The following is a 57671-nucleotide window of genomic DNA, read 5'->3' as shown; positions in this document are numbered from 1 at the left end:
CGCTCCGGGCGGTGGACCGGCCGCAGCGCCGGCCGCCGGCCCCGCACCGACCGCTGGAGCACCACGGCGAGCTGCGCCACGGAGGGCGCTTCGAACAGGTCGCGGATCGCCAGTTCCGCGTTCAGCACGGTACGGATCCGGCTGACCAGGCGGGTGGCCAGCAGCGAGTGGCCGCCCAGGCTGAAGAAGTTGTCCTCGACGCCGACCCGCGGAAGGCCGAGGACCTCCGCGAAGAGCGCGACGAGCAGTTCCTCCTCGGGCGAGCCGGGCGGGCGGGCCGCGTCGGAGACCACCGGCGCGGGCAGGGCCGCCCGGTCGAGCTTGCCGTTGCGGGTCAACGGCAGCGCGTCGAGACTGACGAATGCCGACGGGACCATGAACCCGGGCAGCGTGCGGGTCAGCTCCTCGCGCAGTTGCCGCGGGTCGGGCGTGGCGTCCTTGGCCGGCACCAGATAGGCGACCAGCCGCCGGTCCCCCGGGCGGTCCTCGCGGGCCACGACGGCTGCGGCGACCACACCCGGACACCCGGTGAGGGCGGCCTCGATCTCGCCCGCCTCGATCCGGAAGCCCCGGATCTTGAGCTGGTGGTCAGCCCGGCCGACGAACTCCAGCTCACCGGCCGCGGTCCACCGCGCCAGGTCGCCGGTGCGGTACATCCGGCTCCCGGGATCGTCGAAGAGCGCCGCGAAGGGGTCGGCGACGAAGCGTTCCCCGGTCAGCGCCGGCCGGTTGAGGTAGCCCCGGGCGACTCCGGCGCCGGCCAGGTACAGCTCGCCCACCATGCCCGGTACCACCGGGCGCAGGCTCCCGTCCAGCAGGTAGACCCGGTCCCGGTCGACCGGGCGGCCGATCGGCGCAGACGTGGGCCAGGTGGCCGAGGCGACGGGCAGGGTGTGCGTGGTGACCGCGTGGGTCTCGGCGGGACCGTAGACGTTGTGCAGCCGCCGCCCGGGCGCCCGGTCGTGGAAGGCCCGCATCCGCTCGCTCGGCACGAGCGCCTCGCCGCCCTGGAACACGTCGGTGAGTTCGGGCAGCGTGGTGCCCCGCCGTTCGGCCGCCTCGGCGACGGCCTCGATGACGAGGTTGGGCGCGAAGAACTCGTTGACCCGGTGCCGCTCCAGCCAGCCGACCAGGGCATCGGGGTCGCTGCGTACGCCGTCGGTCGGCACCACCAGGGTCCGGCCGGTGACCAGCGGCGCGAGGATCTCCTGCACCGAGAAGTCGAAACCGATCGCGGTGAACTGCGCGGTCCGCACGCCCGGCCCGCCGGGGAATCGCCGGGCGTGCCAGGCCAGCAGGTTGGCAAGGCCCGCCCCGGGCATCACGACCGCCTTGGGCCGACCGGTCGAACCGGAGGTGTAGATGACGTACGCGGGGTTGCCCGCGGCCGGCGGGATGCGGCGCTCCGCGTCGTCGAGGTCGGTGCCGGCGACGTCCCCGTCGGCTTCCGGCCGGACCCGGTCGAGCCGGGCGGGGATGCCCGCGCACGTCCCCGGCACGGTGACCACGCAGACCGGCTCGGCGTCATCGAGCATCCCGCCGATCCGCTCGGCCGGATACTCGGGGTCGACCGGCAGGTAGGCGGCACCCGTCTTGAGGATGGCGAGCAGCGCCACGATCAGCTCGACGCAGCGCGGCAGGGCCAGCGCCACGATCCGTTCCGGTCCCGCGCCGTGGCCGACAAGACGCCGGGCCAGCCGGTTCGCGCGGGCGTTGAGGTCGGCGTAGGTCAGCTCCGCCGCCTCGTGCACCAGCGCCACCGCGTCCGGCGTGCGGGCGGCCTGTCGCTCGAACAGACGGTGCACCCGCTCGTCCCCGCCCGGTGGCCGCCCGGTGGTGTTCCAGTCGAGCAGGAGTCGGCGTCGTTCGGCCGGGTCGAGGACGTCGATCGCGCCGAGCGGAACGTCGGCGTCGGCGGTGACGGCCTCCAGCAGGCGGACGAACCGGGACGCCAGGGCGTCGGCGGTCGTCCGGTCGAACAGGTCGGCGCTGAACTCCAGTGCACCGTCGACGCCGGCCGGCGCACCGTCGGCGTCTCGGCGCTCCACCATGCTCAGGTGCAGGTCGAACTTGGCGATGCCGACCGCGACCGGGGTCGAGGTGGCGCGCAGGCCGGGCAGGTCCAGGTGGCTCTGGCCGTCACTGAGGAAGGCCAGCATGACCTGGAAGAGCGGATGACGGGCCAGGGACCGTTCCGGAGCGAGCCGTTCGACGAGCTTCTCGAACGGCAGATCCTGGTGGGCGTACGCGGCCAGGTCGGATTCGCGCACCCGCTCGACCAGCGCCCGGAAGGTCGGGTCGCCCGAGGTGTCGGTGCGCAGGACCAGCGTGTTGACGAAGAACCCGACCAGGTCGTCGAGGGCGTCGTCGGCCCGCCCGGCGATCGGGCTGCCGATGGGGATGTCCGTGCCCGCCCCGTGCTTGGTGAGCAGCACGGCGAAGGCGGCCTGCAACACCATGAAGACGCTGGCCCGGGTCTGCGTCGCCAGGCCCACGACCTTCCGGTGCAGATCGGTGTCGAGCCGGCACGGCACGGCGTCACCGCGGTGGCTGACGACGGCGGGGCGCGGCCGGTCCACCGGCAGCGACAGCACCTCGGGAATGCCGTCCAGGGCTGCGGTCCAGTGCCTGATCTGGTGGCTGAACCGGCTGTCCGGGTCGTCCTCGGCACCGAGCAGATCGCGCTGCCAGATGGCGTAGTCCGCGTACTGCACGGGCAGCGGCCGCCAGTCGGGGGCGCGACCCGCGCGGCGGGCGGCGTAGGCGGTGGACAGGTCGCGGGCCAACGGCTGCCAGGACCAGCCGTCCCCGGCGATGTGGTGCAGGAGCAGCAGCAGCACGTGCTCCCGCGGCGCCACGGTGAAGAGGGTGGCGCGCAGCGGAAGATCCGTGGCCAGGTCGAAGCCGTGCCGGGCGGCGACGGCGACCTGCTCGTCCACCTCGGCGGCGGTCGTCTCCACCAGGTCCAGGACCGGCCGGGCCAGCTCCGCGGCGACGATGTCCTGGTGGGGCACGCCGTCGATCTCCGGGAACCGGGTGCGTAGCGTCTCGTGCCGCGCGGTGACGTCCCGGAGCGCGGCTTGCAGCGCGGCCCGGTCCAGGTCGCCGGCCAGCCGGAGCCTGAGCGGGATGTGGTAGGTCGGGCGGGGGCCCTCCATGCGGTGCAGGAACCACAGCCGGTACTGCCCGAAGGACAGCGGTGTGCGGGCGGGCCGGGGCCGCGGCGTGAGCGCCGGGCGGGCGCCCTGGGCACCGTCGAGGGTCGCCGCGAGTTCGGCGACGGACGGCGCCTCGAACAGGTCGCGCACGGTCAGCTCGACACCGAGCACGGTGCGGATCCGGCTGAGCAGACGGGTGGCGAGCAGGGAGTGACCGCCGAGATCGAAGAAGCTGCGGTCCACGCCCACCCTCGGCAGGCCGAGGACCTCTTCGAACAGCGAGCCGAGGATCTCCTCGCGCTGGTTGCGCGGCCCCTGCGAGGCGGCCCGGGCGTCCCAGTCGGGGGCGGGCAACGCGGCGCGGTCGAGTTTGCCGTTCGTGGTCACCGGCAGCTCGTCGAGCACCACCACGGCGGCCGGCACCAGGTAGGACGGGAGCAGGCGTCCGGTGTACGCCCGCAGCGTCGCCGGCAGCCCGGACGTGTCGTGGGCACGGACGGGGTCGTTGGCGAACCGGCCCAACGGCCCGCCCAGGTCCCCCGTCGGGCGGTACGCGCCGGTCACCGGCCCGGACCCGCCGAGGGCGAACACCACCTCCAGCCCGCCGTCCTCCCGTTCGCCCGACCAGGTCACGGCCGTCCGGTAGCCGAGGCGGGCGCCGAGTGCCCAGAACTCCTCCGGGTCGACGGCCGGCTCGGGGGGTGGAGCCTCCAGGTGTGCCACGGCCGCGCCGACGTCACCGCGCTCCAGCGCCTGCCGCGCCGCCACCTCGGCGGCGACGCGCGCGTTGGGCACACCGACCACGCGTAGGCGTGCCGGCCGACGCCGGGTCAGCAGGTCGGCGAGTGCCGCCAGGCCGGTGGCGCCGCCGCTGAACCGCAGCGCCTCCTCGGCGGGCTCCCGGGGATGCCCCCCGGCGGGGCCGGTACGCAGGACCACGTCGTACCGGTAGCGGCTCATCTCGTTGTGGTGTCGGCCCCGGCGAGCCTCGACGTCGACCCCGGCGACGGCCGGCATCCGGGCGGCGAAGGCGGCGAAGAAGTCCGGCTCCAGCAGAAGCTCCCGCTCGGTGGCGAGGCTCTGCTCGACCGCCCGGCGCACCGTCGCCGCGTTCGCGAAGCCGTCACCGCGGCGCAGTTCGACAGCCGTACGGAAGGTCCGCAGCAACCGGTGGTCGCGGACGTCGCCCACGAACACGACGCCGCCCGGCGCGAGCAGGTCCACCGCCTTCCCCAGCACCTCGGCGACGTAGTCGGCGCTCGGGAAGTACTGGGCCACCGAGTTCAGCACGACGGTGTCGAAGTAGCCGGTGGGCAGACCGTCCACCACGTCCGCGGCCTGCGCCCGCAACTCGATCCGGTCCGCCAGCTCGGGCCGCTCCGCCAGTTGGCCCCGCAACCGGTCGATCACCGCCGGCGAGATGTCCGTACCCCAGTAGGCTGCGCAGTCGTCAACGAGCGCTGCCATGATCAGGCCGGTGCCGCACCCGATCTCCAGCACCCGTCGCGGGCGCAGCGCCCGGATCCGCTCCACGGTCGCCCGCCGCCACTCCTCCATCTCCCCGACCGGCACGGCAGCGCCCGTGTAGCTGCTGTTCCAGCCGGTGAAGTCGGTGCCGAACCCGCCGGAGACGGTCTCGTAGTGCCGGTCGTAGGTTTCCCGCCACCGGTGCAGTTGGTCCTGCTCCCGCCCCGCGTCCCGGTCCCCGTCGGCGCGGGCCGGGACCACGTAGGCGACCAGCCGCCGGTCCCCGTCCCGGCTGTCGGCGACGACGGCGACCCGGCCGACCGACGGGTGGGTGGCGAGCGCGGCCTCCACCTCGCCGGGCTCGACCCGGTAGCCACGCACCTTGACCTGGTGGTCGGACCGGCCGACGAACTCCAACTGACCGTCGGTCCGCCACCGGGCCAGGTCACCGGTGCGGTACATCCGGGTGCCGGCCGCACCGTACGGATCCGCGACGAACCGCTCGCCGGTGAGGGCCGGACGGTCTCGGTAGCCGCGGGCGACACCATCGCCGGCGAGGTAGAGCTCACCGACCACTCCGGGCGGTGTCGGGGTGAGCGTGGCGTCGAGGACGTAGACCCGGGCGTTGGGGATCGGACGTCCGATCGGCGGGACGACCGCACCCGACAGCGGCGCGCTCATCGTGGCGCAGACCGTCGCCTCGGTGGGACCGTACGCATTGATCATGCGTCTACCTCGGGACCAGCGTTCGACCTGGTCGGGTGGGGTGGCCTCACCGGCGACGACCAGGTCCAGCCCGGCGGGCAGGGCGTCGTCGGGCAGGACCGGGAGCACGGCCGGCGGCAGGGTGACGAAGGTGACCCCGGCGCGGGACAGCAGATCGGCGAGCGCGGGGCCCGGCTGGAGCCGCTCGGCCGGCGCGACCACCAGGGCCGCCCCGGAGAGCAGGGCCAGCGTGAGCTCCCAGAGCGCGGCGTCGAAGCTGATCGAGGCGAACTGGAGCACCCGCCGGCCCGGCCGCAGGCCGAACTCACCGGTCAACGGCGTGAGGTTGGCGACCACGTTGCGGTGCGACACCGGCACGCCCTTGGGCCGGCCGGTCGAACCCGAGGTGTAGATGACGTAGGCCAGGTGCAGCGGATGCAACGCGGCCACCCGCTCGGCGTCGGTCACGTCCGTGTCCCGGAGACCGTCGCCCGGCTCCCGGTCGACCAGCAGGCGGCCCGGCGACGGCGGGAGCAGGTGGGCCAGCGGGCCGACGGATACCACCACGGCGGGGTGCGCGTCCTCGATCAGGTAGGCGATCCGTTCGGCCGGATAGGCCGGGTCGACCGGCAGGTAGGCGCCGCCGGCCTTGAGCACGGCCAGCACCGCGACGACCAGGTCCGGGCCCCGGGGCAGGAAGAGCGCGACCACCTGCTCCGGGCCGACGCCCCGCCGGATCAGCACCCGGGCCAGCCGGTTGGCCCGGGCGTTCAACGTCGCGTAGCTCGTCTCCTCACCCTCGTACACCAGGGCGGTGGCGTCCGGCGTCGCCCTGACCTGCTGCTCGAACACGTCGGGCCAGGTTCCGTCCGGCACCTGCCGACGGGTGTCGTTCCGCTGCCGCACCAAGCGGTCGTGCTCGGCCCCGGTGAGGACGGGTACCTCGCTGATCCGCCGGTCGGGGTCGGCGGTCACCGTCTCCAGCACCCGGGTCAGCCGCGCGCCGAGCGCCTCGATCGTCTCCCGCTCGAACAGGTCGCTGTTGAACTCCCAGTCCCCGTGGATCCGGCGGACCCCGTCGGCGTCGTCGTGTTGCGCGACGGCCAGCGCCAGGTCGAACTTGGCGAACCCGACCGCCACCGGCTCGACCGACGCCGCCACACCGGCGAGCGTGGGTTGCGCCTCGGGCATGCTCTGGAACGCCAGCAGGACCTGGAACAGCGGGTTACGGGCCAGCGACCGCTGCGGGTTCACCGTCTCGACCAGCTTCTCGAACGGCATCTCCTGGTGCGCGTAGGCGGCCAGGTCGACGGCGCGCACGCGCGCGAGGAGTTCCCGGAAGGTCGGGTCGCCGGCGGTGTCCACCCGCAGCACCAGGGTGTTGACGAAGAACCCGACGGCGTCGTCGAGGGCTTCGTCGGTGCGGCCCGCGATCGGACTGCCGATGGGGAGGTCGGTGCCCGCGCCCATCCGGGTCAGCAGCACCGCGAAGGCGGCGTGCAACACCATGAACAGGCTGCTGTCGCCGGCCCTGGCCACCGCCGCCAGACGTTCGACCAGCTCCGGGTCGAGCTGGAACGCAACGGTCCCACCCTGGTGCCGGGCCACCGGCGGGCGGGCGTGGTCGACCGGCAGTGCGAGCCGCTCCGGGCTGTCGGCGAGGGCCCGCGTCCAGTAGGCCAACTGCCGGCCGTAGCGGCTGTCCGGGTCCGCCTCGTCGCCGAGCAGATCGCGCTGCCAGAGCGTGTAGTCGGCGTACTGGACCGGCAGCGGAGCCCAGTCGGGGCGACGCCCCGCCCGCCGCGCCGCGTAGGCCGTGGCCAGGTCACGGGTCAGGGGCGCGAGCGACCAGCCGTCACCGGCGATGTGGTGCAGCAGCAGGAGCAGCACGTGGGTGTCCGGCCCGAGCCGGAACAGCGTGGTGCGCAGCGGAAGGTCACGGGTGACGTCGAACTCGTAGCGGGCGGCGTCGGTCAACTCCTCGGTGATCCGGGCCGCCGACGCGGACACCACCGAGAACACGCACGCCGCCGCCTCGGGGGCGACGACGTGCTGACAGGCCTCGCCGTCCAGGACCGGATAGACCGTACGCAGCACCTCGTGCCGCCGCACCAGGTCGGCGACGGCGGCCCGCAACGCCGGCACGTCCAGCTCACCGACCAGGCGGATGGCGGTCGGAATGTTGTAGACGTGGTTCGGCCCGGCGAGACGGTTCAGGAACCACAGTCGACGCTGGGCGAAGGAGAGGGGGACCCGTTCGGGGCGTGGCTGCGGGCCGAGCGCGGGCCGGGCCCCCTCGGTACGCAGGGGCAGCCGGGCCAGGCCGGCGACCGTCGGCGACTCGAACAGGTCGCGGATGGCCACCTCGACGCCGAGCACGGTACGGATCCGACTGATCAGCCGAGTGGCGAGCAGGGAGTGGCCGCCGAGGTCGAAGAAGCTGTCGTGGACGCCGACCCGGGCGACGCCGAGCACCTCCGCGAAGAGGGCACAGAGGATCTCCTCCTGCGGTGACCGGGGGGTGCCGGACGGGCCGGCGGCGGCGACCGGGTCGGGCAACGCGGCGTGGTCCAGCTTGCCGTTGGGCGTGAGCGGCAGCGTGTCCAGGACCACGAGGGCCGACGGCACCAGGTGCGCGGGGAGCGTACGGGCCAGCCCGGCGCGCACCGCCTCGGTGTCCACCGTGCGGCCGGCGTCCGGCACCAGGTAGGCGACCAGGCGCGGGGCGCCCGGCCGTTCCTCGCGGGGGACCACCGCGACCTGTGCGACCTCCGGTCGGTCCGCGATGGCCTGTTCGATCTCCGCCGGTTCGACCCGGATGCCGCGAATCTTGACCTGGCGGTCGGCCCGGCCGGCGAACTCGAGTTCCCCGTCGGCGGTCCACCGGGCGAGGTCACCGGTGCGGTACATGCGCGCGCCGGGACCGCCGTGCGGGTCGGCGACGAACCGCTCGGCGGTCAGCGTGGGGCGGCGCGGGTAGCCCCGGGCGAGTCCCGCGCCGGCCAGGTACAGCTCCCCGGTCACGCCGGGCGCGGCCGGCCGTAGGAAGCCGTCCAGCACGTAGGCGCGAACGTTGTCGACCGGCCGGCCGATCGGCGCGGACGCCGGCCAGTCGGCCGGATCGGCGGGCAGCACCGTCCCGGTCACCACGTGGGTCTCGGCCGGGCCGTAGTGGTTGTGCAGCCGGCGGCCGGGAACGGCCGCGCAGAAGTCGCGTACCCGCCGGCCCAGCGCCAGCGCCTCACCGGCCTGCACGAGGTGACGCAGGTCGGGCAAGGCCATTCCCTGCTCGACGGCGGCCTCCACCAACGCCTCGATGACCAGGTTCGGCGCGTACAGCTCGTTGACCCGGTGCTCGGCCAGCCAGGCGGCCAGGTCGGCGGCGCTGCGCCGCACCTCGTCGGTGGGCACCGCCAGGGTCCGTCCGTGCAGGAACGCGGACAGGATCTCCTGGGTCGCCACGTCGAAGCTGAGCGCGGCGAACTGGGCCACCGTGGTGCCCGGTCCCCCGGGGATCTCACGCTGGTGCCAGGTCAGCAGGTTGACCAGCGCCGCCCCCGGCATGGCGATGCCCTTCGGCCGGCCGGTGGAGCCCGAGGTGTAGATGACGTAGGCGGGGTGCCGCGAGGTGAGCGGCGCACACCGCTCATCGTCGGTGACGTTGCGGTCGGAGTGGCCCGACACGTCCTCGGCCAACTCCCGCTCGGTCAGCACGAGGATGGGCGCGGCGTCGTCGAGCATGTGGGTGATCCGCTCGACCGGGTAGTCCGGGTCGAGCGGGAGGTAGGCGGCTCCGGACTTCAGCACCGCGAGCACGGCGGCGTACAGGTCGAGCGAGCGGGGCAGCCGCAGCGCCACGACCTGCTCGGGCCCGGCACCGCGCGCGACGAGCAGCCGGGCCAGCCGGTTCGCGCGGGCGTTCAGCTCGGCGTAGGTGAGGCGGTCCGGCCCGAGGACGAGCGCGCTCGCGTCAGGCGTGCGAGCGACCTGCGCCTCGAACAGCTCCGGGAGCGTCCGGTCGGGCAGCTTCCGGTCCGTGCCGCTCCACTCGACCAGGACCCGGTGCCGTTGCTCCGGCAGCGTGACCGGGATGCGGGCCACCGGACGGTCGGGGTCCTCGGCGAAGGCGGCCAGCACACCTCGCAGCCGGTCGAGGAGGGCGGCGGCGTCGTCGTGGGTGATCACGTCGGCGCGATGGTCGAGCCGGAACTGGATCCGCCGCCCGGGAATGGCCAGCAGGCCCAGCGGATAGTGCATGGCGTCGCCGACGTCCAACCGCTCCAGTCGCAGCCCGCGGGCCTCGGCCGCCAGCACGGCGGGGTCGAGCGGATAGTTCTCGAAGACCACCGTGGTGTCGAAGAGCTCCCCGTGGCCGGCGATGCGCTGGACCTCGGCCAACGACAGGTGCCGGTGCTCGATCAGGCCGGACTGCTGCCGCTGGATCCGGTCCAGCAGGTCGGCCAGTGGCTCCGCCGGGCGCAACCGGACACGGACCGGCAGCGTGTTGATGAACATGCCGATGCTGGACTCGATGCCGGGGATCTCCGGCGGCCGGTTCGCCGCGGTCGCGCCGAACACCACGTCGTCGCGGCCCAGAGCGTGGCCGAGCAGCACCGCCCAGGCGCCCTGCACGACCGTGTTCAGGGTGAGGCCACGGGCGCGGGCCGCAGCGGTCACCGCCGTCGAAAGGTCCTCCGCCAGCTCGTACCAGCGCTGGGCGGGGAGCCGGCCAGGGTCCTCGCCGCCCCGGCGTACCGGAGCGACCAGACTCGCCCCGTCCAGGCCGCTCAGGTAGTCGGACCACGCGCTGCGGGCGGCTGCCTGGTCGCGGCCGGCCAGCCACGCCAGGTAGCTGCGGTAGGGCGGGGCGACCGGCAGCCCGGCGTCGTCGCCGCGCTGCCCGTAGAGGGTGAACAGCTCACCGATCAGCAACGGCATCGACCAGCCGTCGAGCAACAGGTGATGGGTGGTCAGCAGGAGCGTGTGGTGCTCGACGTCGAGGGTGACCAGCGCCATGCGCAGAAGCGGCGGGACGCCGGGATCGAACCGCAGGGCGCGGTCCTCCGCGACGAACCGACGCAGCCGCTCGGCACGGTCGGTGGGCGGCAGCCCGGTGAGGTCCACCTCCCGGTACGGCAGCTCGACCTCCTTCGGCACGAACTGCACCGGTTGGTCGAGGTCCTGCTGCCAGAAGCCGACCCGCAGGTTGGGGTGTCGGCGCAGGAGCGCGCGTACGGCCGCCCGCAGATCGGCCACGTCGAGCGGGCCACGAAGGTCGAGGACCATCTGGATGGTGTACGGATCCACCCCGTCCTTCTGGTAGGTGACCTGGAAGAGCAGCCCCTCCTGCAACGGCGCCAGTGGCAGGACGTCCGCCAAACCGGTGCTTCTCATCAGGACACCCTCCACATGGCTTCGAGTCGGTCGAGTTGCGCCTGGCTCATGGAGACCAGCGGCAGGTCGGACGGGGTGTGGCCGCCGACGTCGGGCCGCTCGGCCAACGCCCGTAGCGCCCGGAACCACGTCTGCCCCAGGTCGTGCACGGCGTCGTCGTCGAGCAGGCGTCGCGGCCAACTCCAGACGGCCTGCAGTCGGGGACCGTCGGTGGCGTCGACGGTCAACGCGTTCAGTTCGATGACGTGGGTCAGGGGCAGACCGGGGTCGACACCGTCGCCCAGGGAGTCGGCGTCCGGGGCGGCCGCCCATTCCCCGGCGGCGCCCTCGTCCTGCCGGAACCGTCCCAGGTAGTTGAAGCCGATCTCGGGCGCCGGTAGGGCGGCGAGCCGGGCTCCCGCGACCGGGTCGAGGTGGCGCAGCAGCCCGTAGCCCCGGCCGCCGCCGGGTATCGCCCGGAGCTGCTCCTTGATCCGCTTGACGGCCTGCTCGACGGCGGCACCGCCCGCCAGCGCGTCCCGACGGTCCACCGGACCGAGGTCGAGCCGCGCCGGGTAGATGCTGGTGAACCAGCCGACGGTGCGGGAGAGGTCGACGCCGCCGGGACCGGTGTCGCGGCCGTGGCTCTCCAACTCCAGCAGGACGGCCGCCGAGTCACCGAGCCCGTGCCGCCGACGCCAGTCGGCCACCGCCAGCGTGAACGCCGTCAGCAGGACGTCGTCGACCCGGGCCGCGAACGCCGCGGTCACCCGCGTCAGCAGGGGCTCGGTGACGTCCGGGGGCAGGGTCAGGGTGAGCCGGCCCGCGGTGGCCGCGGTGTCCCGCCCCGGATCCAACGGCCGGCGGGTCACCGGCGCCGAGGGCGGGGTCAGCATGTCGGTCCACCGTTGCAGTTCGGCGGCGCGTTCGGGCCGCTCGGCCTCGGCGACGAGCTGACGCGCCCAGGTGCGGAACGGTGTGGTGGCGGGCGCGAGCCGGACGTCGTCGGCGCCGTTCAGCCAGGCGTCCCGCAGGTCGGGCAGGAGAATGCGCCAGGAGACCGCATCCACCACCAGATGGTGGAGGGTGAGCAGGAGCCGACCCGGGCGGTCCGGCCCCGCGTCGAACCAGACGACCTGACCGAGCGCTCCCGACCAGGGGTCCAGCCGGGCACGGGCGGCCACCGCCTCGGCGGCGACCGACGCCCGCAGTTCCCCGTCGGCCAGCCCGGCCACGTCGACCCGGCGCAACCAACCGGTCACGTCGGCCGCCTCGGGCGCGGGGATGTGCATCCGCCACGACCCGTCGTCGGCCCGGCTGAAGACGGCGCGCAGCACGTCGTGGTGCGCCACCAGCGCCCGCAGCGCGGTGGCCAGTCGCTGCTCACCCAGCCCCGCCGGGACGCGCACCAGCAGTGCCTGGCTGAACCTCTCGATCGGACCACCACGCTCGCGCAGCCAGCACATGACCGGGGTGACCGGCACCTCGCCGGTGGCCTCCTCCCGGGGACGGGTGGGGCCGTCGTCGGCCAGCCGCCGGGCGGTCACGGCGAGCGCGGCCACCGTCTTGTGCTCGAAGACCTGGGCGGCCGAGATCTCCAGCCGGGCGGCGCGGGCGCGGGCGACGAGCTGGATCGCCATGATGCTGTCGCCGCCCAGGTCGAAGAAGCTGTCGTCGATGCCGATGCGGTCCTGCCCCAACACCTGCCCGAACAGGTCGGCCAGCGAGGTCTCGGCGGCCGAGCGCGGGGCACGGTGGGCGGCGGTCGGGGCGAAGTCGGGCACCGGCAGGGCCCTGCGGTCGAGCTTGCCGTTCGTGGTCAGCGGCAGTCGTTCCACGACCACGACGGCGGCCGGGACCATGTAGTCGGGGAGCGTGGCCGACGCGTGTCGCCGCAGCTCCTCGGCCTCGGCCGGGTGGTCCGTCGCCGCCACCACGTAGGCGACGACGCGCTTCTCCCCCGGGCGGTCCTCGCGGACCAGCACGGCGCACTGGGCGACCGAGGGGTGCCGGTCGAGCACCGACTCGATCTCGCCGAGTTCGATCCGGAAGCCACGGACCTTGACCTGGTGGTCGACCCGTCCGAGGAACTCCAGGATCCCGTCGGTACGGCGGCGGACCAGGTCGCCGGTGCGGTACACCCGTGCCCCGGGCGGCCCGAACGGGTCGGCGACGAACCGCTCCGCGGTGGCGCCGGGACGGCTGAGGTAGCCCCGGGCCAGCCCGGCGCCACCGAGGTAGAGCTCCCCGACGACACCCGGTGGCACCAGCCGGAGCGTGGCGTCAAGGACGTGGCAGGTGACGTTGTCGAGCGGACTGCCGATCGGGACCGTGCTCGGCGGCGTCCACGGGGCGCGCATGAAGTGGTGGGTGGCGAAGGTCGTGGCCTCCGTCGGGCCGTAGCCGTCGACGACCAGGGTCCGCGGCGACGCCGCCAGGACCCGGGCGACGGCGGCCGGCGAGACGACGTCGCCGCCGGTCCACACCTCCCGTACCTCCCGGAAGCACTCCGGGCTCTCCTCGGCGAGCAGGTTGAACAGCCCGGAGGTGAGCCAGAGCCCGGTGATCCGGCCCGCCTCGACGACCTGCCGCAGGGCGGCGGTGTCCAGGTCGCCGGGCGGGGCGACGACGACCGTGCCGCCGGAGAGCAGGGGAACCCAGAGCTCGTACTGCGAGGTGTCGAAGGAGTACGGGGAGTGCAGCAGCACCCGCTCCTGGTTGCCGGTCCGCCAGCAGCGGTCGGTCGCCAGCCCCACCACGTCCCGCTGGGTGATGGCGACGCCCTTGGGCAGGCCCGTCGAGCCGGAGGTGTACATCACGTACGCGAGCTGGTCGGGATGGCAGGGGACGGCGGGAACCGGCGCTGGCGACGCGTCCACCGGTTCGTCCACCACGAGGACCTGGGCGGTTCCCGCCCACTCCCGGGATCGGTACCGTTCGTCCAGCGCCCGGTCGGTGAGCAGCACCTGCGCGCCGACGTCCCGGACGATCAGACCCATCCGCGCGGTCGGATACCGGGTGTTGAGCGGCACGTAGTAGCCGCCCGCCCGCACCACCGCGAGCAACGACACCACCAGGTCCACGGCACGTTGCTGGAGCACGGCGACCGCGGACTCGGGACCGACCCCGCGCTCGCCCAGCCGGGCGGCCATGGCGTCGACGCGGGCGTCCAGCTCGGCGTAGCTGAGTGCGACGTCGCCCGCGACCACCGCCGTCGCGGTCGGCGTCCGGCGCACCTGGGCGGCGAAGAGCTCGTCGAGGCCGGCCTCCGGGACAGGGTGGGCGGTGTCGTTCCACTCCCCGAGCAGCTTGCGCCGTTCCGCGTCCGTGACCAGGTCGATCCGCCCGATCGGAAGCTCGGGCGCGGCCACCGCGGCACGCAGCAGCGCGAGCAGTCGGTCGACCAGGGACTGCGCGGTGCCGGGCTCGAACAGGTCGACGTCGAATTCGAGGTCGCCGTCGATGCCGTCCAGCCGGCCGAGGGTGTCCCGGTGGTCGACCAGGTTGAACGTCAGGTCGAACTTCGCCACCCCGAGGCTGAGCGGCTCCCGCCGCACGTCGAGGTCCGCCAGCCGCGTCTCGGCGGTGAAGTCCTGGTAGGACAGCACCACCTGGAACAGCGGGTGCCGTGCCGCCGACCGGGCCGGCCGGAGCCGCTCCACCACCCGGTCGAACGGGACGTCGGAATTCGAGTAGGCGCCCAGGGCGGCCGGCCGCATCCGGGCGAGCAACTCGGCGAAGGGCGGGTTGCCCGAGGTGTCGACGCGCACCACCACCGGGTTGACGAAGAACCCGACCAGGTCGTCGAGGGCCGGATCGGACCGGCCCGCGGTCGGGGAACCGATCGGGATGTCCGTACCGGCACCGAGCCGGGTGAGCAGGGTGGCGAGTGCGGCCTGCAGCACCATGTGCACGGTGGCGCCCCGGGACCGGGCCATCGCGTCCAGGCTGGTGTGCAGTGCCGGCTCGATCCGCACCGGGACCGACCCGCCGCGGTGCCGGGCGATCGGCGGTCGCGGCCGGTCGAAGGGGAGGTCCAGCTGGTCGGGCAGATCCGCCAGGCTTCGACTCCAGTAGTCGAGCTGGCGGCTGGTCAGACTCGCCGGGTCGGTCTCCGCGCCGAGCAGGTCGCGCTGCCAGACCGCGAAGTCCGAGTACTGCACGGGCAGGGGCGCCAGTCGTGGCGGCCGGCCGGCGCGGCGCGCCGCGTAGGCGGTGGACAGGTCGTGCAGGAGCGGACGCAGCGACCAGCCGTCGCCGGCGATGTGGTGCAGCAGCAGGAGCAGAACGTGGTCGCCACTGTCCAGGGTGAACAGGTGCACCCGCACCGGTGCCCCGGCGTCGAGGTCGAAAGGCTCCCGGGCGGCGGCGGTGAGCGCGGCGGGCAGGGCCTGCTCCGTGGTGTCGGTCGCGGTCACCGGCGGCAACGCCCGGTCGGGGGTGAGCAGTTCGGGCCGCGGCCCGTCCGCGCCGTGCCGGTAGACGGTACGCAGGATCTCGTGCCGGGCCAGGACGTCCCGGATCGCCGCGCGCAACGCCGCCGGGTCCAGGTCACCGGTGATCCGCAGTGCGACGGGCATGTTGTACGTGGGGGCGCGGCCCTCGACCTCCCGGAGCAACCACATGCGGTGCTGGGCCGGGGACATGACCGGTTCGGCGCCGTGCGGCCGGGGCGGCAGGGCGGGACGGGCACCCTCGGACCGGCGGGCCAGCCCGGCCAGGGCCCGCGGGGTCGGGTGTTCGAAGAGGTCCTGGACGGTCAGCTCCACCCCCAGCTCGGCACGAATGGCGATGAGCAGGCGGATGACCAGCAGCGAGTGACCGCCGAGGGCGAAGAAGTCGGCTTCCGGCCCGGCCGCCGGCAGGCTGAGGATCCGGGCGAAGAGTCGACACAGCGACGCCTCGAACGGCTCCTCGGGCCGCGAGCCGGTCGCCTCCGGGGCGACGACGGCCGGCGCCGGCAGCGCCGACCGGTCCAGCTTCCCGTTCGCGGTCGTCGGCAGCGTGTCGAGCGTGCTGACGGCGTGGGGAACGAGGTGGGCGGGGAGTTCACGGGCCAGGTGCTCGCGCCACTGCTGGGGGCCGGTGCCGCTGCCGGCGGCGGGGACCACGTACGCCGTCAGTCGCTTGTCCCCGGGACGGTGCTCGTGGACGGCGACGGCGGCCCGGGCGACGTCCGGATGGCCGAGCAGCACCGCCTCGATCTCGCCGAGCTCGATCCGGAAGCCGCGCAGCTTCACCTGCTGGTCGGCCCGACCGACGTAGGCCATCCGATGGTCGGGCAGCCGGCGCACCAGGTCCCCGGTGCGGTACATCCGGGTGCCGGGCGGCCCGAACGGATCGGCCACGAAGCGCCCGGCGGTGAGCGCCGCCCGCGCCAGGTAGCCGCGGGCCAGTCCGGCGCCGGCCACGTACAGCTCGCCCGTGTGGCCCGGTGGCATCGGCCGGAGCGCCCCGTCGAGGACGTAACAGCGCAGGTCGGCCATCGGGGCGCCGATGACGGACCGGCCGCCGTCGGCCGCGTCGGCGGCGGTCAGCGACACGTGGGTCACGTGGACGGTGGTCTCGGTGATCCCATACATGTTCGACAGCACCGGACGGTCGTCGGGGTGCCTGGTGAACCAGTCGCCCAGCCGGGTCGGGTCGAGCGCCTCTCCCCCGAGGATCACGTGCCGCAGGGCGAGGGCGTCGGGGGGCAGCCCACGCTCCCGGTCGGCCCGGACCAGTTCGTAGAAGGCCGACGGCGTCTGGTTGAGCACGGTCACCCGATGCGCCACCAGCAGGTCCAGGAAGGCCAGCGAGGAACGGCTGACCGGGTACGGGACGACGACCAGTTTGCCGCCGTGCAGCAGGGCGCCCCAGATCTCCCAGACCGAGAAGTCGAAGGCGTAGGAGTGGAACAGGGTCCAGACGTCCTCGGCGCAGAACCCGAACCAGCGGCGGGTGGCGGCGAACAGCCGTACCACGTTGCCGTGCGGCACCACCACGCCCTTGGGACGGCCGGTCGAGCCCGAGGTGTAGATCACGTAGGCGGGTTGGCCGGGGTGGACCGCGACCGCCGGGTCGGTGGACGGGTGGGCGGCGGCCGGTTCCTCGTCGAGGGCGACCAGGTGCACGCCCTCCGGGGTCGCCACCGCGTGCCGGGTGGCGGCGACGACGACGACCGGGCCGGCGTCCGAGAGCATGTAGGCGATGCGCTCGACCGGATAGTCCAGGTCGAGCGGCAGGTACGCGGCTCCGGACTTGGTCACGGCGAGCAGCGCGACCAGCAGGTCCACCGAGCGCGCGAGCGCGACGGCGACGGTCTGCTCGGGCCGGACGCCGCGCGCGACCAGCAGGTTCGCGAGTTGGTTGGCGCGGGCGTCGAGCTGCGCGTAGGTGAGGCTGTGGCCCTCGCACACGACCGCGACCGCGTGCGGGGTCCGGGCCACCTGGGCCGCGAAGAGCGCGGCCAGCCCCGTCGTCACGGCGCCGGCCGGCTCGTCCGCGCCCGCGGGTGGTGGCTCCTGATCGCCGGGGCCGAGCAGGTCGAGGCGGCCGGCCGGCAGCTCGGCGTCCGCGCCGGCGAGCCGCGTCACCAGTGCGGTGAACCGGGTGAGGTGCGCGTCGACCTCGTCCCGGCCGAACAGCGCCGGTGCGGCCTCCAGCTCGATGCGGAGGCCACCGTCGCCGGGCTGCTCGTAGATCGAGAACTTCAGGCCCTCCACCGGCCCGGTGGACAGGGGGCGGATCTCGGTCCGGAGGCCGGCGAAGGTGGGCGTCCCGGCGGCGGTCATGATGTTGGCGACCGTGTCGAAGAGGCGCCGGTCGTCGGCCAGCAGCCCGAGCTCCCGCCGCAGGAGGGGATACGGGTACGCCTGGTGGCGCAGCACCGTGGCGGTGGCGCGGCGGGTCTCGACGACGAGGTCGCGCAGCGAGGCCCCGGCGGGTGCCGGCACCCGCACCGGCAGCACGTTGGCCAGCATCGAGGGGGTGTCGCGGGTGACCCGGTCCCGGCGACCGGTCACGGTGAGCCCGAGCACCGCGTCCCGGGTGCCGCCGAGGCGGCCGAGGTAGAGCCCGACCGCCGTCAACGCGACCAGTTGCCAGCCGGTGGCGGCCGAGCGGGCCAACGCGTCCAGGCCCGCCCGGACCGGGTGCGGGAGGACCGCGGTGCCGCGCAGGGCGGCCGGCCCGGCGACCGGGGTCGCGGCGGACCGGCCGGCCACGCCACCGGGGGGCAGGGCGTCGACGTCGACGTTCAGCCAGTGGGCGCGGTCCGCGGCGTAGCGGGGTGACTCCCGATAGGCATGTTCGGCAGCGACCACGGCCGCCAGCTCACCGTCGCCGGACGGGAGGGCCGCACCGTCGTACGCCGTGGCCACGCGCTGGGCGAACAGGCGTACCCCGTAGCCGTCCAGGAGCAGGTGGTGGACGTGGTGGAACCATCGGTGCCGGTCAGGGCCGAGGGTGATCAGCGCCTGGGTGAAGAGCGGCCGGTCGGTCGTCACCGGCAGGGCGGTGGCCAGTTGCCGGGCCATCCACGCCTCGCTGGCGCCCTCCGGATCGGGTTCGGCGCTGACGTCGACGCGGTGCATCGGCCAGTCGCACGCCCCGGCGGCCACGACGTCCTGGCGTACCGTCCCGTCGTCGCGGACATGGATCCGTACTCGCAGCGCCTCGGTGGCCGACACGGCGGCGCGCAACGCCGCCTCGAAGCGGTCGGCGTCGAGCGGGCCGTGCAGGTCCAGGTACTCCGCGCTGCTGTACGCCGGGTTCCGGGGATCCCTGGCCTGCGCGAACCAGATACCGAGCTGGGCCTCGGTGAGTGCCAGCGACGCGTCCTCAGCGACAGGCATTGCCTCTCCTCGTGTCCGAGCCATCGGATCGTGTGGTGCCGCCGGCGGCGGTCCCGCCGTGGTCCGGGCCAGGGCTGACCGGATCCCGACAGCAGCCTGTCCCGACGGCTTGACGGGTCGCTGATCCCTGGCTGACGTGCCGTCCGTCGGGCTACCGCAGCCCCGTCTCGAACGCGTAGATGACGGCCTGCACCCGGTTGCGGAGCCGCAGCTTGTGCAGCAGGTTCCGGACGTGGGACTTGACGGTGTACTCCGAGAGGGTGAGCCGGTCGGCGATCTCGACGTTGGAGAGGCCACGGGCGATGAGGAGGAGCACCTCGTGTTCCCGATCGGTCAGCTCCCCGGTGTCCACCTCGGACACGGAGGGCACCCGGGGGGCGAGGTCGTCGCAGCGGCACGACGGGGCCGCCGCCGGCCAGCCGTCCGACCGTCGCACCATGCGGTAACCGGCGGCGGCCATCTGCACGGCCGCCCCCAGTTGGGCGGGCTCCACGGTGCCGGGCAGGCTGCCGCAGTGGAGGGCGAGGGCCGCCTCGGCGCCCGGACCGGGCTCCGGACTGTCCACGGTCACCATGCTCACCTCGTCACCCAGGTGCCGCGCCAGCAGTTCCATGTCGGCCGGGCCGGACATCCGGTGCAGCACGATGACCGCGGGGCGGAGCTGGCGCAGGGCGGCCAGGGTGGCCGGGCCGGGCGGGCCGTCGCCCACCACCACCACGTCGGACTGCCCGTGCAGCAGCGACCGCAGACCCACCCGGGCCACGGCGTCGGAGCCCAGCAGGAAGACCTGGACCCCGTCGCGGGGCAGGGACCGGGACGGCTCCGTCGTCCACTGCCACCGTTGGTCGACGGCAGGGTGGTCGGGCTGCCCGGCCCCTCCGGTGAGCATGCGCAGCACAGCGGTCCCGGCGGGGGCCGGCGCCTCCGATCTCCGTTCCATGATTCGCTCCCGGTCCGCTCCGACTGGGCGTCCCGAAAACGACGCCATTCGTCAAGGTAATCGCCTCGCGACCAACGATTACTGGTTCTCAAGTCAACCTCAAGCAGCGCACCACAGGCGCCGGTCGGGATAGCGGAAATGCGCCTCGTGGCGGGGCCCTCGCGAGGGGCTGGGCTGTTATCTTGGCTGACCATGACATCGACAATCGACAGCGCAAACCCGCCGGACGACCCGCCGGTGACCAGAGAAGAAGTGATTCGGCTCGTCGCCGAGTGCATGGACCTCGACGTCGGCGACCTGCCCGGCGGCACCGAGGACCTGATCGACCACGGGCTGCACTCCGTGGGCGTCATGCAGTTCGTCAGCGCCTGCCGGCAGCGGGGCATCGACGTGGAACTCGCCGAACTGTCCCGCTCCCCGACGATGGACGACTGGTGGCGACTGCTGTCGGAGCGACAACGGACGCGAACCGCCTGACCCCGCGTCTGGAGGCCCGTGGCCAATCGTCGGCCACGGGCCTCCTGAATTTTCCGGGAGAGGACACCACAGCCCCGATGGAGGCTCGCTTGAATCCCACTTCATCAGGACTGAAGAATCCGGAAGCCAGAGCCTGAATTGGCTAGGGTCAATCTTGCGGATCTTCGCGGGAATCACCCGGCAGCCACCAGACGGAGCCAGCATGAAATTCGGAGTCAGTTTCTTTCCAGTCATGGATCCGAAACGCAAGAGCGCCAGCACCTACTACGACGAGAGCCTGCACCTGGTCCAGCGGGCCGAGGCGTTCGGCTACGAGCATGTCCAGACAGTCGAGCACTACGGCTCCCCGTACGGCGGGTACAGCCCGGACCCGGTGGCCTTCCTCGCCGCCGCGGCGGCGCGTACGAGCCGGATCCGGCTCACCACCGGTGCGGTGATCGCGGCCTTCACCCACCCGGTGAAGCTCGCGGCGGCGCTGGCCATGCTCGACAACCTCTCCCACGGACGACTCGACGTCGGCTTCGGACGCGCGTTCCTGCCGGAGGAGTTCGAGGCGTTCGGGGTCTCCATGGCCGAGAGCCGGGCACGCTTCGACGAGGGCATCGCCGCCTGCGTGGCGTTGTGGACCGGGGAGGACGTCACCTTCACGGGTCGCTTCCACCGGTTCGGCCCGTTCACCAGCTTTCCCGCGCCGTTCCAGCGGCCCCACCCGCCCGTGTTCGTCGCGTCCGCGACCAGTCCGGAGTCCTGCGCCGCGGCCGGCCGGGCCGGACACCACATCCAGGTCGTGCCCTCGGTGACCAGTCACCCGGAACTGCTGCGCATGATCGAGAGCTACCGCGCGGCCCGGACCGCCGCCGGGCACGCCGAGCCGGGCCGGATACAGATCAAGTACAGCTGCTACGTCGCCGAGGACCGCGAGGTCGCCCTGACCGACGCCCGCGCCCAGGAGGAGCACTACGTCTCCCGGATGACCGCCGCGGTGTCCGCGTGGGGCCGGACCCGCAGCGACCAGTACCCCGGCTACGAGAAGTTCGTGGAGAAGGCAGCCAACTACGACTTCGACCGCGCACTGGCCGATCGCAAGGTCCTGGCCGGCACCCCGCAGGACGTCCACGAGCAGGTCGTCGACGTCGCGAACCGGTACGGCTCGGACGTCTGCCTGAGCCTGCAGTTCAACTCGGGCCACCTGCCGGTGGAGCGGGCGGAGCGGGCGATGGAACTGTTCGCGACCCAGGTCGCTCCGTCCCTGGCGAATCGGACGGAGGCGGCCGAGGCGGCCGCGACGGTCAGCTGAGCGCCGTCCCACACGTAACCAGGTGAGGAGCGAGATGGGGGCCAGTCACGCGGACGCGGTCGCCGAGGTCGCGGTCGTCGGGCTCGGCGCGTGGGGTGCCTGCGCCCTGTGGCAGCTGGCCTCCCGCGGCGTCGACGCGATCGGCATCGACCGGTACGGCACGGCCAACGTGCACGGCTCGTCGCACGGGGAGAGCCGGATGTTCCGTACCGCCTGCCTGGAGCACCCGGGCCTGGTCCCGCTGGCCCGGCGCTCCGGTGAGCTCTGGGAAAAGCTGGAGCGGCAGACCGGCACCCGGCTGCTGGCCCGGACCGGAGCCATGCTCATCGGCCCGCCCGACGGCCGGATCGTGGCCGGCGCCCTGACCGCCGCGCGGGAGCACGGGTTGGACGTCGACGTGCTCGACCCGCCCCGGATGCGTGCCCGGGTACCCGCGCACGACGGCATCCCGGCCGATCACGTGGGCATCGTCGAACCGGCGGGTGGGCTGACCGCTCCGGAAGCGACCATCGACGCCGCCGTCACGGCGGCCAGGACGGCGGGCGCCCGGGTGTTCACCGACACCCGGGTCACCGCGATCGAACTCGTCGACGACGGTGCCGTCCTGCACACGGCGCTGCGTCCGATCCGCGTCGCGCGCGTGGTGGTGGCCGTCGGCCCCTGGCTCTCGCAGTTCGTCCCCGAACTGCCCTTGGAGGTGGTCCGGATGCCCACCACCTGGTTCACCCCGGTCACCCCCGACCCGAGATTCACCCTGGAGCGGCTGCCGGTCTTCATGCGCGAACTCGACGGCGGTGAGGTCATCTGGGGCCACGGCTGCCTTCCGGGTGCCCGGGAGGTCAAGCTCGGGCTGGAGGACGGTGGACGCCACTTCCGCGTGGTGGACCCGGAGACGCTGGACCGTTCGGTCTCACCGGCCGACTGGTCCGCTCTGGCGGAGTTGCTGCCTGCGGCGATCCCCGGGATCTCGGCCCTGCCCTCCCGGGTCACCGGGAACATCTACGCGCGTACGCCGGACGGCCAGTTCGTCCTCGGACGGCTACGCGGAGACCGCCGCGTGGTCGTTGCCGGCGGCTGCGGCGGCCACGGCTTCAAGCACGCGACCGGCGTCGGTGAGGTGATCGCCGACCTCGTGCAGGACAGGGAACCCCGGCCGACACTCGACTTCGCCGACCCCGACCGCTTCCTGTGAGAAGGGGTGACCCAGTGCGCCGCGCCGTCCCCATCCGAACCCCTGAGCCGGGGTCCGCCCCGCGTTGCGAGGAGTAGATGCAGTTCCGCATCCTGGGCCCCATCGAGATCGACGACGAGCGGCGGGGCGAGCCGATCTTCCCCACCGGCTCCAAACAACGCTCCCTCCTGGGTGCGCTGGTGGTGAAGGCGGGCCAGGTGCTCGCGCCACACCGGCTCATCGACGAGTTGTGGGGCGAACAGCCACCGGCCAACGCGGCCAACGCCCTCCAGGCCCACATCGCCCGGCTGCGCCGGCTCCTGCCGAATGCGGGTGACCCGGGCCAGCCGCGGATCGTCACCCACTCCCTGGGCTACCTCCTGGAGCCCGACCCGGCAGGCACCGACGCCGACCGTTTCCTCCGACTCTCCGCGCAGGGGCGGGCGCTGGTTCCCAGCGATCCGCACCGGGCCGTCGAACTTCTCCGCCAGGCGCTGGCCCTGTGGCGCGGGCCGGCCCTCGAAGGCTGCGCCGGCGGAGACATCTGCCTCGTGGAGGCGGCCCAACTGGAGGAGAGCCGGCTGACCGCGCTGGAGACGACGTTCGACGCCAGTCTCCGCGCCGGTCTGCACGACGCGATCACGGGTGAGCTGGAGGAACTGACGGTCGAGTACCCGTTCCGGGAGCGCTTCTACGACCTGTTGATGGTCGCCTTCTACCGCTGTGGACGGCAGGCGGAGGCGTTGGGCGTCTACGAGCGGGCGCGGGCACGCCTGTCGTACGAACTCGGGGTGAATCCGGGACCGGCGCTGGTCAACCGCGTCCGGGAGGTCCTCAGCCACGCCCCCGAACTCGACTCCCCGCCGCCCGCTCCGATCGTCGGCACACCGCCGGTACTGGCCACCCGCGCGGTCGGGGGCCACGACCGGCACGCCCGGCACCGCGGCGGCGTCGACCTCGGCGACGAGTTGGTCGAGCTGCACCACCGCCTGGACCGGCTCGGTCGCGAGCAGGAAATCCTGTCCCGGCGACTCGAACAACTCACCGCCCTCGCGGCGGCCGGCAGCCCGGCCGTCCTGCGGCCAGCGGTCTGACCCCGGCCGGCCGCCGGACGACCAGGGTCAGACCACCCGCCCGGCGGGCGGGCAGGACGCCAGGCTCGGCGCCGCGGCCCGGATCTGGGCGACGAGCAGGTCGACGAACTGCGGTACTCGCCCCCGGAAGTAGAAGTGGTCGCCCTCGAACAGGTGCAGCCCGAGGAACCGCTCGGCGTGCGCCGACCACGTGGCCAGCCGGTCCGGGGCGACCACGACGTCATCGGTGCCGCCGAAGACCGACAGCGGCACCGTCAGCCGGGGCGCGTCGGGACGCGGCTGCCACGTCTCCACCAGCCGCAGGTCCCCCCGGATCACCGGAGCGAGTAGCTGCCACAACTCCTCGTCCTCCAGGACCTCGACGGCGGTGCCGCCCAACGCGGCCAGGTGTCGACGGAGTTCGGCGTCGGGCAGCCTGTGCCGCTCGCTGTCCGGCCCGACGCCGGGTGCGTCCCGCGCGGAGACGCCCAGCCATACCGGCTGGCGGAGCTGCTCCCGGGCCAACCGCTGGGTGAGTTCGTAGGCGGCCAGGCCGCCCATGCTGTGGCCGAAGAACGCGAACGGCCGGTCCTGGGCGAGGAGGATCTCCTCGCGGAAGCACCCCGCGAGTTCCTCGGCACTATCGCAGAACGGCAGGTCGGCGAGGCGTCCCCGACCGGGCGCGTCGAGCAGATGGATCTCCCAGTCCGGCGGGAAGTGGGCGAGCCACTCCCGGAAGAGCAACTGCGAGCCGCCGGCGTGGTGGAACAGGAAGAGCCGGAGGGTCGGCTCCGGCACCGGCCGGGGGCAGAAGCCGGGGCGGGGAGTCGGACGAAGATGTGGGGGGTCGGTGAGCATTCCCTCTCCTCGGGATGGTGTACGCGGTTCTCGGACGGACCCGCGTCAGGCCGCGACGCGCTGCCGCGGCCGGCGTACGGCCGACCCGTCGCGATCCCGCCGGATCTGACGGACCATGCTGGTCAGCAGCGTGCTCTCGCCCAGCTCGGTGAAGCGCGGGTCCGGATGGTCGAGCAGCAGTTCGATCGTCTCCCGCCAGCGCACCGGATGGTCGATCTGTTCCCGCAGCAGGTCGGCGGCCGTCTCGCGCCGGTAGGGGCGCGCGCTGCGGTTGGCGATGACCGGGAACCGCGGTTCGCGCGGCTCGGTGGCGCGCACCACGGCGGCGAGCTGCGCGGCGGCGGGCGTCATGTAGCGGGAGTGGAAGGGCCCGCTGACGTCCAGTCGGCGCACCATCCGGGCCCCGGCGTCCTCCAGGATCAGGGCCGCTTCGTCGAGGTCGGCCGCCGGCCCGGCCAGCACCGTCTGCGTCGCGGTGTTCAGGTTGGCCACGTCCAGGGTGTCGAAGCCGGCCCGGATCAGCAGGAACCGCAGGGTCGTCTCGGACAGTCCCACGACCGCGCTCATCCCCCCGTCGGTCACCCTGGCCATCGCCTCCGCGCGGGCGGCGACCAACCGCAGGCCCGCGCGGAAGTCGAACACGCCGGCAGCCTCCAGGGCGTTGTACTCGCCGAGGCTGTGGCCGACGGCCACGTCCGGGCGGGCGCCGTCGGCCACCGCGGCCCGGTAGGCGAGCGCGTTCACCACGAAGATGGCCGGCTGCGTGTAACGGGTGTTGCCGAGTTGACGGTCCGGATCCACCAGGCACAGCCGGCCCAGCGGGTAGCCGAGCACCTCGCTCGCTTCCTGCTCCAGCGCCGGGAAGCGCGCGAAGAGTTCCCGCCCCATTCCCACCCGCTGCGTCCCCTGGCCGGGGAACATGAACACCTCGGTCATCGCGTGTCTCCTCGGGTCGATCGCCGGTCAGCCGGCGGCCAGGGCGGGGTACGCCTCGCGGGCCAGGACACCCAGGTCGGCGGCGGTGAACAGGGTCTCCAGCCCCAGTTCCCGCCCGCCGTCCGCAGCGATCCCGACGGCGATCCGCAGCATCTGCTGACTGGTCGCGGCAAGGGCGAACAGGTCGTCGGTCTCGGACAGCTCCGTCGCCGGCCGGCCGGTCTCCACCGCCACGATCCGCGCCAACCGGGCGAACGCGTCCTCGTCGCCGGCCGCCCCGCCGGTCGGCGCGTCCGGCGTCCGTGGCTGCGCGTCGGGGACGAGGGGGATCCGTCGGGTGGTCAGCGGCACCGCGGGCAGGGCAGCGCGCGCGGTGGCGGCCGGCAGCGCCGGCCAGGCTGGGTCTCCTCCGGCCAGCCAGGCGGCGAGCGCCTCCCGCTCGGCGGCCGGCACGGCAGCCACCTCCTCGCCGGTGCCGGCACCGTCCCGCCGCACCCGGTCGGCGAGCGCCCGCAGGGTCGACGCGGCCCGCTCGCGGTCGGTGACCGCCGCGCCCCGGGCGGGGCGCGCCCGGCGCCCCTCGCGCAGGCTCCGCGCGACCGACGCCAGGTCGAGGTCCGGATCCCGGTCGAGCGCCGCCGCCAGCGCCAGCGCCGCCCGGCTCAGGTTCTGCGGGGTGTCGGCCGAGAGCGGCAGGACGAGCGGCCCGGTGGGCGTCGCCGGAGCGGTCGGCCGCCGGGGCGGTTCCTCGATCACCAGGCTGCCGTACGAGCCACCACCGGCGATCCCGTTGACCAGCACCCGGCGTGGCTGCCCCGGGGGCGTACGCCACCGCCGGGTCTCCGGCTCGACCGGCAGGACCGCACCCTCGACCCGGGCCAGCGCCGGGTTGGGGGCCGACGTCAGCCGCAGTGGGAACAACTCCCGGCGGCGGAACTGCGCAATGACCTTGGCGAGCTGGGCGAAGGCCGACGCCCCCTCCAGGTGACCGGTCGTCGGCTTGACCGAACCGACCGGCACCGGCCCCTCCGGCCCGCCGAACACCCGGCCCACCATCGTGAACTCGAGCGCGTCGGCCAGGGCCGCGCCGGCTGCCGCAGCCTCCACGTAACCGATGTCCTCGGGCCGCAGACCCGCGTCCGCTACCGCATCCCGCATCACCTGCCCGAGCCGGGCCGGGTCGGGAACGCCGAACTGACGCGTCGCGCCGGAGTGCGCCAGCGCCCCGCCGCGCAGCACCGCGTGCACGGGGTCACCGTCGGCCAGCGCCCGGTCCAGCGGCTTGAGCAGGGCCACGCCGACGCCCTCACCGACGATCCACCCGGTGGCCCGGTCGGTGAACGGGCACGAGTCGGGTTGCTCGGCGATCAGCCCCATCTCGGCCAGCACGTCCAGGTGGTCCGGGTGCAGCACCAGGTTCGCGCCGGCCGCGAACGCGGCCTCACACCGGCCGTCGGCCACCGCGCGGAAGGCGGCCTCGACCGCGGCGAGCCCCGACACGCACCCGGTGTCGATCAACACGCTCGGGCCGGTGAGGCCGAAGGCGTGCGACGCCCGGTGTGCCAGCCCGCCGCGGTTCGCATAGGTACCGCGCCGCCCCTGCGCCCGAGCCGTCACCCCGTACAACGCGTGGTCGTGCCACATCGAGCCCACGTACAGCCCCACCGGTCCGGCGTCCGTGAGCCGGTCCGGGACCACCGCGGCGTCCTCCAGGCAGCGACGCATGACGGACAGCAGCAGCCGTTCCTGAACGTCGACGGCCGCCGCCTCGTCGTCGGAGAGGCCGAACTCGTCGGCCTCCACCTCGGTCACGTCCGCGAGGTAGCCACCGACCCGGGCGCCGGCAACCCGGGTAGCGGATGCCAACGGCGCCCAGCGTTCGTCGGGAGTCGACACCGCCGCCGAGCCACCGGAGGCGAGCAGGATGTCCAACTCCTCGACCGTCTCGGCGCCGGGCAGCGTAGCCGCGAACCCGATCACCGCCACGGCGCGCTGAGCCGGCGGGGCAGCCGGCCCGGTTCGGGTCGTCGCCACCGGTGCCGGCACGGCCGCCTCGGCGGCGACCAGTTCCGCCCGGCGGCGGGCCGCCTCGCCGGAGAGCGGCCCGCCCCAGAGCGACAGCAGCAGTTCCTGATCGCCGTCCAGGCCGAAGCGGTCCCGCACGGCGTCGAAGTCCATCTCGCCCACCGCGCACAACCCCAGCCCTCGACGGGGCGCCTCGGTCGACAGGAGCTGGGCGACGTGCCCGGCCTCGATCAGCATGAAACGCTCGGCGTTGCGCTGGCCGTACGCCGGAACGATGGCGGCGGGGGCGGAGACCAGGAAGACGCCGAACGCGGCGCCCTGCACCAGCGCCCGGTTGTGGAAGACGTGGACCTCCGGGCCGAAGTTCGCGGCCGGATCGAGCGCGACCAGGGCGCGCTCCCCCGGGTGCAGGTAGTAGAGGCCGCCGCCGATGCCCTCCACCGCGCCCGGCCTGACGAACAGATACACCTGCACCGGGTAGAAACCACCCGCCGACGGGTAGCGACGCTTGTCGCGCCCGTCCAGTTCGCCCCGGCACACGCTCTGGAGGAGGTCGAGCAGATCCGGGGCGGGCACGGCGGCCGGTGCGAAGTCGCGGAACGACGAGGCGTCGTAGCGGGCACGCACGTCTCGCACCCCCGCCGCTGGCACCGGCACCCGGGGCAGGTCGTCGGGGAGGCGCCGCTCCGCGACCCGGGCCTCCTTGAAGGCGGCCTTGGCGGCCGGGTCGAGGGCGATCCGCACGTCCGTCCGGGCCGGGCGGCGATCCACCGGTTCCGGCCCGAGGCTCGCCGCGATACGACGCGCGGTCGGCGCCTGGATCAGCGCGTCCACCGCGACGTCCACCCCGAACGACTCGCCAAGCCGCTGGGCCAGCCGGATCATCGTGAACGAGGTGGCCCCGAGGTCGAACAGATCGTCGTCCAGGTCGACCGCGGGCACGCCCAGCAGGTCGGCGGTGGCGGCAGCGACGTCGTCCGGGGTGACCGGCGCCGCGTCCCGGGCCGCAGCGGGGGGCGGGTCGTCGAGGCCGGCGGAGGCCGCCGGGGGCGAATCGTCGACTCCGACGGCCACTGTCCCCGCGAGGTCTGGCCGGTCGGCGAACAGTCCGACGGCCACGGCGCGGTCCACCTTGCCGTTGGGGGTCAGCGGCAGCCGTTCGACGAACCGGAAACCGCTGGGCACCAGGTGGTCGGGGAGGATGTCGGCCAGGGCGCGACGTAGCTCGGGCACGGACGGGGCGGCACCACCGTCCGCGACGACGCAGACCGCGGCCAGTGTCGGTTCCCCGGTCGCCGCGTCGGTCAGCGGCAGGACCCGGGCCTCGGCGACGCAGCCGGTCTCGACGAGTGCCGCCTCGACCTCGGCCGGCTCGATCCGCAGACCCCGCAGCTTGAACTGGTCGTCGAGGCGGCCCAGGTAGCGCAGCTCGCCGTCCGGCCCGAGCCGGGCCAGGTCACCGGTGCGGTACAGCCGGGGCGAAGGATCGTCGGCGAACGGGGAGGGGACGAACCGTTCGGCGGTCAACTCGGGCCGCTCGTGATAGCCGAGGGCCACCGGCCAGCCGCCGATCACGATCTCCCCGGGCTCGCCGTCGGGCACCCGGCGCAGTCCCTCGTCCACCAGATGGATCCGGGTGTTGGTGATGGGCCGGCCGATCGGCACGGTGGCCTCCGCCCAGTCCGGCCGACACCGCCAGTGGGTGACGTCGATGGCGGTCTCGGTCGGGCCGTACAGGTTGTGCAGTTCGGCGCCGGGCAGCACGTCGAAGAAACGGCGCATGGTCGACACCGGCAGGGCCTCACCGCTGGCGAAGACGTAACGCACCGTGTCGCAGGCACCGGCGCCCGGATCGCGCAGGAACAGGCCCAGCATCGAGGGAACGAAGTGCGAGACCGTGACCCGCTCGTCCCGGAACAGCCGGGCCAGGTAGCCCGGGTCGCCGTGCCCGCCGGGTCGGGCGACCACGATGGACGCCCCGACGAGCAGCGGCCAGAAGAACTCCCACACCGAGACGTCGAAGCCGTACGGTGTCTTCTGCGCGACCCGGTCCTCGGTGGAGAGCGGGAAGCGCTCCTGCATCCACCGGAGCCGGTTGGCCAGGCCACGGTGCGTGTTGCGGCAGCCCTTCGGCCGGCCCGTGGTGCCCGAGGTATAGATCATGTAGACCGGGTCGTCCGGCCCCACCCCGACCTGCCCGATGGTGTCGGGGCACGCCTCGAGCAGGGCCCGATCCTCCTCCCGGTCGGGGCAGAGCGTCGGTACGCCGGCGGCGGCCGGCACGGCGGCCCGCGTCGCGTCCGTCACGACCATCCGGGCCCCGCTGTCCGCCAGCAGGTAACGCACCCGGTCCGGCGGGTTGACCGGCTCGACCGGCACCCAGACGGCACCGGCACGGACGATGCCGACCAGGGCCACCACCAGTTCGTCGGAACGGTCCAGGTGCACGGCGACGTGGTCGCCGCGGCGTACCCCCGACCGGACGAGCCGGTGGGCCAGCCGCGCCGACCGGTGGTCCAGCTCCCGATAGCTGACGGTGCGCCCCCGCCACCGGACGGCGGGCCGGTCCGCGTGCCGCAGCAGGCTCTCGGCGAGCAACTCCGTCATCGTCGGCGGTCCGTCGGGACCGGGGTCCCCGGTGGCCTCCCGCAACCTGGCCACATATCCCTGGAAGAGGGTGTCCAGCCGGCGCGGCTCCACGCAGTCCCGGGCCACGTCCCACTGGACGACCAGCTCGTCACCGACCAGTAGCGGGACGTGGTCGAGCGCGACCTGGGCGGTCTGCGACTGGCTCTCCCGCAGCTTGACCCCGCGCGGACGCAGGTCGGGGTCGATCTCCGGCACCCGGGTGAAGACCACCGGCAGGCGCAACCGGGCGGTGGCGCGGAGCAGCCGGCCGCGCAGTTCGGCGAACCCCGGGACGCGGCGGCCACGCTCCAGGTCGGCGCGGGTCCTCGACCACAGCTCACGGGCCCGCGCGGCGAAGTCCACGGGCAGGTCGTCGTCAACCACCACCCAGGCCAACTGCGTGAAGTCGGCGACCATCCGGTCGGCGTGCGGCAGGTCGGTCGGGCGGTCCCACGAGACCACGGTGACCGTGAACGGTCCGCCGTCCATGGCGTGCCGCAGCTCGTCGGTGAATGCGGTGAACAGGATCATGTCGGCGGGCACCCCGATGGCCGCGGCCCGCTCGCTCAACGCCTGCCAGGAGCCGAGTCCGGCCCGGCGGTGGAGTCGTTCGGCCGCCGGCGCGGGTTCCGGCAGGGCCGGGCCGGACGGCAGTGCGGCGAACTTGCGCCGCCACTCGTCCCGGGCCGCCTCGACCTCCGCACCGACCCGCGGCGCGACGAGACCACGCAGGTAGGGGCGGGGGTCGGCGGTGGCGTCCAGCAGCGTGTGGTGGCCGTCGTGCAACGCGAAGAGCTGACCGAAGAGCAGGGCGAAACTGCGGGCGTCGGCGAGCAGGGCGTCCAGGACGACGTGGAGCACGTGGGTGCCGTCCGGCAGTGCGCTCGCCTCCAGTGCGTACATCGGCCGGCTGCCCAGGGGCAGGCTCGTCGCGCGCAGCCGGGCGGCGGTCCCGGCCAGCGCCCGCGCCACGGCCGTGGACGCCTCGCCGCCCGGCGTGCCGGACCGCCCGCCCGCGTCCAGCCCGGTCAGGTCATGGCGGGCGATCCGATAGTGGGGTACGTCCGGCGCGATCTCCAGACTGCCGTCCTCGTGCACGGTGGCCCGCAGCAGGGGGTGGTGGACCACCAGCCGGTTCCAGGCCGTCTCCAGCGCGTCCATGTCGTAGCGCTCGAGGAGGAACTCCTGGTACACCCGCGTTTCGGCCTGCCCGCGCAGGTCGCCCATCCGGCCGACCAGGTAGGCCGACTGGATCTCGGTGAGCGGAAACCGTTGCGGCTGGTCGGCCGACGCCGGAGCGGACAGCCCGCCGGGTGCCTGCTCCGGATCGACCACGGGGCCGTCCCAGGCCGCCACGCCCAGCCGGGCGATGCGGTGCAGCGTGGCCTCCAGCCGGGCGAAGGCGGCCCGAACCCTGGTCTCGTCCAGCGCCTGCGGCTGGTAGTCCCACGAGACGAGGAGGGCGCCGGCCCGCTCCTGGACGCACATCTCCAACTGCACGCCGGGAGTGCGGGTGGCGGAGGCGGCGAGATCCACCAGCGCCGCCCAGTTGTCGGGTTCGTCCCGCTGGGCGGTGATGCTACCGAGCAGGCTGGTGAAGACCGTCCTGATCGGTGTGACCTGCCGCCGCGCCGTGGCGCGGGCGTGCTCGCGCACCGCCCGCACGCCGCTGACGTCGGCGTGCTCCAGGTCCCGCCAGAGTTGGCCCCGCACCTGGTCGAGCAGCTCACCGAGGCGGCCCACCGGCTCCGGCGCGACGAAGACCGAGGTGGACAGGAACGGGCCGACCACACGCGGCACGTCGGGGTGGATCGGTCTGCGGTTGTAGGTGGTGAGGACGACGGGCAGCGTGCCGGGCCGGACCGCCTCGGTCTGGACCGCGGCGGCGCACAGTGCCAGCAGCAGCGCGGAGGCCGTGGTGCGGGACCGCGCGGCGGCGTCCCGGGCCCGTCGCCAGGGTTCCGCCTCGAGGCGGAACACCAGCCGGCGGTGGGTGTCGTCGGTGTCCACCGGGTGCGGGCGGGCCAGGGGAAGCGGCCGGTCCAGGTCGACGGTGGCGAGCTTGTCCCGCCAGTAGGTCAGGGAGGCGGCCGACGGTGGGGTGGCGCTGACGGCCCGGGCGTAGTCCGGGAAGGAGATCCCCGGCCGGGGTGGCTCTGCCCCGAAGCGGTAGCCGGCGTACCAGTGTTGGAGCAGCAGTGACACGCTGGGGCCGTCGGCGATCAACTCGTCCACGGTGAGCATGACCCGGCCGCGCCCGCCGGGCAGCGTCGCGGCCCGCACGTCGAAAAGCGGCCAGCGGTGCGGGTCGATACCGCCGGCCGCCTCGGCCCGCATCCGGTCGAGTGCCGCCCGCCGCTGGTCGTCGGTCGCCTCGCCCAAGTCGACGACGGTGATCGGATAGTCGGGCGCCTCCGCCTCGATCACCTGCCGCGCGTCGGGCGACAGGTGTGCCCGGAGCATCCCGGTGGCCGCGACCAACCGGTTCCAACTGGCCCGCAGGGCGTCCGGGTCGAGCTGCTCCACCTCGAACTCCAGGTGGATCTGGTTCCCGCTGCCGGCGGCGGCCAGCCGTCCCGCGTAGAAGGACTCCTGGACCTCGGTGAGGTCGAAGGGCTGGTGCCCGAGGTCGGCGTGCGTCTGCGACATGGTGTGACTCCGATTCGATCGGATCAGATCCGCTGGTCGGATGCGGCGGAGAGGTGAGAGGCGAGGAGCGTGATGCTGGACTCGCCGAGCAATTGGAGCGCCAGTTGCTGCCCGTACCGTTCGGTGAGCGCGAACCGGAGGTTCATCAGACCGATGGAGTCGATGCCGAGTTCGACCAGGCTCCGTTCGGCGTCCACCAGCGCGCTCCCGTCCGGCACGAGGTCACCGACGATTCGGGTGAGCTCCCCGACGACCTCGGCGGTGCGGTCGGCCGACGCGTCGACGGGCGCCACCGGGCCGTCGGGGACGGCAGGAGCATCGGCGGGCGCGGGGTCCGGATCGGGTTGCCGGACCGGATCCACCGCGACGGGCGGCACCGGGGTGGCGGCCGGCGCGGTCGCCGGGTCGGCGATCCAGGACCGGCGGCGGACGAAGGCGGTGGGCGGCGCGGCGACCACCCGCCCGGCGCTCGGACCGGTCAGCGCGGGCCAGGCCACCCGCAGGCCGGCGAGCCAGAAGGCCCCGACCTGGTGCAGGCGGCCGTTGCGCCACAGGTCCGCCAGGAAGACGGCGGTCTCCGGTACGTCGTCCAGCGAGAGCGCGTTGCCCCGGCCGTCCCGCAGGTCGCTGGTGCGGACCGGCCCTCCGCCGTGGCCCCGCGCGTACTCCTCCAGCGCCCGGCCCAGTTCCACCGGGTCACGGACCACCACGGCGAGCCGGCAGTCGAACGCCGCCCGACCCACCCGCAGGGTGTGGGCCACGGCGGCCAGGTCGGCGGTGGCGCCGGCGCCCCGCAACCACTGCGCCAGCCGCGCGGCCGTGGCCGTCAGGTGCTCCGGGGTCGGGGCGGAGAGCACCACCAACTCGGCACCGGGCGACCCGGGACGGTCCGCCTCGGCAGGGGCGGCCCGGCCGTACCGCTCCGGTAGGAACTCCTCGACGACCACGTGCGCGTTGACCCCACCCGCTCCGAAGGAGCTGATGCCGGCGCGTCGGGGCAACTCCCGCCCGTCGCCGTCGCGCAGCGACGACCACGGCTCGGCGGTGTGCTGGAGGACGAAGCGGGTCTCCGCGAGACGGAGCTGCGGGTTGACCGGGTCGGCGTGCAGCGTGGGCGCCAGCACCCGGTGCCGCAGTTGCAGCACCACCTTGGTCAGGGCGGCGATCCCGGCGGCCGACTCGCCGTGGCCCACCGCCGACTTGACCGACCCCAGCGAACACTGGTGCCCGGCGGCGGCGCCACCGTCGTAGGTGTCCTGGAGGGCGGCCACCTCCACCGGATCACCCAACTCGGTCCCGGTGCCGTGCGCCTCGATCACGTTGACCGTCGCCGGGTCCGTGTCGGAGCTGCGCAGGGCCTGACGGATCAGCCTCGCCTGGGCGTCGGGGCTGGGCGCCGTGAAACCGTTGGTGCGGCCACCGTGGGCCACCGCGCTGCCCCGTACCACCGCGTGCACGACGTCCCCGTCGGCCAGCGCCCGGGCCAGGGGCTTGACCAGGACGACGCCGACCCCCTCACCCGGGCCGAAGCCCGCGCCACCGGCGCCGAAACTGCGGCACAGGCCGTCCTCGGCCAGGAAACCGGACTGCCGCAGCATCCGGAAGCGGGACGGGTGCAGATAGAGGTTGACGCCGCCGACCAGGGCGGCGGCGCACTCGCCGCGACGTATCGCCGCCAGCGCCAGGTGCAGCGCCACCAGCGAGGACGAGCAGGCGGTGTCGACCGGCAGGCTGGGCCCTCGCAGGTCGAGCAGGTAGGACAGCCGGTTGGGCGGACTCCAGTAGTGACCGGACGGCATGTCGCGGTGCCCGTGGGCCCACCGCTCGGCGCCGAGGAGCTGATAGTCGCTGGAGGTGATCCCGACGTAGACGCCCATGCTGCGGCGCGTACCGTCGGGGGTGGTCAGGTCGTCCAGCCTGGCACCGGTGTAGCCGGCGGCCTCCAGCGTCTCCCAGGCGACCTCCAGGAAGAGCCGCTCCTGCGGATCGATCAGGGCGGCCTCATGGGTCGAGAGCCCGAAGAACCCGGGGTCGAAGGCGTCGACGCCGTCGAGGAAGTGTCCCCTGGCCCGGACGCCGCCCGCATCGGTCCAGCGGTCGACCGGCAGGTCGGAGGTGGTGTCCTTGCCGAGCACCAGGTTCTGCCAGAAGGTGTCCAGGTCCTCCGCGTGCGGATACCGCCCGCTGATCCCGATGATCGCGAACCGGTCGTCGGTGGCCGCGTCGCCGAGGGATGCCGGCGCCCCGGTGGGCACGGCGGTGGTGGACACGTCGGTGGTGGGCACGACCCTGGGCTCCGCCGGCCCGGTCGCCGGCGCCCCGGGCGCGGCGGCGGCGAGATGGTCGACCAGTTCCTCCAGGTCCCTCAGCCCGAACAACATGTGCAACTCGACCGGGGCCACCTCGGCGGTCAACCGGGACGCCACCGTGCGGATCATGACCGAGTCCAGACCCAGCGCCTCCAGCGACGTCTGCGGCCCGATGCTCTCCACCGGCCGGCCGATCGTGTCGGCCACCACCGCGCACACCCGGTCCCGCAGCGCGGCACGGTCGACGCCGCCACGGGCCGCCACCACGGGTGCCGCCGCCGGCACCGCCGGCTCGGCGGTCAACCACAACCCCGCCAGATGGGTACGCCAGCGGGCCACGTCGCCGTGGAACAGCGAGACCACCGCGGGCCCTGGCGTCGCGAGCAGCCGTTCCAGGATCGCCAACCCGGTCCTGGCGGGCAGGGGGAGCATGCCGGTGTGCTCCTGCACCACGGCAAGGACCGGCTCGGGAATGGTCATGCCCGGGACGTCCCACAACGGCCACTGGACGGACAGGGTGCGACCGTGCCGCTCGCCGCGCTCCACCCGACCGGCCCGTTGCTGGGCGAACCCGTCCAGACAGCCGGTCGCGTACGCGTAGTCGGACTGCCCGAGGTTGCCGGTCACCGCGGCGACCGACGAGAAGAGCACGAAGAGGTCCAACGGCAGGTGGGCGGTCGCCTCATCCAGCACGCGCGCGCCCACCACCTTGGGCTCCAGGACCGCGGCCACGTCCTCCAGCCGCTTGCGCACCAGGTAGCCGTCCCGAATGACACCGGCCGCGTGGAAGACGCCGTGCAGGGCGCCCTCGCGGGCGACCACGTCACGGACCAGGTGGTCGACGGCGTCGCGGTCCCGGACGTCCGCTTGGGCGTACCGCAGCCGCTCGGTGCCGCCGACCGCCTCGCGGGTGGCCCGGTCGAGGTCCTCCCACGGGCTCCGGCCGCAGAGCACCACCCGTACGCCGGGTCGTCGCGCCAGGTGCCGGCCCAGCACCGACCCGATCCCGCCGGCGCCACCGGTGACCAGGTAGACACCGTCCGCCCGGGGGGTCCAGCCGGCGGTGGGGACCTCCAGCGGCGTGCGGACCTGACGTCGACGCTGCGCGCCCCGCACGTCGCACAGGTGGCCGAACTCGACCGCCGGGGCCGCGATCTCGGCCAGCAGCAGGTGGGCGACCCGGCCGCCGACGGGCACCAGCACCGCCCGGCCCGACAGCCGGGGGTTCTCCTGCCGCAGGGTGGCGAGGAACGCCCTGGCGGCGTCGGCGCGACCCGGGTCGGCGGTGACCGCCAGCACGGTCAGCCGCTGGGTGCGCAGGGCCCGCAGCACGGTGCGCGTCACCTCGATGGCGGCCAGGTCGGCGTCGATCCCCGCGTCGTCGTCGGGGCGCGCACCGACCATGTGCAGTACCAGCACGACCGGTCCGGCGTCGGCCCCGCGCACCCGCTCGGCCACCGCCCGGGCGGTCTCCTCCCCGTCGATCCGGTGCACGCCGGCCCCCGCCCGGTCCAGGTCGTCGGCCAGCTCTCCCCCGGGGTCGTGCACCAGCACCGGCGCGGCCGGCGGACCCCCGGCCGCCGGCAGCGGGGCCGCCACCCAGTCGGGCCGGTACGCCGAGAGCCGATCGAGTTCCTCCGCCGTCAGCGGCGGCGTGCCGGGCCGGCCGTCCACCGCGGTCGACGGCCGGGCGGCTGCGGTCTGCGCCGGCCCTCGGGTCACCCAGTGGCGGTCCCGGGCGAACGGATAGCCGGGCAGGGACAGCCGCCGATGCCGGTCGGGCGGGCTGACCGACGCCCAGTCGACGTCCTGCCCCTGCACGTACCGCCGGGCCACCGCGCTCAGGTGGTCGGCCGGCGGGCAGCCGCCGCCGAGGCTCTCGCCCAGGCGGGCCAGCAGTTCGGCCTGCGCCCGCCGCACGGCCGGGTCGGGCGCCGGGGTCGCGTCGATGGAGGTGGACCGGCGGGCGTCCGGCGCGCCGGTGGCCAGCAGGTCGAGTGAGGCGAGCAACTCGGCGCGGTCGCCGACCAGCAGGGCGACCCGGTGCCGGTGGTGGACCCGAGCGCAGGCGAGGGTGTGCGCGACGTCGACCGCCGAGGCCTCGGCGCCCGGCCCGCGCAGCCAGCGGGCGAGGGCGGCGGCGTACCGGGCCGGCGTGTCCGGACGCCGGCCGGAGAGCGGCACCAGCACCGGGTGGTCGGCGTGCGTCCGCGTGTCCCGCACCGGTGCCTGCTCGACCAGGACGAACGCGTTGGTGCCGCTGAACCCGAACGAGCTGACCGAGGCGCTGCGCGGGCGGCCGTCGACCGCTGTCAGCTCGCGACGTCGCGCGACGACCGCGAAGGGCCCCTCGGCGAACGGGATCGCCGGGTTGGGCCGCTCGTAGTGCAGGGTCGGCGGCACCTGGCCGGTGCGGACCACCCCCATCGCCTTCAGCAGGCCGGCCATTCCGGCGGCGGCCGAGGTGTGCCCCAGGTTGCCCTTGACCGAGCCGATCGGCACACTGCCGGGGGCTCGGCCCGCCCCGGCGAATGCCGCGTTGAGCGCGGTCACCTCGATCGGGTCGCCGAGCGGGGTGCCGGTGCCGTGGCACTCCACGTAGTCCACCTCGGCCGGGTCGACCGCGAAGCGCCGCAGGGTGTCCCCGATCAACGCGGCCTGCGAGGCCGCGCTCGGCGCGGTGATGCCGTTGGTCCGACCATCCTGGTTGAGGCCGGAGGCCCGGATCACCGCGTGCACCGGATCGCCGTCGGCCCGCGCCTTCGACAGTGGCTTGAGCACCACCACCGCGCAGCCCTCCCCCGGCACAATGCCGTCCGCGTCGGCGGCGAACGGCCGGCAACGGCCGGTCGGGGAGAGCATGCCCGCGCGGCTCATGAAGACGTGCGGCAGCTCGGTCAGATAGAGGGTGACACCACCGGCGAGCATCAGCTCCGCCTCGCCCAGCCACAGCGCCTGACAGGCCAGGTGCAGGGCGGTCAGGGAGGACGAGCAAGCGGTGTCCACGGTGGCCGCCGGCCCCTTGAGGTCCAGCCGGTAGGCCAGCCGCGCGGCCAGGAGCGAGTTCGAGTTGCCCTGCATCACCTGCGGCAGCCGGGCGTGTGCGCTCTCCCGTTCGATGAGGTCCTGGTAGTCGTTGAGCATCACCCCGGCGTAGAGACCGCAGCGGGCGCCCGCGAGGGAGTCCGCCGCGAGCCCGGCGTGCTCCAGCGCGCGCCACGCCTCCTGGAGGAACAGCCGGGCCTGCGGATCGGTCAGCTCGGCCTCGCGCGGGGTCAACTGGAAGAAGTCGGCGTCGAAGCGGTCGACGTCGTCGACGAACGCCCCCCACCGCGACACCGACTTGCCCTCGGCGACGGGATCGGGGTCGTAGTGCTCGGCGATCCGCCACCGGTCCTCGGGGACCTCCGTGACGAGGTCGTCGCCGTCGAGGAGACGCTGCCAGAGGACGTCCGCGTCGTCGGCTCCCGGGAAGCGGGCGCTGTAGCCGATGACGGCGATCGGTTCGGGCGGCCCCGGTGGCGCCGACCGCGGCACGGCCGGGGTAGCCGGCACGGCCGGGGTAGCCGGCACGGCCGGGGTAGCCGGCACGGCCGGGGTAGCCGGCACGGCGGCCTGAGGCGCAGCGGGAGCCACCTGCGCGGCACGGTGACCGAGCAGCTCGGCGGCGGTGGCCCGGTCCAGGGCCCCGTCCTTGAATCGGGTCAGGATCTCTTTGGCGTCCATCCGGTCCTCGCGTCGGCGGTTGTTCGGCTGGCAGGGGCGATGCGCGGGGCGGGGCTGTGGTCAGCGCCCCGACGAGGCGACGTCGGTGGGCCCGTAGCCACTCAGGATGCGTTCCATCACCCCGGGGAGCCGGAAGGACGTACGGTGCATGACGGCCTCCCGCGCGACGGCTGCGTCGGTGGCGGCCAGCAGCGGCGCGGCCAGTTCCCGCTTCAGCAGCTCCAGCGACGCCCGAGGTGCGGCGGCCATGCCCCGGGCCACCTCGTCGGCGACGCCCGGCACCTGGGCGTGCGGCACCACCCGCACCGGTGCCCGCCGGTCGCGCAGTTCCCCACCCCGGTAGTCGCGGGCGGTGTAGAGCATCTCCGCACCGAGTTCCGCGCCGAGGCGGAGCGGGACGAGATGGGTGGCGCCCATGCCGGGAGTGAAGCCGTAGCGCATGAAGTTGGCCGCGTAGACCGAGCGTTCACTGAAGACGGCGACGTCCGCGTAGAGCGCGAGGACCAGCCCTCCGCCGATCGCGTGGCCCTGCACCGCCGCCACGACGGGCAACGGGCAGTGGGCGAACACCCGGAAGAAGTCATCCTCGTCGAAGCTCCCGTCACCCTGCGCGAACCGGACCAGCTCCCGCTGGGAGCCGCCGGCGCAGAAGAGCTCCGGCAGCCCCTGCACCAGCAGCACCCGGGTGCGCTCGTCCGCCGCGGCACGGGTGACCGCGCCGACCAGCCCGGTGCACAGCGCCGGCCCGAAGGTGTTGCGCCCACGCCGATCGGCCATGGTCACCACCGCGACGGCGCCACGCCAGCTCAGGCCGACGACCTCCCCGTCGGCGGCGATCGTCGTCATGCCACCATCACCCCGGTCGCCCGCAGCCGCTCCAGCAGACGCCGGGCGGTCGGGTCCGCGAGCCGGTCCAGCAGCAATGCCGAGGCGTCGCGGCCCAGGGCCGGGTCGCGGGAAAAGAGCCGGGCCCGGTACCGCTTGAGGGCGGCGGCGGTGCCACGGTCGACCCGACCCAGTCCGGCCAGCACCCGTCGCAGCAGCGCCTCGACGTCCTCCGCCGCCAGGTCGGCGAGCCCGCAGGAGACCGCCGCGGCGGAGTCGAGATCCTCGGCGAGCAGTGTCGCGGTGAAGGCACGCTGTTCACCGACCCGGCGGGCGACGAACGGCAGGGCCATCGCCGGCACCAGTCCGACCAGCACCTCGGTGAGGCGGAAGCGCGCCCGCGCGCCGGCCAGTACCAGGTCGCAGGCGGCGGCCAGGCCGACCCCGCCGGCGGTGGCGCGACCGTCGACCACGGCGACGGTGACGAGTTCGCCGCGGGCCAGCCGGTCCAGCATCCGCCAGTACGGGAGCTCCACCCCGGCGGCGCCGCGCAGGTCCGCCGCGTCCGGAGGGCCGTCCGACAGGTCGGTGCCGGCGCAGAAGTCCTCGCCCGACGCCGACAGCACGAGCACCCGGCAGTCGGGGTCGCGCTCGGCCTCGTCGACGGCGGCGGCCAGCTCGGTGAGCAGAGACGCGTCGATCCGGTTCCGGTGCTCCGGGCGGGCCAGGTCGACCCGGAGCAGCCCGCGTCCTCGCGTCAGCGACACGGCCGGGCTCATCGCCGGCCGCCCAGCCACACGTACTCGCGGTGGTAGTTGCGGACCGCTTCGAGAACCAGCCGGGGCCGGCCGGCGTCGCTGAACCGGGCACCGGTTATCTGCGGGAACCGGTCCAGGTCGAAGGTGAAGTCGGGGACGCCGAACTTCAGCTCCGCGGTGGCCCGGAGCAGGTCGTCGTACTCGGGCACGGACAGCTCGTAGCGGGCGTCCAACGCCTCCTGGATGCCCATCGCGCGTACCGTCCGCTGGGACCGGGGGGTGATCACGGCGCTGTAGAACTCGGAGCTGCACCCGGATCCGTAGGAAAAAACGCCGATCCGCCGATCCCGGTCGATCACGGCCTTGTCGATGGCGCTGGCCAGTGCCAGGAAGACGGTGCCGGCGTAGATGTTGCCGACCTGGCGGGGATATTCGATCGAGGGCTCGAGGCGGCGTACGAAGTCGTCCTCGATCGCCGGCGGCGACATCCGCTTGAGTTTGCGCAGCACCGCCCGGTGCGCGCCCTTGACCATGCCGGGGAACGGCGTGTGCATGGCGAGCAGGTCGAACGTCTCCACCAGGTCGGCCCCGTCGACCTTGGTCGCGTAGTCGGCGAACGCGCCCTTGAGGCAGTCGAGGTAGCTCAGCAGCGACAGGTCCACGTCGCCGGCCTCCGCCTCCGGGTCGGGACGGCAGGTGTCCATCACCTCGTAGCTGTGGAAGCCGTTGGCACCCCAGTCGAACGCCGCCACCGTCGGCCGGTCACCGACCAGCAGCGCGACGGCACCGGCCCCCTGGCTCGGCTCGACGTACGTGTGCGGCACGGGCCGCGCCACGTCGCTGCTGATCACCAACGCCTTGGTGGTGGGGAACGGGCTGGCGGCGACCACGGCGGCGGCCATCTGCGTCGCCGCGGTGCCGCTGTAGCAGGCCTGCTTGGTCTCGAAGAGCCGGCATGTGCGGGGCAGACCCAGATGGTCGTGGACGTAGGTGGCGAGTGACTTGCCGAAGTCGATACCGGACTCGGTGCCGACGACGAGCAGCTCGATACCGGCCCGCTCCTGCTCGCTGAGCGCGTCCACGATGGGCTTCGCGGCGTTGACCGCGAACGAGACGGCGTCCTCGCAGTGCAGGGCCACACTCTTGCGGGCCATCATCAGGTTGTCGATCCGACCGTCGTCGAGGCCACGGGCGGCGAACAGGGTCGGCACGTCCACGTAGGTCTCGCCGCAGTAGACGTTGAGGGCCTCGATACCCACCTGTTTCATAGGACTCTCCGTTGTCGGACTGGGAAGGGGGTCACCCGGCGTCGGCGGCCACGGGTCGGTGCCGTCCCGTCGGGACGTCGTCGCCGGGCAGGCGCAGCACGACCGAGGCGTTGACGCCACCGAAGGCGAAGCTGTTGCTGAGCGCGGTACGCAGGGGCCGGTGCACGGCGGTGGCGCCGACGAGTCCGAGCAACGGCTCGACCGGATGGTCGAGGTTGGGGTTGGGGTGCAAGGCGCCGGCGCGCATCTGGAGGATCACCGCGATCGCCTCCACGAGGCCGGCGGCGCTCAGGCAGTGGCCGGTGAGCGGCTTGGTGGAGTTGACCAGCGGGGTACCGCGATCCCCGAACACCCGGCGCAGGGCGGTGGCCTCGGTCAGGTCGCCGCGCACCGACCCGGTGGCGTGGGCGTTGACGTAGTCGACGTCGTCGGGGGTGACACCGGCGCAGGCGAGGGCGGCCCGCATGGCGGCCTCCTGTCCGTGCGCGTCGGGCTCGGTGCCGCGCCGGGCGTCCAGCCGCTGCCCGTACCCGGCGACCTCGGCCAGCGCGACCGCTCCCCGTGCCGCCGCCGCCTCCGGTCGCTCCAGGACGACAGCCGCCGCCGCCTGGCCCCGGACGAACCCGTCCCGGTCGCGGTCGAACGGGCGGCACATCCGCTCCGGGGCATCCCGGAACCGCTGGTAGGCCAGCGCCCCGGTGCGCCGGAACGCCTCCTCCTCGGCCGGGGACAGCTCGGCCGCCGGGGCCACCACCAGAACCCGGTCGACCCAGTCCGCCGCCACCATCCTCGCCGCCTGGATCAGGGCGATCGTGCCGCTGGCGGACGCGCCGCCCACGGCCCAGCCCTCGCCGGTGATCCCGGTCAGCTCGCTCACCGCGGCGACCGCGTCCACGTCGAGATGGGTCAGCGCGTAGGAGGCGCGTAGCCGGGACGGTGTGTCCCGGTGGTCGAGCACCGTGGCCGCCTGGTGGGCGAGGGCCAGGTTGCTTCCGGCGACGAGCACCCCGGTCCGCTCATCCCGGGCGTCCGGGGCCGGGGCGAGGGGCAGCCCGGCGTCGCGCGTCGCGAGCAGCGCGACGCACGCGGCGGTACGGGCCGGCAGCGCGGCCCGGCCGGTGACCCGCCGCAGCCGCGTCGCGGTTCCCGGGTCGTCCGGGAGGTGCCGTTCGGCCCACCGGTCGAGGTGGAACTCCGTGAGGAGGGCGGCCGGCAACGGCTGCTCGTCGACGTCGACCGCTCCGGCGGGCGACGGCGGCAGGGTGACCGCGCTACGGCCGGCGAGCAGCGCGGTGGTGAGGGCGGGCAGGTCCTCGGCGAGCGGGCTGAGGACCGCCGCCCCGGTGACCACCACCGGGTCCCGGGCGCCGGGCGTCGCCGGGCCGGTCACGAGACGTACTCGCTGAAGATCCGGGACAGGGAGCCCAGGCTGTCCGCCCGGGCCAGTTCGCTCGCGGGCACCTTGATGCCGAGGTCGTCCTGGGCCGCGATCACCACGTCCATCCGGTCGATGGAGTTGGCCCCGAGATCGCGCATGCTCTGCTCGGGGGTGATCGGGGAGCCGGCCAGTTCGGGCACGACCTCGATCAGGTTGCGGCGGATGACGGTGAAGATCTCGTCGGGGGTCATGGCGGTGGTCTCCTCGGGCCGGGCGCGGTCGTGCGGTGGGTCAGGGTCGGGCGAGCTGGACGAGTGCCTCGTCGACGGTCAGCCGGTTGTCCCGGACGGCGTCGAGCAGGGCGTCCAGGTCACCGGCCGGGGATGGCTGGGGCGACGATCCGCCGGTGGCCCGGCCGGCCGCGACGTGCCGGGCGAACGCGGTCAGCGTCGGGTGGTCGTAGAGGACGCCGGCCGGCTCGTCGAGCGCGTACCTGTCGTTGACGAACGTGACGAACTCGACGCCGAGGATCGAGTCCAGGCCGAGGGCATTGAAGCTGGTGTCGTCGTCGATCTCGGCCGGGTCGCAGTAGAGCGTCCGGGCCAGTTCCTCCCGCAGGACCGCCGCGACCTCGGTCACGTCCCGGCTCGGGGCGGCGGTCGGGGTGACGGCGGGCACCGGCACGGAAGGCGCCGGGGCGGCGGGCTCGACCGGCGGCGGCGCGGCGGCGCCGAGCAGCGCGGTGACGTGCCGGGCGAAGGCCGCCGGCGTCGGATGGTCGTAGAGGGCGGTGATCTTCACCTCGACCGGGTAGGCGGCACTCACGGCGCTCACGAACTCCACGCCCAGGATCGAGTCGACACCCAACGTCAGGAAGGTCTGCTCGACGTCGAGCTCGTCGATCTCCTGGTAGAGCACCGCCGCGAGCAACCGGGTGATCTCGGCGGTGACGGCCGCCTCCGGCACCGCCGTCGGGGCCGGGCGCGGCGGCGTGCTCCTGGCCGGCGCGGCGACCGTCGGCGGCCGGTCCCGCGGATCGGCGGGTCGGGGGGCGGGGGGCGTCGACGTTTCCGCCGCGCCCAGCGACCGCAGGACGATCTTCTGATCGTTCGTCATCGATGACCTCGGTACGGTGTCGGGCACCGACGCGGCGACGGTCGGTGCGGCGGTCCGCGGCGGGGCCGGGGCGGATTCCGCGACCGGCGCCACGGCGGGGTTCGCGGCGGGCGCCACGGCCGGCGCCACGGTGGGCTCCGCAGCCGGCGTCGCGGGCACGTTCCCGGTCGGGTCCGGTGCGTCGAGGCGCCGGCCGAAGTCCCGCAGGTGCGGCCGGGCCAGCTCGGGTTCGCGGCCGGCGCTGCCCAGGCCCTGCTGGTGCAGGTGGGCGATCTGCACGTCGTACCAGCAGCGCACCCGTTCGAACGGATAGTGCGGCAACGACACCCGACGACCCCGGCCGGCCGCGCCGCTGACGGCCGCCCGGTCGACCCGGCCGCCGGCCAGCCAGTCCGCCACCGCCGTCCCGGCGCCACCGACCGGGGATGACGCCGGCCGCCCCTCGGCGACGGCGTTCAGCTCCGACAGCATCGTGTCCCACGAGTCGGCCCGGAGCGCCGCCCGACGGGCGAGTTCCACCCGCCCGACCGCGAAGGTGAACACGACGTCGGCGACGCCGGGTGCATCGTCCTGCCCGCCCACCCGGACCAGATGGTCGCGCAGGGTGCGGGCGTAGGCGGCGAGCGACCGGTCGGTGCGGGCGGACAGGAACAGGACCATCGGCGGCGACCCGTCGACGGCGGCGCGTGGCGGCGCCCCGGGCGGCTCCTCCACGATCAGGTGCGCGTTCGCGCCGCCCGCGCCGAAGGAACTGATGCCCGCCCGCAGCGGGCGGGCAGAGCCGTCCCGGGTGCGCCACGGCGCCACCTCCTGCTGGACCGCGAACGGGATCCGGTCGAAGTCGATCTCCGGGTTGGGCGGGGAAGCGTGCAACGACGGGACCAGCGTCCGGTGCCGGAGCTGGAGCAGCACCTTGGCCAGGGCCACCGCCCCGGCCGCCGACTCCAGGTGGCCCACGTTCGACTTGACCGAGCCGATCGGCAGGCGGCCGGGGCCGGTCACGCCGTCGGCGGCGAAGGCGGTGACCAGACCCCGGATCTCGATCGGGTCACCCAACGGGGTGCCGGTGCCGTGCGTCTCGACGTAGTCCAGGTCCCCCGCGGTCAGGCCGCCGTCGCGCAGCGCCTTCGTGATCAGGTTCGCCTGGGCACGCGGGCTGGGCACGGTGTACCCGTTGGTCCGGCCGCCATGGTTCACGGCCGTGCCCCTGAGGACACCGTGCAGGTGGTCGCCGTCGCGCAGCGCGTCGCGCAACGGCTTGAGGACGACCGCACCGACGCCCTCGCCCGGCACGTACCCGTCACCGCCGGCGCCGAAGCTGCGGCAGCGCCCGTCGCTGGAGGCAAACCGCCCCTGGCTGAGCATGAAGTACTTGTTCGGGTGGATGAGCACGTTGACGCCACCGGCGACGGCGACCCGGCAACTGCCGGCGCGCAGCGACTCGACGGCCAGGTGCACGGCAGTCAGCGCGGCGGAACAGGCGGTGTCGACGGCGACGCTGGGCCCCTGGAAGTCGAAGTAGTACGACACCCGGTTGGCGATCGACCAGTAGGCGCTGTTGGCCAGCACCGGGTTGCCCCGCAACCGCTCCTCGGCCTCGTGCAACTGGTACTCGCCGTACATGGCGCCGACGAAGACACCGACGTCGCGCCGGTAGGCCGGCTCGTCCGCCGGCACCAGGTGGTCCGGGGTGTACCCGGCGTCCTCCAGCGCCGCCCAGCAGCTCTCCAGGAAAAGGCGGCTCTGCGGGTCGATGATTCCCGCCTCCCGGGGCGAGATGTGGAACAGGCCGGCGTCGAAGTCCTGAACGCCGTCGAGAAAGCCGCCCCATTTGGCGTACGTGCGATCCACCCGGCTCTTGTCGGGGCTGTGGAGCGCGTCGGCGTCCCACCGGTCCGTGGGCACCTCGGTGATGCTGTCCCGCCCGTCGCGCAGGTTCTCCCACAGCGCGTCGAGGTTCCCGGCCTGCGGGAAGCGGCCGGACACGCCGATCACGGCGACAGCCCTGGGGTCCACCCGGTCCTCGGCGGTCGTGTCGGCGCGGCGTGGCGCCTCGACGGCGGCGGGGTCCTCAGTCGGCACCACGACCGGGGTGGCGTCCGGTGCCCCGGTCAGCGCGACGCACCGCTCGGGATACTCCTGGAGCAGGTGGTCGGCCAGTTCCGCCACGGAGCGGCACTCGAACAGCAGCGTCTTGGACAGTCGACCGAAGTCCTGCTCCAGGAGTTCGACCACCCGGATCGCCAACAGCGAGTCGATGCCCAGATCGTCGAAGAGCCGGTCGGCGGCGAGCTCGTCCAGCGGCACCCGGGTCGCCTCGGAGACGACCGCGCGGAGTCGCCGGTGCAGCGCGTCCCCGACCGACTCGGCCCCGACCGCGCGGGTCGGGGTCCGTCCACCGGTCGGGGTGGGTCGATCCGCCGGGCCGGTCGCCGGCCGGTCGTCCTCGAGCAGCGGGAACGACGCGGTCAGCGCCGCCCGGTCCCCGCAGAGGACGACGGTGGCCGGCGCGGGGCCGGGCTGGCCGCCGTCCACCGAGCCGGCGAGCAACGACTCCAGCACGGCCAGTCCGGCCGCCGTGGGCAGCGCACGCATCCCCAGGTCGCCGAGCACCTGCCGGACCGGCTCGGCGGGGAGCATCCCGCCGTCGGCCCAGAACGGCCACGCCACCGACAGGGACCGACCGCCGCGGGACCGGTCGGCGGCGCGCCGCCGCACCAGTTCGTCAGCGGCGGCGTTGCCGAACGCGTAGTCCGCCTGCCCCGGGCTGCCCAGGGCGGCCGAGACCGAGGAGAAGACCACGAAGCAGTCCAGACTCCAGTCGGCGGTAGCCGCGTCGAGCGCGGCGGCACCGACCAGCTTCGGCGCGATCACGTCCCGGGCGGCAGCCACGGACGTACGCAGGAGGTAACTGTCGCGTAGGACGCCGGCGCAGTGCAGGACACCGTTGACCGGCGGCCCCGAGGCCGCCAGCCGGTGAGCGACCTCACCGACGGCGGCCCGGTCGGTGCAGTCCAACCGGTGGTAGTCGACGGACCCGCCGGCCCGGGCCGCGCGTTCGCCGAGCCGGTGCAGTTCCTCGCCCCGCGCGCCCTCGGCGGCGGAACGACCGGTCAGCACGACCCGGGCGGCGTAGTGGTCGATCAGGTGCTCGGCGACGAGGACGGCGAGCCGCCCCATGCCGTTGATCCAGTACCGTCCGCCTCGGCGGAACGCGGGCCCGCCGGCCGCGGGGAGCACGACGGGGCGCAGCGTCGGGGTGCGGGGCACGCCGTCGACGCCGATCACCATCTGGTGGGCGGGCGCCGCCGCGGTGGTGGCCGCGCGTACCACTGCGGACCAGTCCGGTTCCCCGCCGGACCGGCCGACGGCGGTGAGGTCGAAGCGGTGGTTCTCGCCGGCGAGCGAGCGCCCGAGCGCGGCCAGTCCGGCGGCGGTCACCGAACCGGCTGCGGCGTCCGTGCGGTACGGGACGACGATGCGGGCCCCACGCCGGGCCAACGGCCGCAGCAGCGACCGCAGCAGCGCGAGCATCCGCAGACCGGCCGCCGTGGCGGTGTCGGCCGGATCGGCATGGGCAGCGCCGTCGGCGAGCGGCCAGACGATCACCGGTCGTCCGGATCCGAAGACCCGGGCGGCCACCTCGGTGCCGACGGTCTCCGCCTCGGCCGGATCGGCGGGCGCACGCAGGACCAGCCCGGCCCACTCCGGGTCCGCGTCTCCGAGCAGCACGACGGGCCCGTCCGGCTCCGGCTCCGACCCGTCCGGCTCGGCGACGGCCCGCTCGACGGCGGTGAAGAGATGGACGTCCGCGAGCGGCGCGACGCCGGTGACCGGGCGCAGGGCCAGGCCACGCAGGGTCAGCCGGACGGCCCCCGCGGTGTCGGTCACCGTCAGGTCGTACTTGCGGATCCGCTGGCCGCCGCCGGCGAGCCGGTGCGGACGCACCAGGACCCAGGCGTCGTCGGGCGGTTCGGCGTGCACCAGGAGCTGCTCGACGGCGAACGGCACGAAGGTCTCGCCGCCGAGGTCCTCCCGGCGCAGACAGCCGATCACGGACTGGAGGGCCCCGTCGAGGACGAACGGCGACACCGTACCGTCGTCCGCCGGCGGGCAGACGATGTGGGTCAGCGCCCCGGACGGGCCCTGCCGCAGTTCGCGGAGCACCCGGAAGGACGGTCCGTAATCCACCGCGTTGGCCGCGAACCTCCGGTACAGCTCGTCGGGCGCGACGAGGTCGGCGTGCTCGGCCCGCAGCGCGTCCAGGTCGAGCGGGGCGGGGGCCGGGTCGTCGGGTGCGGCCGCGAGCACCGTCGCGGACGCGTGCAGCTCGGTGGAGCGCACCCGCACCTGCGGCCCGTCGACGGTGACGTCCAGCGTGACCGGAGCGGTCACCGCCAGCGGACGGTGGAAGGCGACGTCGGCCAGTCCGGCCGCCGGGCGGTCGTGCCGGCGGGCGGCGGTCAGGGCGAGGTCGATCTGGACCGCCGCGGGAAGCACCGGCACCCCGCCGACCCGGTGGTCGGCGACCAGCACCTCCTCGGGGCGTACCGTGCGCTGCTCGGCGCCGGGCGGCACCCCGTCGACCCGGTCCGCAACGGTTTCCCCGCCCGGGCCCGACGTTCCGGTTCGCGGCCACACCCGGCGGGCGAACGGGTAGCCCGGCAGCCTGGTCCGGCGACCACCGGCCAGCGTCGGGTCGTCGGGCAGGTCGGCCTGCCCTCGCACCCACGACTGGAAGGGGTCGTCCGGGCCGGCGGGGACGGCGTCGGCGCCGTGCTGTGCGAGGTCCGCGAGCCGCCGCGCCAACTCGGTGGTGGTCCGCGCGGGCACGGCCGTCCGCACCGCCCGGTGGCTGCGGCCGTACCGCAGCGTCCAGGCCACGTCGACCAGGCGCCTTTCACCGTCGGCGGTCAGGGCGTCGGCCAGGGACGCCGCGAGCGCGCGCAGGTCCCGATCAGTGCGGGCGGAGAGCACGGCCCACCGGGTGGTGTCCGGCGCCGGCTCCCGCACGGCCACCGGGACGTCGTCGGGCGCCTGTTCGAGGACGAGGTGGGCGTTGGTGCCGCCGATACCGAACGAGCTGACCCCGGCCCGCCGGGGGCCCGCCGGCACGGGCCAGCCGTCGGCCGCCGGGGCGACCCGCAGGCCACCGGTGTCGCGCAGGTTGCGGTTGGCGACCCGGTAGGGCGCCTGCGGGGGTACGGTGGCGTGCTCCAACACGAGGACCGCCTTGATGAGACCGGCGATGCCGGCGGCGGTGTTGAGGTGTCCGACGACGCTCTTGACCGACCCGATGGCGGCGGGGTCGGGACGGTCCGCGCCGTACACGCGGTCGAGGGCGGCGTACTCCACCGGGTCACCGAGGGGCGTTCCGGTGCCGTGGGTCTCGAGGTAGCCGACAGAACGGGGATCGACGCCGGCGACCGCCAGCGCCTCGCGGAGCACCGCTTCCTGCCCCTGCGGCGACGGGGCATGGTAGTCCATCTTCCGGGCTCCGTCGTTGTTGACGGCGCTGCCACGGATCACGGCGCGGATCGGGTCACCGTCGCGCATCGCGTCGGCCAGCCGACGCAGCACCACCGCCCCGACGCCGTTGCCGAAGACCGTGCCGTCGGCGGTGTCGTCGAACGGCCGGCACTCCCCGCTCGGGGAGAGGATCATGTCGGCCGGGGCCCGGTAGCCGGCCTGCGGGAAGTGCAGGGAGGCGGCACCGACCAGCGCGAGGTCGCACTCCTCACCCAACAGGCTCTCCACCGCGGTGTGCACCGCCACCAGGCCGCTGGAGCAGGCCGTCTGCACGGTGAGGCTCGGGCCGGTGAGACCGAGTTTGTAGGAGATCCGGCTGGCGGCGAAGTCCTTGTCCGAGGAGGAGAAGCGAATCATCCCGGCCGCGTCCAGCTCCCGGATGGAGACCGGCGGCAAGGTGGGCTGGCCGACCGAGACGAAGACCGCGGTCCGCAGGCCGGTACGGTCCGGCGCGAAGCCCGCATCCTCCAACGCGTGCCAGCCGGTCTCCAGCAGCACCCGCTGTTGCGGATCCAACCACTCCGCGTGCAGCGGGCTGTAGCCGAAGAACTCCGCGTCGAAGGCGTCGGCGTCGTCGAGGACGACCCCGACCGGGACGAAGTCGGATCGCCGTACGGCTGCCGGATCGTGCCCCATCCGGACCAGGTCGTCGACCGGATAGCGCCGGATGGCGCTGCGGCCCTGTTCGAGCAGCGCCCAGAGCTGGTCGGCGGAGCCCGCGGCGCCAAAGCGGCAGGAGAGCCCGACGACGGCCACGGCGTTCTCGTCGTCGATCGCGTCGATCGACCGCGGGTCATGGTTCATCAGTGGCCTCCGGTTCGCAGGGCACGTCGCGCCTCGCGGCGCGACGGTCGTGCCGGGGTCGGCGCGGCGGAGGGCGGGTCACCGGCCGGCGTGTCGCCGGCCGCCGGGCCGATCCGGCCGACCAGCAGCCCCACCTGGTCGTCGAGCGTCGGGTTGGCGAACAGGTCCGTCATCTCCAGGCGGGTGCCGGGATAGTGCGCGTCGAGGCGGGCGTAGAGGCGGCCCAACAGCAGGGAGTTGCCGCCGGCGTCGAAGAACCGGCAGTTGGTGGGCACCTCGTCGGGTCCGAGTTCGAGCAGATCGGCCCAGGCGGCACTGACGCACCGGCGCACGGCGTCGGGATCGGTCGGCCCCGGCCCGGTCGCGCCGCTGTCCCGGGCGGGGACCGGGGACGCCTCGGCGAGCCGCACGGCCGACTGCCGGTCCACCTTGCCGTTCGCCGTCAGCGGCAGGGCCGCGACGGTGACCAGCCGGTCCGGCAGCATCCACGACGGCAGCTTCCGCCCGGCGACGGCACGCAGCGCGTCCAGGTCCGGCGGGGCGCTGCCCCGGGCCGGTTCGGCGATCACGACCAACCGGGCGGCGGCGCCCTCGCCCCGCACCGTGGCCACCGCCCGGCACACGTCGGGATGGCTCTCCAGGACGGCCTCGACCTCCCCGAGTTCCAGCCGGTGCCCCCTGATCTTCACCTGTCCGTCGGCGCGGCCCAGGAACAGCAGCCGTCCCTGGTCGTCGCGGCGCACCAGGTCACCGGTCCGGAAGTACCGTCCGCCGGCTTCCGGTCGGCAGGGATGGGGGGTGAAGCGCTCCGCCGTGAGGTCCGGCCGACGCCAGTAGCCCCGGGCCACAGCCGGGCCACCGATCCACAGTTCCCCGGGTTCCCCGTCGGTCACCGGGGCGGCCCCGTCCACCTCGGTGACCACCAGGTCGGTGGCGCCGACGGGGCTGCCCAGGTGGACCGGTTCGGCCGGATCCACGCGGGCGATGGTGGACCAGATGGTCGCCTCGGTCGGCCCGTACACGTTCCACACCCGGTCACCGCGCCCGACCAGCTCCCGGGCCAGCTTCGGGGGAAGCGCCTCGCCGCCGCACAGCACGGTCAGCCCCGCCGCACCCGACCAGCCGCCGTCGAGCAACAACTGCCAGCCGGCGGGCGTGGCCTGCATGACGGTGATCCCGCGCTCGTCGATCAGTCGGGAGAGCCGCCGCGCGTCGCGCACGTCGTCGCGTCCGGCGACGACGACCGTGCCACCGGTCGCCAACGGCATGAACAGTTCGAGCACGGAGATGTCGAAACAGACCGTGGTGACCGCGAGCAGCCGGTCGTCGGTGCCGACACCCGTGGTCGCGGCGATCGCGTCGAGGGTGTGCACCACGTTGCCGTGGGTGACCGCGACGCCCTTCGGTCGGCCGGTGCTGCCCGAGGTGAACATCAGGTACGCCAGGTCCCGCGCGGCGGGGGCGGGACGGGCACCGACCGCCGGCGCCGCGGCGGACTCCGTGACCACCTCGGCGGCGTCCAGCACCGTCAGCCGCGGCGGGAGCAGTCCGGCCAGTTCCCGGTCCGCGACGGCGATCCCGCACCCGGCGTCCCCCACCACCAGCGCCAGGCGCTCCGGCGGGTAGGAGTCGTCCAGCGGCACGTACGGGCAGCCGCTCTTGAGGATGCCGAGCAGGACCGCGGTGAGCCGGGCCGAGCGGTGCATCAGGACGGCGACCGGCTCCCCCGGCGCGACCCGCGCCGACACCCACCGGGCGACCTGGTCGGAGAGGGTGTGCAGCCGGGCGTAGGTCAGTGTCTCGTGCGGGTCCTCCACGGCCGTGCGGTCCGGGCTTCGCCGCACCGCGTCGGTGAAGCGGCGCACCAGGGTGCCCGCCTCACGGCTCACCACCGCGCCGACCGTGGTGTCGTCGGCGAGCGCGCGGGCCAACTCGACGACCATCCGCCGGGTCTCCTCGACCAGGTCGTCCACCGCCGCGCCGTCGAGGACGGCACTGCGGTGGTTGGCCAGCACGTCGACGCCGGCCGGGGTGCTGGTGACCTCCAACCCGAGGTCGAAGTGGCCGCGCTGGCCACGGCGGTACACCAGTGGCCCGAACGGCGCGTCCTGCGCCGCCGCCGGCCGGGCCCAGTTCTGGAACGCGAAGCTCACCGTGGGCACGGCCCGCTCGCCGCCGGCCGCCCGGCAAAGTTCCGCCAGCCGGGGATAGGCCAGGCCGGCGTGGGAGACCGCGCCGCGCACCTCCTCCTGCACCGAGGCCAACCACCGGGCGACCGGCTGGGCCGGGTCCAGGTCGATGCGCAGCGGCACCGAGTTGACGAAGCAGCCGACCGTCGTCTCCTCGGCCTCGCCGGCCCGCCCGTAGGTGGGCACGGCGACCAGCAGGGACCGCTCGCCGGTGGCCCGGGACAGGGCCGCGGCGAAGGCGGCGAGGAACACCGTGAACGCGGTGACCCCGGCGGTGCGCCCGGTGCCGGACACCAGACGCGTGAACTCGGGGGGTAGGCGGTACTCGCGGTGCTCGCCCGCCCGTCCCGCCGGCTCGTCCCCGGCGGCGAAGACCGTCCCGGCGCCCAGGCCGGTCAGTCGCCCGGCCCAGAACCCGTGGTCGGCGACCCGGGTGCGGGCGGTCTCCTCCCGCTCCCGGCGCAGCGCCACCGCGAACGGCACGGCCGGCGGCAGCGGCTCGCCGGCGCCGAGGCGGGCCGCGTACAGCGCCCCCAGGTCCTGCTGGATCAGCTCGGCGGACCGGCCGTCGACGGCCACGTGGTGCGTGGTGAGCTGGAGCACCCGGCGCGGTCCGTCCGCCCAGAGCACCGCCCGCAGCAAGGGCTCGGTGGAGAGTCCGAAGCGACGGTCGGCCTCCGCGCGGATCGCGTCGTCGAGGTCGGTGCCGGCTGCCGGCCGCCGCTCCGGCACGGTGGGCGTCGTCCCGGTGGGAACGAAACAGAGGTCGTCGCCGCGTGGGCGCACCCGGCAGGCCAGCACCGGATGACGGCCGACGAGATCGACCACGGCACCCCGCAGGGCGTCCGGGTCGACGGAAGTGGGCAACTCCCACGCGAGGGAGATGTTGTAGGGCGCCGAGGGAGCGGCCATCTGGTCCGCGGTCCACAGCCCGACGAGACGCTCGGGCAGGGGGAACTCCGTGGGCGCGTCGGTGGCGGTCGCCGCGCTCCCCGCGGGATCGACCGGGTCGGCCGGGGTCGGTGCGGGCGGTGACCCGTCGGGGGTGACGACGACGGCGATCCGGCTCTCCCGGTCACCGAGCAGCCGGTCCGCCAGCTCCCCGGACGTCTCGCTGTCCAGCACCATGGCCAGGGGCACCCGGCCGACCTGCTCCTCCAGCAGCCGGCTCCACCGCACCACGGCGAGGGAGTCGACGCCGTACTCCGCCAGCGGCCGGTCGGGGTCGATGGCGGCGGCCGGTATCCCCGTCGCCCGTTCCAGCTGCTCGGCCAGCCACCGCGCCGTCGCCGCCCGCCGGTCCGGTGTGGCGGCGGCCCCGGTCGGCGCGGCCGTCGGCGGACCGGACGCGACGGCGAGGGCCGGCTCCACGGCCGTCGGCGTGGCCACCGCGATCGCGGTCGACCAGCGGTCCTGGTCGCCGGCGACCAGCGCCACGTAGGCGGAGTCGACTCCGGTGGCCGCCGCGAGCCTCGGCCACATCTCGTCCACCGCGGCCGCCACGGGCAGCGGCCGCAGGCCGTAGGTCTCCTCGAGGTAGCGCGCCGCCGCCGGTTCGGCGACCATGCCGGCGCCGTCGAGCACCGGCAGTCCAACCGCGAGGGTACGGCCCCGGCGCAGGCCCCGCGCCACCCAGCCGGCCCGGACGGCGGCGAACCCGTCCAGGAACCCGTTGGCGAACGCGTAGTCGGACTGGCCCTGGTTGCCCACCAGCGCGGCCAACGACGAGGACAGCACGAAGAAGTCGAGCGGGTGCCCGGCGAAGGCGGCATCCACCGCGACCGCGCCCAGCACCTTGGCCCGGCAGACCTCGTCGACGGTCTCCATCGTCTTGCCCCGCAGGAACCCGTCGCGCAGCACTCCGGCGGCGTACACGATGCCACGTAGCCGAGTGCCGGCACGGTTCAGCGCGTCGGCCAACCCGGCGAGCTGCCGCGGATCGGCCACGTCGCACCGGTGGTAGCGCACCGAGCCGTCACCGGCCCGTTCACGTAACGCGTCGAGGGCTACCGGGTCGGGCTCGGACCGCCCGACAAGCAGCAGCTCCGCGGTGGGTCGGGACGCCCACAACGCGGTCGCCACCTGCCGGCCGAGACCGCCGAGGCCACCGACCACCAGGTAGCTTCCCGCCGGGCGGATCAGCTCGGCCGGCTCGCCGGGCAGGGACGGCTCGGGCACCAGGACGGGACCGCGTCGCCGGCCGGACGGTCCCAGCCGGACCCAGCCGTCGCCGTCGGCGTCCGCGCTGCCGGCCTCGGCCAGCAGGGCCCGGACGACGGCCCGCGGATCGGCTCGGGCCCAGGCGGCCTCCACCGTGACCAGCCGGGGTCGCCACCGGCCGCTCTCACCGGCAGCGGCCCGGAGCAGGCCGTGCAGCCCTCGCAGCACCGGCCCCGGTTCCCCGTCGGCGCTCGTCACCAGCAGCACCACGGTGCGGTCCAGCGCCCGGCCCCGCGCCAGCGAACCCAGCAGGCCGAACACGCGGCGCAACACCCCGTCGCGCAGGCCCGACCAGGCCTCGTCGAGCCGCTCCCCCGGCGTCGGCTCGGCAGCGAAGTCGACACCGTCGCCCGGCCCGGTCAGGTCCACCAGGATCGCACCGGGGGTTCCGGTACGGCGGGCCGTCCGGTCCACCGTGTCGCCGTCGGTGACGTCGACCGGTGACAGCGTCGCCGCGGCCGCGTACGCGCAGCCGCTCGCGGCGGAGCCGGAGCCGACGACCCACAGCGGGCGACCGTCCACCGCGCCCAGTGCCGGCAGGTCCGACCAGTCCAGTCGGTAGCCGGCCACCGCCGGCCGGCGGTCGGCGCCGATCCCCCCGGTGGGACGGAGCGCCGCCGCGGGCGGACGCCCGGTGGGCTGCGCGCCGGCCGTCACGGGTCGCGGGGCGACGGCGTCCCCGACCGTGGGTGGGCCGGAGTGGCGTTCCCGCGTCCGGACGCGGAACCCCTCCACCTCGGCGATCACCTCACCGCTGTCGACGTCGACCAGCCGCAGGTCGAACACGTGCACGCCGGCCGGACTCCCGCCGGTCACCGGACGCGCGTGGACGTACGCCGCCCCGGTGACCGGAGCGCGCACCGTCAACGCCGTGATCGCCATCGGGAGGTGACTGGCGTTCTCCGGGCCGGCCGCCAGCAGCGGGAAGGCGGCGGCCTGGCAGGCACCGTCCAGCAGCGCCGGGTGCAGGACGTGCCGCCGGTCGGGATCCTCCCCGTCCGGCAGCCGCAGCTCCGCGACGGTTTCGCCGTCCCGGCTCCACACCCGCCCGACCGTGCGGTACGACGGCCCGTACTCGTAGCCGTTGGCCCGGTAGCGACGGTAGAACTCGTCGGCCGCCAGCCCGTCCCGCGCGAGTCGCGAGTCGAGGTCGTCCGGCTGGTAGCGCAGCGCGGGTCGCCGCCAGTCGGCGGTCACCGGTTCGGCGCGACCCTGCGCGAGCAGGTCGTCCGCGCCGGCGCTGACCGCGAACCGCTGGTTTCCCCGCCGGTCGGGTTCGCCGAGTTCCGCCCGTACGGTCATCGGCCGGGCCGGTGCGGGGGTCGGCCAGACCAGATCACGGAGCACCGTCCGGTAGGGCGAGGTCCCGGCGGTCAGCAGCGCCTCGTACACCAGCTCCGGGTGGAACGCGGCGGGCAGCAGCGGGTTTCCGTCGACGACGTGGTGGGCGAGCCAGTGCGACGTGCCGTCGAGCCGGACGCTCACCGCCTGCGCGAGGGGCACCCGCACCGTGTCGGCGAGCGGCAGACGGGTGGGACGTTCCGCCAGTTCCGCCGGGCCCGGGCCGGGCAGCACCATGCGTCTGCGGTCGAGGACGGTGGTGGGCAGCGGCACCCGCCGCCCCGGCGGGACCACCTCCGTCAGTCGCCCGTCCCGTACCCAGTCCCGGTCCGCGGGCTCGGCGCGCGTGAGGTCGGCGGCGGTCACCAACGCGGGGTGGTCGCGGCCGTCGGCGAGCGCGTCGAGTGCCTCCCGCAGCCGGTGGTGGTCGTCGGTGCGGATGGCGGCCCGGTGCGGCCAGGCCCGCCGGCCGACACCGAGCGTGTACGCCAGGTCGACCAAGGACACCGGATGCCGCAGCAGCGCCTCGACACCGGGCTCGGGCGTGAGCGCGTCGCTCAGGTGGCGTGCGGCGGCGCGCAGCCGCTGCGGGTCGGGGGCGGAGATCGGCACGAGGACCGGTGTCGCCGGCGGGCGGTGCGGGCGGGCATCGGTCGGCTGGTGCTCCTCCAGCACCACGTGGGCGTTGGCGCCGCCGGCGCCGAAGGAGCTGACCGCGATGCGCCGGGGCACCGGCACGCCCCGGTCGTCGGTGGGCCGCACCCACCGTTCGCCACGGTGCTGGATGCGCACGGGCACGCCGTCGGTGTCGAGCCGGGGGTTGGGTCGCTCGGCGTGCAGGGTGGGCACCAGCTGGCCGTGGCGGAGCTGGAGGATGGCCTTGGTCAGTCCGGCGATGCCCGCCGCCGCCTCGGCGTGCCCGATGTTCGACTTGACCGAGCCGACCCGCAGCGCCTCCCGCGGGCGCCGCCGACGGAACGCGCCGGCCAGCGCCCGCAGCTCGATCGGGTCGCCCAGTTCAGTGCCGGTGCCGTGTGCTTCCACGTAGTCGACGGTGTCGGGATCGACGCCGGCACCGCGCAGCGTGGCGTCGATCAACGCCGCCTGGGCCAGCGGGTTCGGCACCGTGTAGCCGCCCGCCCCGCCGCCGTGGTTCAGACCGGTGCCCCGGATCACCGCGTAGACGCTGTCGCCGTCGGCCTGCGCCGCGTCGAGACGTTTGAGAACCACCGCCCCGACGCCCTCACCGGGCACGAACCCGTCGGCGCCGGCCCCGAACGCCCGGGTCCGGTCGCCCCGCGACGGCATGCGCAACGCGCAGAGCCCGGCGAACCGGTCGGGGTGCAGGTAGAGGTTGACCCCGCCGGCCAACGCCAGGTCCGCCTCGCCGTCCTGCACCGCTCGACACGCGAGGTGCAGGGCGGTCAGCGAGGAGGAGCACATGGTGTCGACGGTCATGCTCGGCCCGCTCAGGTCCAGGGCGTGGGAGACCCGGTTCGCCACCGAGGCGGCGGCGGTCACCGCGTATTCCGGGTTGTCCGCCCCGGCCAGCCACGCGTCGTGTTGCGCGATGAGGTGGCTGTTGGCGGTGACGCCGGCGAAGACACCCACCC

The 57671-nt window shown here is 74.4% G+C and carries 18 protein-coding genes (2 of these 18 running past the window's edge); 4 read left to right on the top strand and 14 right to left on the bottom strand.

The genetic code is table 11. The features are described from left to right. From ACH495_RS10480 to ACH495_RS10470, 3 genes are all read right to left on the bottom strand, one after another. Positions 1-10724, bottom strand: partial view of an amino acid adenylation domain-containing protein gene (locus ACH495_RS10480; RefSeq protein WP_396857440.1) — the 5' portion only. 3955 nt of this gene lie to the left of the window's left edge; the window shows 10724 of its 14679 coding nt (coding positions 1-10724); its start codon is at positions 10722-10724; the stop codon falls past the left edge of the window. Beyond that, positions 10724-18541 carry an amino acid adenylation domain-containing protein gene (locus tag ACH495_RS10475; RefSeq protein ID WP_396857439.1) on the bottom strand — a complete coding sequence of 2606 codons (7818 nt, stop codon included), beginning with the start codon at positions 18539-18541 and terminating at the stop codon, positions 10724-10726. The genes ACH495_RS10480 and ACH495_RS10475 overlap by 1 nt, the downstream gene beginning before the upstream one ends. A 151-nt stretch (positions 18542-18692) precedes the next feature. Continuing rightward, complete coding sequence (locus tag ACH495_RS10470; RefSeq protein ID WP_396857438.1) at positions 18693-19481, bottom strand: response regulator transcription factor; 789 nt, start codon at positions 19479-19481, stop codon at positions 18693-18695. Between the two features lie 192 nt (positions 19482-19673). On the opposite strand from ACH495_RS10470, the gene ACH495_RS10465 reads away from it, so the two are divergent. The 4 genes from ACH495_RS10465 (at position 19674) to ACH495_RS10450 (ending at position 23520) form a co-directional block, all read left to right on the top strand. Then, positions 19674-19958: a phosphopantetheine-binding protein gene (locus ACH495_RS10465; protein WP_396857437.1), complete on the top strand. Its 285-nt coding sequence runs from the start codon at positions 19674-19676 to the stop codon at positions 19956-19958. Positions 19959-20160: 202 nt separating this feature from the next. Beyond that, entirely contained in the window at positions 20161-21255 is a 1095-nt protein-coding gene (locus ACH495_RS10460) for an LLM class flavin-dependent oxidoreductase (protein WP_396857436.1), read from the top strand. A gap of 34 nt (positions 21256-21289) precedes the next feature. Beyond that, on the top strand, positions 21290-22447 hold the full coding sequence (gene solA / locus ACH495_RS10455) for an N-methyl-L-tryptophan oxidase (protein ID WP_396857435.1): 1158 nt from the start codon (positions 21290-21292) through the stop codon (positions 22445-22447). A 77-nt stretch (positions 22448-22524) separates the two neighbouring features. After that, positions 22525-23520, top strand: coding sequence for a BTAD domain-containing putative transcriptional regulator (locus ACH495_RS10450; protein WP_396857434.1), 996 nt, complete (start codon positions 22525-22527; stop codon positions 23518-23520). A gap of 27 nt (positions 23521-23547) precedes the next feature. Here the strand turns inward: ACH495_RS10450 and ACH495_RS10445 are convergent, their stop codons facing one another. The 11 genes in view from ACH495_RS10445 to ACH495_RS10395 are tightly spaced (at most 60 nt apart) and all read right to left on the bottom strand, a layout consistent with a single transcriptional unit that may run on beyond the window. Next, the gene (locus ACH495_RS10445) at positions 23548-24357 is read right to left on the bottom strand and encodes a thioesterase II family protein (protein ID WP_396857433.1); all 810 of its coding nucleotides are present in this window, start codon (positions 24355-24357) and stop codon (positions 23548-23550) included. A gap of 45 nt (positions 24358-24402) precedes the next feature. Beyond that, the gene (fabD, locus tag ACH495_RS10440) at positions 24403-25293 is read right to left on the bottom strand and encodes an ACP S-malonyltransferase (RefSeq protein WP_396857432.1); all 891 of its coding nucleotides are present in this window, start codon (positions 25291-25293) and stop codon (positions 24403-24405) included. A 27-nt stretch (positions 25294-25320) separates the two neighbouring features. After that, complete coding sequence (locus ACH495_RS10435) at positions 25321-32595, bottom strand: amino acid adenylation domain-containing protein (protein WP_396857431.1); 7275 nt, start codon at positions 32593-32595, stop codon at positions 25321-25323. A gap of 23 nt (positions 32596-32618) precedes the next feature. Then, on the bottom strand, positions 32619-38630 hold the full coding sequence (locus ACH495_RS10430; RefSeq protein ID WP_396857430.1) for an SDR family NAD(P)-dependent oxidoreductase: 6012 nt from the start codon (positions 38628-38630) through the stop codon (positions 32619-32621). A gap of 60 nt (positions 38631-38690) precedes the next feature. Further along, positions 38691-39476: a polyketide synthase gene (locus ACH495_RS10425; RefSeq protein ID WP_396857429.1), complete on the bottom strand. Its 786-nt coding sequence runs from the start codon at positions 39474-39476 to the stop codon at positions 38691-38693. Next, positions 39473-40222: an enoyl-CoA hydratase-related protein gene (locus ACH495_RS10420; RefSeq protein ID WP_396857428.1), complete on the bottom strand. Its 750-nt coding sequence runs from the start codon at positions 40220-40222 to the stop codon at positions 39473-39475. The genes ACH495_RS10425 and ACH495_RS10420 overlap by 4 nt, the downstream gene beginning before the upstream one ends. 8 nt (positions 40223-40230) lie before the next feature. Further along, on the bottom strand, positions 40231-41481 hold the full coding sequence (locus tag ACH495_RS10415; protein WP_396857427.1) for a hydroxymethylglutaryl-CoA synthase family protein: 1251 nt from the start codon (positions 41479-41481) through the stop codon (positions 40231-40233). Between the two features lie 31 nt (positions 41482-41512). After that, positions 41513-42871 (bottom strand): beta-ketoacyl synthase N-terminal-like domain-containing protein, encoded by a 1359-nt coding sequence (locus ACH495_RS10410; protein WP_396857426.1) that lies wholly within the window; start codon positions 42869-42871, stop codon positions 41513-41515. Then, a complete protein-coding gene (locus ACH495_RS10405; protein ID WP_396857425.1) occupies positions 42868-43110 on the bottom strand; it encodes a phosphopantetheine-binding protein in 243 nt (80 codons plus the stop codon). The genes ACH495_RS10410 and ACH495_RS10405 overlap by 4 nt, the downstream gene beginning before the upstream one ends. Before the next feature lie 40 nt (positions 43111-43150). Further along, positions 43151-50308, bottom strand: a complete 7158-nt coding sequence (locus ACH495_RS10400; protein WP_396857424.1) for a beta-ketoacyl synthase N-terminal-like domain-containing protein — start codon at positions 50306-50308, stop codon at positions 43151-43153. After that, positions 50308-57671 carry the 3' portion of an amino acid adenylation domain-containing protein gene (locus tag ACH495_RS10395; protein WP_396857423.1) on the bottom strand. The gene runs 7222 nt beyond the window's last position, so only the last 7364 of its 14586 coding nucleotides appear in the window; its start codon lies off the right edge, out of view; it ends in the stop codon at positions 50308-50310. The genes ACH495_RS10400 and ACH495_RS10395 overlap by 1 nt, the downstream gene beginning before the upstream one ends.

This window comes from Micromonospora sp. NPDC018662 (assembly GCF_044391475.1).
Lineage (GTDB): Bacteria > Actinomycetota > Actinomycetes > Mycobacteriales > Micromonosporaceae > Micromonospora.
Note: the sequence above shows the minus strand (reverse complement) of the source record. Positions and strands in the feature narration are given on the sequence as shown.

Bases quoted from the DNA above. Each gene is read 5' to 3' on its own strand.
- ACH495_RS10475 (WP_396857439.1), bottom strand. From the start codon at position 18,541: ATGCCTGTCGCTGAGGACGCGTCGCTGGCACTCACCGAGGCCCAGCTC.
- ACH495_RS10470 (WP_396857438.1), bottom strand. From the start codon at position 19,481: ATGGAACGGAGATCGGAGGCGCCGGCCCCCGCCGGGACCGCTGTGCTG.
- ACH495_RS10465 (WP_396857437.1), top strand. From the start codon at position 19,674: ATGACATCGACAATCGACAGCGCAAACCCGCCGGACGACCCGCCGGTG.
- ACH495_RS10460 (WP_396857436.1), top strand. From the start codon at position 20,161: ATGAAATTCGGAGTCAGTTTCTTTCCAGTCATGGATCCGAAACGCAAG.
- solA (WP_396857435.1), top strand. From the start codon at position 21,290: ATGGGGGCCAGTCACGCGGACGCGGTCGCCGAGGTCGCGGTCGTCGGG.
- ACH495_RS10450 (WP_396857434.1), top strand. From the start codon at position 22,525: ATGCAGTTCCGCATCCTGGGCCCCATCGAGATCGACGACGAGCGGCGG.
- ACH495_RS10445 (WP_396857433.1), bottom strand. From the start codon at position 24,357: ATGCTCACCGACCCCCCACATCTTCGTCCGACTCCCCGCCCCGGCTTC.
- fabD (WP_396857432.1), bottom strand. From the start codon at position 25,293: ATGACCGAGGTGTTCATGTTCCCCGGCCAGGGGACGCAGCGGGTGGGA.
- ACH495_RS10435 (WP_396857431.1), bottom strand. From the start codon at position 32,595: ATGTCGCAGACGCACGCCGACCTCGGGCACCAGCCCTTCGACCTCACC.
- ACH495_RS10430 (WP_396857430.1), bottom strand. From the start codon at position 38,630: ATGGACGCCAAAGAGATCCTGACCCGATTCAAGGACGGGGCCCTGGAC.
- ACH495_RS10425 (WP_396857429.1), bottom strand. From the start codon at position 39,476: ATGACGACGATCGCCGCCGACGGGGAGGTCGTCGGCCTGAGCTGGCGT.
- ACH495_RS10415 (WP_396857427.1), bottom strand. From the start codon at position 41,481: ATGAAACAGGTGGGTATCGAGGCCCTCAACGTCTACTGCGGCGAGACC.
- ACH495_RS10405 (WP_396857425.1), bottom strand. From the start codon at position 43,110: ATGACCCCCGACGAGATCTTCACCGTCATCCGCCGCAACCTGATCGAG.
- ACH495_RS10400 (WP_396857424.1), bottom strand. From the start codon at position 50,308: ATGAACCATGACCCGCGGTCGATCGACGCGATCGACGACGAGAACGCC.